Below are 56,262 nucleotides of genomic sequence, written 5' to 3'. Positions count from 1 at the left end.
TCAATTCTTTGACCTGTTTGGCAGTTGCTGCGGCATCTGCCGTATCCGTATTGGTCATGGATTGAACAAGAACGGGTGCATCGGAGCCGATAATGAGGTGGTCAATTTTGACTTGATGTGTCTGACGGCGTTTAGGTGTGGTCATTTTAGTTTTTTCCTGCAACAAAAGAGGCGGATTTTTCACCGGCAACACGGTATTTCAAAGGTTCGATAGGTGTGCCGCCGTAATTGGCTTCCGAGCCGGCTGCAATACCGATCCAAACATTGTAAGGCGCGCCGCCTCTCAGACGTTGTTCGCTTCCGGCCGGAACGATACGGCTGAATACTACTTTTCCATCTTTGTCTGTAATGATCAGATTGCTTCGGTATTGAACTTTAATCCAAAGTTCGTCTTTCTCAACTTTGACGGCAGGCTTCTCTTCTTGTACGACGGCGGAAGCTGCTGAGGCAGCTTGATCATTAGTCACTTCAGGCTTATTGGTGATTTCTTTTTTGCCGTCTTCCGTCATTTCGCTAACGGCAACATTATCCGTTTTTAAGGCAGGCGTTTTCATCGTATCAGCAACATCTTTGCTGTTTTGAATATTTGCCTGTTCGTTTTCAAAACTGGATTTGCTTTGCCAAAAGTAAACGCCGCCTACAGCCAAAGCCAGTGCGGCTATCCCCAATATCCATTTTGGGAAACCTTGCTTTTCAGTGTCTTGATAGCTTAAGCCGACGTTGGTGCTGCGTGTTACCGCGTATACATGGTCTTCAAGTTGCGGAGTAATGGAGAGCAAATGTTTGGCGATGGTTTGTTCGTCGATTTTCAGAAATCGTGCATATGAACGCAGATAGCCTGAAACAAAGACTAAACCGGGAAAACCTGAATATTCCCCTTTTTCCAAAGCATCAATTTGTTCGGCAGACAGTTTCAAACGTGAAGCAACATCTTGAATATCGATTTTGGCATCAGTTCTGTGTTTGCGTAATTCATCCCCCAATGTTTTGGCGGCTTGTGTGTCGTAGTTGATTTTATCGTTATTTTCCATTTAGTGGCCTGTTGTGACAGTTTGTAGTTCGTCTGAATAGGGGAAGTTTGCCCTAAGTTGGGCTTCGTATTCGTATGCAGCGTGTTTATTGCCCAAGGCGGTAGCCAAACGCCAGCCTAAAAGCAAATCGTCAGCCTGCAGGACATCAACTTTGCTTTGGTATTGGCGGAAATAATAGTCGGCATCGTTCAGATTGCCTGCCATCATTTTGGTTCGGGCAAGTTCTTTGAAAGCAGGGAAGAATTGCGGATTCGCTGCCAAAGACCTTTCCAAATAGGCTTGGGCTAAAGAGTATTGGCCTAACCTTGCGCTGCAAATGCCTTTATTCATATTGGCAATAAAGGGGCTTGGGTAGGTTGGGTCGGCCAGTGCTTTGTCAAAATAAGCTAAAGATTCTGCTGGTGCATTCATTTGATTGCACAAGAACCAACCGTAGTTGTTGTTGACTTCCGCGCTATCAGGTTTTAAAGACAATGCTTTAAGAAAGCTTTCCTGAGCTTTGTCTTTGACCTTCAAATACTGATAAATCTCGGCGCGTACCAACCAAGCAAGGTCATTTTTTGAATTGAACTTAAGCGCCTCTTCGATACTTTCAGTAGCTTGGCGGTAGTTTTGGCCACGCATATATTCCACAGCCAGTTGGGTTTTGATATTAGAAACTTGAATGGCACGTTCTTTAGGGCTTGGGCCGGAAGAGGAAGCGCAGGCTGAAAGAGTCAGTGCGGTAAGTAAAGCGAATCCGAACTTGATTTTCATAATTAACCTTATTGTTCGACCAAAATCTGTTGCCATTTTTGTTGGCGGCGTGTTTTATCTTGTACTTGTCCGGCCAATTGTCCGCAAGCAGCGTCAATGTCGTCGCCGCGGGTTTTGCGGACAGTAACGACAAAGCCGGCTTGTTGTAGAATATCGCGGAAGACACGGATATTCTCGTTGGTAGAACGTTCGTAGCCGGAATTTGGGAAAGGGTTGAACGGAATCAGATTGAATTTGCACGGTACGTCTTTAACCAATTCAATCAATTCGCGCGCGTGTTGGGCCTTGTCGTTGATGCCGTCGAGCATAACGTATTCAAAGGTAATAAAGTCACGGGGGGCTTTGACCAGATAGCGTTGACAGGCCGCCATTAATTCTTTCAACGGATATTTCTTATTCAGCGGAACGATTTGATCGCGCACTTCGTCGTTGGAGGCGTGTAAAGATACGGCTAAAGCAACAGGCATAGCGTCGCGCAGTCTGTCCATTTGCGGAACCATGCCCGAAGTGGAAACGGTCACGCGGCGGCGGCTCAAGCCATAGCCGTGATCATCCAGCATAATGCTCAAAGCGGTAACAACATTATCAAAGTTTGCCATGGGTTCGCCCATACCCATCATCACCACGTTGGAGATAACGCGTTCATTTTTAGGGGTAACGCCCATGGCTTTATTGGCCCACCAAAGCTGGCCGATAATTTCGGCGGCGGTCAGGTTGCGGTTGAAACCTTGTCGTCCGGTAGAGCAGAAAGTGCATTCCAATGCGCAACCTACCTGGGAAGAGATGCATAAAGTGCCGCGTTCGGCTTCGGGAATGAAGACGGTTTCTACACCATTGCCCGTGCCGACATCCAGCAACCATTTGCGTGTGCCATCCGTAGATTCTTGTGTCATCATTAATTTAGGCACTTCAATTGTGGCTTGTTCATTCAGCTTGGCGCGCAATGATTTGGCCAAGTCAGTCATTTCTTCAAAGTTTTGTGCACCGGCTTGATGCATCCAACGCATGACTTGCTTGGCGCGGAAAGGTTTTTCACCCATTTCGGCAAAGTGTTGCGTCAGTCCGTTTAAATCGTAATTCAGTAGATTGGTTTTCATGTATTTTTATGTTTCTCAATAAAGCTTTTAAAGTAAAGAGGCTTATCGGTCAGCTTTGCTTTAAAAGCCTTTAGGGGGTTTCAGACGGCCTGTCATTTGCAGGGCATACAAAGCAGTTTTGCCGTCCGATATGGAATCGGACGGCCGTAAAGCGGCTACAGGCTTTTTGCTTTTATCTTGGGCAGATTTCGCTTTGGCTGAAGAAGTAGGCGATTTCAATCGCAGCGTTTTCCACGCTGTCAGAACCGTGCACAGCATTGACGCTGACAGATTCTGCAAAGTCGGCGCGGATTGTGCCTGGAGCGGCATCAGCCGGATTGGTTGCGCCCATCAATTCACGATTTTTAGCAACGGCGTTTTCACCTTCCAATACTTGAATCATGACGGGATTGCGTGTCATGAATTTAACTAAGTCTTCGTAAAAAGGGCGGTCTTTATGTACGGCATAAAACTCTTTTGCTTCGCGCTCAGACAGCTGTTTCATTTTTGCCGCAATAATGCGCAGGCCGTTTTCTTCAAAGCGGCTGTAAATCTTGCCGATGACGTTTTTTTCTACCGCATCGGGTTTGATGATGGAAATCGTACGTTCGATGGCCATATTATGTCCTTGTTTTTATTGAAAGGTAAGTTGTCGTAACCCAAAGGCAAGGGGAGTGTATTTTACCAAATTTCCCCCTTTTTGGGACAGGCATTATTTGCTTAAAGTCAGGTGTGGTTGTTCCAAATAGACTTCGGATTGCATTTCGATCATACGGCTGGCTGTACGGGTAAATTCTTCGGCGAAATCGCCTTCGACGTAAATATCGTTTACGCCAACAGCACTGGTAGCGCACAATTTCACGCGGAAATCGTATAAAACGTCAATTAACCATGTCAGACGGCGTGCTTCTGCTTTTTCTTGAGGGGTCAGGCGTTCCAATCCTGATAGAAAAACCATCTCGTAATGTTCGGCCAAATAAAGATAGTCGGCTTGTGAGCGCGGACCGAAACATAATGCACGGAAATCAAACCAGATAGCGCGTTCCGACTGGGCTTTATGAGGAATTTCCCGTCCATGAATAATGCTGATTCCCGGGTTTAATTCAGAGATTCCACTCATTTCTTTAAATAAAGCAGCCAATTTTTGCTCGTTTTCTTCATTATTGGGTACAAAGAAAATTTCGGCAGGGCGTAATGTGCGCAATCGGTAATCTTCGCCGCCATCTACATTTAAAACGGTCAGGTTAGATTCGATAAGGGCGATGGTTGGCAGAAAGCTGCTGCGGTTTTGGCCTTGAGGATAGAGTTCGGATGGAGCGTAGTTGGAAGTAGCCACCAAAACAACACCTTCGCTCAGCAGGTTTTCCAACAAACGGCCTAAAATCATTGCATCGGCAATGTCGCTGACGTGAAATTCATCAAAGCATAATACGCGTGTTTCTTTGGCAATTTCTGCTGCAACGGCTTTTAAAGGATTTGCTTCGCTCTTTAAAGCTTTCAGCCGTTGATGAATTTCGGCCATAAAGGCATGGAAATGCACGCGGCGCTTACGGCGATAAGGGAGGCAGCCAAAAAAAGCGTCCATCAGGAAACTTTTACCGCGTCCTACGCCGCCATAAAAATAGAGTCCTTTAGGTACTTGAGGGGAACGCAGGCTGCGGCCGAGAAAACGGTTGCGTTTGCGTTTGAACATCATCAGCTCGGTCCATAAGCGATCCAAATACTCAATGGCTCGTGCTTGTGCTTCGTCACGGATGAAGTTGGGTTGTTCGGCGGCGGCCTGATACCAAGTCAATGGGCTGTGGTTTTCAAATGGCGGTGGCGTAAATAGTTGGTCTCTATTGCTCATGTATAACCTTTATTATGTTTTGCTGGCGATAGTCGAAACATCTTCCGCAATAATTTGGACAGTAGTCGGAATGATGTTCTCATTACGGAATGGTCGGTCTATTATAAATGATTTCAGACGGCCTGCGTTTTTTGCAAAGGCTTTGTTGTCAATATAGTTGGAAAAGTGTGCGATTAAAGTGCAAGTAAAAAGGGCTGGCTTTAGTATTTTTTGAAAAAACAAAAAACGCCGCATTTCTGCGGCGTTTTGCTACTAAGTATTAATGAGCACTTTCTTGCAATGCCAAGTCTACACGCTCACGCAACTCTTTACCCGGTTTGAAGTGGGGAACATGTTTTTCAGGCACTTCCACACGTTCGCCGGTTTTAGGGTTGCGCCCGATACGGGCAGGGCGGTGGTTCAAGTCGAAGCTGCCGAAGCCGCGGATTTCGATACGTTGTCCACGAGCCAGTGAGCGGGTCATGGTATCAACCAAGACTTTTACACTGTATTCGACATCTTTAGCCAGCAGTTGGTTGCCATTTTTTTCGGCAAACACTTCTGCAAGGCGAACCATCAATTCAGACTTCGTCATGTCTGCAACCTTATTCTTGGTCGCCGGACAGTTTGGCTTTCAGCAAGTCGCCCAAGCTGGTAGTACCGGCATTGGCAGTTGCAGCGGCGTTAACTGAATTCAGCGCTTCGCGGTTTTCTTTAGCGTCTTTCGCTTTAACAGACAGACGGATGCTGCGGTTTTTACGGTCAACGGTAACGATAACGGCTTCAACTTCGTCGCCTTCTTTCAGTTTGGTAGTCAGGTCTTCAACGCGGTCAGCGGCGAATTCAGAAGCAGGCAGGTAGCCTTCAACTTCTTCAGACAGAGCAACTACGGCACCTTTGGCGTCAACAGATTTCACAGAACCTTTAACCAAAGAACCTTTGTCGTTTACGCTGATGAAGTTGCCGAACGGATCACCTTCAAGTTGTTTGATACCCAAAGAGATACGTTCTTTTTCAACGTCGATGGCCAATACAACGGCTTCAACTTCTTCGCCTTTTTTGTATTTGCGTACAGCTTCTTCGCCGGCTTCAGTCCAAGACAGGTCGGATAAGTGAACCAGGCCGTCGATGCCGCCAGGCAGGCCTACGAATACGCCGAAGTCGGTGATAGATTTAACTGCGCCGGAGATTTTGTCGCCTTTGTTGTGGTTGGCGGCAAACTCTTCCCAAGGGTTAGCTTGGCATTGTTTCATACCCAAAGAGATACGGCGGCGGTCTTCGTCGATTTCCAGGATCATGACTTCAACTTCGTCACCCAGTTGAACAACTTTGCTTGGGTGTACGTTTTTGTTGGTCCAATCCATTTCGGAAACGTGTACCAAGCCTTCGATGCCTTGTTCGATTTCAACGAATGCACCGTAGTCGGTCAGGTTGGATACTTTACCGAACAGGCGGGTACCTTGTGGGTAACGACGGGTCAGGCCGCTCCAAGGATCTTCGCCCAGTTGTTTCATACCCAGAGAAACACGTTGTTTGTCTTGGTCGAATTTCAGGACTTTGGCTTCTACTTCTTGACCAACTTCCAAAACTTCGCTTGGGTGTTTCACACGGCGCCATGCTAAGTCGGTGATGTGCAACAGACCATCGATGCCGCCCAAGTCAACGAACGCACCGTAATCGGTGATGTTTTTAACGATACCTTTGATAACTGAACCTTCTTGCAGGTTTTCCAGCAAGGCTTTGCGTTCTTCGCCCAAAGTAGCTTCCAGAACAGCGCGGCGGGACACAACAACGTTGTTGCGTTTTTTGTCCAGTTTGATCACTTTGAATTCAATTTCTTTGCCTTCGAAGTGAGAAGTGTCTTTTACAGGACGTACGTCAACCAAAGAACCCGGCAGGAATGCGCGGATGCTGTTGATCATAACAGTCAGACCGCCTTTGACTTTGCCATTGATAACGCCGGACAGGATGTCGCCGTTTTCCATAGCTTCTTCCAAAGCGATCCAGTCGGCAGCGCGTTTGGCTTTTTCGCGGGACAGTTTGGTTTCGCCGAAGCCGTTTTCAACAGATTCGATGGTAACGGTAACGAAATCGCCAACTTTAACTTCAATCTCGCCCTGAGCGTTTTTGAATTCAGCAACATCAATCAGAGATTCTGATTTCAGACCTGCGTTAACGGTAACGAAGTTTTGATCAATGCCGACTACTTCGGCAGTAATCACTTCACCTGGGTTCATCTCTTGCAGGGTAAAGCTTTCTTCCAGCAGCTGGGCAAAATTTTCCATAGTCATATATACTCTTTTCGGTACACCGCCAAGGGGTGCGGGTTAGGTTTGAAATGACCTGCCGTCCTTGGCGCGGCAGGTTGGGAAATGTTTTCAGACGGCCTTGTTAGAGGGTTAACAGGCCGTCTGAAATGAAAACTTCGCGATTATACTCCAAATTTTAAACTTTATGATACCAATCAAGCACTTTTTTTACAGCTTCTTCGATAGAAAGGTTATCAGTATCTAAAAGCAGGGCGTCGGGCAGCTGTTTCAACGGAGCAACAGGGCGGCGACGGTCTGCTTCGTCGCGCGCTTCAATGTCCGACAAAATGCGCTCGAATGCAACGCCTTCGCATGGGATACCGAGTTGCTTAGCACGACGTTGGGCGCGGACATTGGCACTCGCGGTCAGGAAAATTTTTAATGCGGCATCAGGGAAAATAACCGAGCCGATATCGCGGCCGTCGGCGACCAAACCTTTTTCGGTCAGGAAGTCGCGTTGGCGCTGCAAAAGGGCGGCACGCACTTTAGGCAACTGCGCGACAGCAGATGCGCCCATGCCGATTGCTTCGGTACGGATTTGCTCGGATACATCTTCGCCGTTTAATAATACGGCGCTACCTTCAAATTGTGCGGGCAAAGTTTCTGCCAGTGTGCTGACGGCGTCTTCATCTGACCAGGCAACATTTTGTTTTTGTGCGTAAAGCGCGGTCAGACGGTAAAGCGCACCGGAGTCTAGGTAAAGAAAACCCAAGGCTTCGGCTACGCGTGAGGCAACCGTCCCTTTGCCGGATGCGCTGGGGCCGTCGATGGCGATAACTTTTTGCTTGAGGCTCATGTGTTCTCCTGAATGCGATAGGTATTTGAATTAACCGTTTATTATACGTTGCTTTGGCCGTCTGAAAACGAAAATTTTTGTGTGATTCAGATTTGAGGGGAAAGCGGCTCGGCCTTATCGGGTATAATGGCCAAAACCATAATTTAACCGCTTTATCTGATTGTTCGGGCCGTCTGAAATAACGGGTCGGGAACGGTCTTAGAATTTAGAAACATTATGTTACAAACTGATAATCTTACTTCTGCACAACCTCAGCGCATTATCACTGCTCAAAATATTTCAGCTCAGGAAGAATTGCTTGAACGCGCTTTACGTCCGAAAACTTTAGACGACTATATCGGGCAGGATAAGGCAAAAGAGCAGTTGGCTATTTTTATTCAGGCGGCGAAAAAACGTGGCGAAGCGCTTGACCACACTTTGCTGTTTGGCCCTCCGGGTTTGGGCAAAACTACTTTGGCGCACATTATAGCCAAAGAGTTAGGCGTTAATTTGCGCCAAACCAGCGGCCCAGTTTTGGAACGTGCCGGCGACCTTGCAGCCTTGTTGACCAATCTCGAGCCGCATGATGTGCTGTTTATCGATGAAATCCACCGTTTAAGCCCTGTGGTTGAAGAAATCCTTTATCCTGCGCTTGAAGATTATCAGTTGGACATTATGATAGGCGAAGGGCCGGCCGCGCGTTCGGTCAAAATTGATTTGCCGCCGTTTACATTGGTAGGTGCGACGACCCGTGCCGGTATGCTGACCAATCCTTTGCGCGACCGTTTCGGTATCGTATCCCGATTAGAGTTTTATCAAAACAAAGATTTGGCGACTATTGTTGCCCGTTCTGCCCAGTTGTTGCAGTTGGATATGGGCGACGAGGGCGCGATGGAAGTGGCCAAGCGCAGCCGCGGTACGCCGCGTATTGCCAACCGCCTTTTGCGACGTGTACGCGATTATGCCGATGTGAAAAACAACGGTGTCATTGATGCGGAAATTGCCGATGCTGCCTTGAGTATGCTGGATGTGGACGGGCAAGGTTTGGATGTGATGGATAGGAAATTCCTTGAGGCGATTCTGCACAAGTTCAGCGGCGGTCCTGTGGGTTTGGAAAACGTGGCTGCTGCGATTGGTGAATCAACCGATACCATCGAAGATGTGATTGAACCATATCTGATTCAGCAGGGCTTTTTGCAGCGTACACCGCGCGGACGCGTAGCAACCGAAAGAGCCTATCTGCATTTTGGTTTGAAGGTTCAAGAATAATGATGAAGGCCGTCTGAAAACCGCTTTCAGACGGCCTGATACTTTCAATTTCATATGATTGTCGGCAAATATCTGCCGATAATCGGTTAAAATGTCTCCCTTTTCTTTTTTGAAGTTTCCCCATGAATATCTTATCCGTAGAAAATGCTTCTTTTGCCGTCGGCCACGTCGCCTTGCTCGACAAAACTTCTTTTCAACTCGACAGCGGCGAGAAAATCGGTTTAATCGGTCGTAATGGTGCGGGTAAGTCTTCGTTTTTAAAAATCCTCGCTGGTGTACAAAAGCTCGATGACGGGCAGATTATTGTTCAAAACAACCTCAAAATCGTTTATGTATCGCAGGAATCTTTTTTTGATAAGGACGCAACCGTATTTGATACCGTTGCCGAAGGTTTGGGCGAAATTCGCGATTTATTGCGCCGTTATCATCATGTCAGCCATGAGTTGGAAAATGGTTCGAGTGAGGCTTTGTTGAAAGAGCTCAACGAATTGCAACTTGAAATCGAAGCGAAGGACGGCTGGAAACTGGATGCGGCAGTCAAGCAGACTTTGGGGGAACTTGGTTTGCCGGAAAACGAAAAAATCGGCAACCTCTCCGGCGGTCAGAAAAAGCGTGTCGCTTTGGCGCAGGCTTGGGTGCAAAAGCCTGACGTATTGCTGCTGGATGAACCGACCAACCATTTGGACATCGACGCGATTATCTGGCTGGAAAACCTGCTCAAAGCTTTTGAAGGCAGCCTGGTTGTGATTACCCACGACCGCCGTTTTTTGGATAATATCGCCACGCGCATCGTCGAACTCGACCGCGGCATTCTGCGCTCCTATCCCGGCTCGTTCTCCAAATACAGCGAGAAAAAAGCGCAAGAGTTGGCAGTCGAGGCGGAACATAACCGCCTGTTTGACAAATTCCATGCACAGGAAGAAGCATGGATACGCAAAGGCATCGAAGCGCGCCGTACCCGCAACGAAGGCCGCGTGCGCCGTTTGGAAGAGCTGCGCCGCCAGCGCGCCGAACGCCGCAATGTACAAGGGCAGGTCAACTTTAAGCTCGATAGCGGCGAAAAAAGCGGCAAAATCATCGCCGAATTGGAACATGCTTCGTTTGCCTATGGCGACAAAGTCATCATGGACAAATTCTCCGCCATTTTGCAGCGCGGAGACAAAATCGGCTTAATCGGTCCAAACGGCATCGGCAAAACTACTTTCCTCAAGCTGATTTTGGGCGAATTGCAGCCGACCTACGGCAGAATCCGTATTGGCAGTAAGCAGGAAGTTGCCTATTTTGACCAGTTCCGCAGCGCGTTGAATGAAAATGACACCGTGTTTTACACGCTCGGACAGGGCAATGATTACGTTGAAATCGGCGGCAAGAAAAAACACGTCATGAGCTATCTGGAAGATTTCCTGTTCCATCCTGCCCGTGCGCAAAGCCCCGTCTCATCGCTGTCCGGCGGCGAACGTAACCGCCTTCTGCTTGCAAAACTCTTTACCCGTCCTGCCAATATCCTGGTTTTGGACGAACCGACCAACGACTTGGACATCGACACCCAAGAGCTGCTCGAAGACCTGCTGCGCGATTACCAAGGCACGGTATTCCTCGTCTCGCACGACCGTATGTTCCTTGATAACGTGATTACCCAAAGCATTGTTTTCGAAGGACAAGGCCGTCTGAAAGAATACATCGGCGGCTATCAGGACTATATCGACGCAAAATCGCGGGAAGATAAAATTCAGACGGCCTCGGCGCCTAAAGCGGTTGCTGAGCCTGAGAAAGTCAAACCCAAAGCCAACCGTACGGTCAAACTTTCCTATAAAGAACAGCGTGAACTCGATGTCCTGCCTGATGAAATCGCCGCTTTGGAAACCGAACAGGCTGAAATCAATACCCAGCTTTCCGATCCTGAAATTTTCAAAGATTATGAAAAAGCAGGTGCACTGCAAAGCAGAGCTGAAGAAATCGAGATGTCACTTTTGGAAAAGCTGGAACGCTGGGAATGGCTGGAAGCGAAACAAAATGGCGAAGCGGTTTAAATTGGGAATTTTGTCCCAAAGTAGGGCAGGTATTTTTCTAAATCATGCCGTCTGAACCCCGAATATTCAAAAACAAGGTCTACAACCAACATGAAAAAAGTCGAGAAAAACGTATTGGTGCTGCATAGCGCTAAGGAAATGTTTGAGCTGGTGGACAAAGTTGAGGACTATCCAAAATTTTTGCCGTGGTACAGTAAGACCGAAGTCATCGAACGCAAAGGCAATGAGCTAAAAGCGCGCCTGTTTATGGACTATATGCGCGTCAAGCAGTCGTTTGCGACGCACAACCACAATATCCCGGGGCAGGAAATCCGCATGGATTTGCTCGAAGGGCCGTTTAAAACCCTGCGCGGCACTTGGAAATTTATCGATTTGGGCGATGATATGTGCAAAGTCGAATTCAGATTAGAATACGATTTCTCAAATGCCGTACTCTCTGCCATGATTTCCCCAGTGTTCGGCCATCTCGCCGGTACGCTGGTGGATGCTTTTATTAAAGAGGCCGACCACCGCTATGCTTGAAATTGAAATTGTTTACGGACTGGCCGATAGGCAAGTGTTGAAGAGCATGACCGTTGCCGAAGGTACAACCGTACGAGAAGCTGCCTTGAAAAGCGGTTTGGAGGTAGAGTTCCCAGAGTTGGATTTACAGCAAGCGCCTTTGGGTATTTTCGGCAAGGCAGTGAAAGACGAGACTATGTTGCGCGATGGCGATCGGATTGAGGTTTATCGTCCATTGTTGATTGATCCTAAAGAAGCGAGACGTAAACGCGCCGGGCAAGAATAAATCAAAGGCCGTCTGAAACTTTTTCAGACGGCCTGTCAAACTGAAAGAACAGTAATGAGCTTGAAAATTAAATTAATCGTCGGTTTGGGCAATCCAGGCCAAGAATACGAACAAACGCGCCACAATGTCGGCTTTTGGCTGTTGGATGAGCTGGCGTGGAAATGGAAAGTCAATTTTAAAGACGAAAAGAAATTTTACGGCGAAGTAGCGCGCGCCACTACGCCTGATGGTGATGTTTGGCTGCTCAAACCCATGACCTTTATGAACCGCTCCGGTCAGGCTGTTGCCGCTTTGGCTCAGTTTTACAAAATCAAGCCGGAGGAAATCTTGGTGGTTCATGACGAGCTGGATATTCCATGCGGCCGTATCAAATTCAAACTTGGCGGCGGCAACGGCGGACACAACGGCCTCAAAGACATTCAGGCTCGTTTGGGTACGCCTAATTTCTACCGCCTGCGCTTGGGTATTGATCATCCTGGTGACCGTAATCTGGTTGTCGGTTATGTGTTGAATAAACCGTCGGCAGAACACAGACAGCAAATTGATGACTCCATCGCCAAATCCCTGCAAGGATTGCCGGCCGTATTGAATGGCGAATGGGAAGAGGCAACACGTTTTTTACACAGTAAGTAAGCGTACCCAAATCAAACGGGTAACCTTGCACATCATGTTCAGACGGCCTGAAAACAAGTAGTGCGCCTGAATAGCGATAATCCAATCAAAGAAACAGTAAATATGAACGAACTGACCAGCCTTATGCAAACCGAAGCCCCGGGCATTGTTGGCGAAACATTAGACTTCTGCCTTTATGAATGCAGTATTGAAGATGCCCCGGATGCAGAAGAAGTGGCACAATGGCGTGATATTTTGAAGGCACGGGGTGGGAAATTTGTCCGCTTGGCAGACATCTGCCAAACATGGTTGGATGAAGAGGCCGATAAATGAAAGCCTTACCATTAAACAAATTTACTGCCGCTGCCTTTATCTGGTTTGTGGCCGCCATTTATGCCTTACTTTTCAAAGAAGGTGGCAATAGCGCTCCACCATTTCCCCATTTTGATAAAGTCGGTCATTTCGGACTTTTCTTCGGTCAGGCATGGCTGTGCGCAAAAATATTTATTCAAGACAATAGGAATATTCCCTATAAAGGCATTCTGCTTGCCGCTTTATTGTTTGCAATAGGCAGTGAGTTGGCTCAGGCATTTCTGACTACTACGCGCCAAGGTTCGATCGCGGACGGCATTGCCGATATGGCAGGTACGGCTGTGGCGCTGTGGTTTGCAGAAAAAGTAAAAACAGCAAAAAGTTAGATATACTTAAAGAAGTTAAAAGGCCGTCTGAAATCCTGAGAAATAGGTTTCAGACGGCCTTTCGTTACTTGATGCATGAGGCAATCGTTGTTTCATGCCAAGGATTCAAACATTAGAAGGTTACACGCACACCAGCAGATACTTCGTGGGATTGTAATTTGGTTTCTTCAAATTTACCCCAGTAGTTGTATCTGTAACCAGCATCCAAGTCAACATTAGGAGTAATTTCGTAGCTTACGCCAGCCATTGCACCAATACCGGTTTTAGTTTTACGATAGTTTGCTTCGTAGTAGTAACCTGGAGCTGTATCAGTAAAATCAGCTGATACGCGGTTGATGCCTAAACGGGCACCGACATAAGGCTTAACGGGTGTATTTGTATTGAAGTCATAGATTGCTGAAACGCCAACACTTTGAAATTTAGCTTTATTTTTTGAATGGAAAGAGCCTTTTGAGAAGTTTTCTTCCAAAGATTTGTAGTGAGTGTAATCAGCACCAAGACGGAAATCGCCAAAGTCATAACCTACAGACAAACGTGGGCTAAAGCCTTTAGCTTTTTCGTCGAATGTAGCACTACCAGAGTTGTCTTTTAAGTTAACAGAAGCATAACCGGCATCTGCCTGAACATAAACACCTCTGTTTGCATCAGCCAATGCGAATGTAGGCAGGGAAAGAGCAATCAGTGTTACCAGAACTTTTTTCATTGTTTTGTCCTTAATGTAGGATTAGGAGTAGTGAATAATCGCTGGGGTTGGTCGTTCCCAACAATTATTCTGATTGTATTTTCTTGTCGTAAATTAAGCAAATCTAAAAATGTTTTAACTGTTGTAAAAAAGCACTTATAAAAAACACTGTAACAAGTCGTTTAAAAACAAACGGCCTTGTTCGGTCGGGCGGAACACGGTCGGGTCTGATTCAAGCAGGCCTTTTTGTCTGGCGGTTTCGATTTGTGCCATGATTTTTGCAGTGGGTACGCCGGTACGTTCCTGCAGCATTGAAGCAGGTACGCCGTCGGTCAGGCGTAGGGCGTTCATCATGAACTCGAATGGAAGGTCTTCGGCAGCAACGGTTTTGCGTTCGACTGCTTCATGCGGATTGCTCAGCATGGCGGCAAGATAGTCGTTGGGATGGCGACGGCGGACAGTTCGCTCGATACGGTCGGGATAGGAAATTTTGCCGTGCGCGCCTGCTCCTATGCCTAAGTAATCGCCGAACTGCCAGTAGTTCAAATTATGGCGGCACTGCATGCCAGGTTTTGCAAAAGCCGATGTTTCGTAGTGGATAAAGCCTGCGCTTTCTAATGCGCCGTGTACGGCATCTTCAATATCCAATGCTGCTTCATCTTGCGGCAAACCTTTTGGCGGCGTATGACCAAAAGGCGTGTTCGGCTCCATGGTCAGATGATATGCGCTGATATGCGATACGCCTGTTGCAATAGCGGTTTGCACATCGTTTGAGGCCGTCTGAACCGTTTGGTTTGGCAGGGCGTACATCAAATCGATATTGACTTTTTCAAATAATTTCAAGGCAGTATCAATGGCTGTCAGGGCTTCTTTGCCGTTGTGAACGCGTCCCAATCGAGTCAGCATATCGTCGTTAAAACTTTGTACGCCGATAGACAGGCGCGTAATGCCTGCGTCTTTAAATCCTTGAAACTTCTCAATTTCAAATGTGCCCGGATTGGCTTCCAAAGTAATTTCCGCTTCCGGCTGCAAACGCAACAGCGAACGCACGCCGCTTAACAAACGGTCAATCGATTTCGCTTGAAACAGGCTGGGTGTACCGCCGCCGAAGAATATAGTTTCCACCGGTCTGCCCCAAATATTCGGCAATTCAAGCTGCAGGTCGGTTAATAGGGCATCGATATAGGCTTCTTCCGGCAGGCCGTTTTTCAGGCTGTGGGAATTGAAGTCGCAATACGGGCATTTTTTGATGCACCAAGGAATATGGATATAGAGTGATAAAGGAGGCAGGGCGGTTAGCTGGCCGGGGCGTTGGAAGGTGATTTGGGTCATGATATGTGTTGAGGCTTGAGGCCGTCTGAAATTTTTAGGGCCTTATTTTAACTGAAATGTCGGCCGGGAAAGTAATCAGTAGGAAATTTGCGCAATCTAAGCGCTCAAAAAAGCTTCAATTTCTTCTTCTGATAATTTGGAATTGCAGACAAATTTTATTTTGCCTTGTGAGATGTTGAGTAATGCGGGAACAGTTTTGATGCCGTGTTGTTCACGAAAAGTCTTTAAAGCCGCTTTGTTGCTGCTGTCTGTAAAGCGGATGGTAAGCTGCTTGTTTAAGGAAACGGTAAGCAGTTTTGCAACAAAACGGCGACAGTATGAACAGCTTGGTTTGCCTAAAAAGACGATAGCAGTTTCTTGACTGTCAATGAGTTGCAGAAGTTCGTCAGGCGTGGTTGGGATGAAGGCAGCAACGTGTTTTGCAAAGGCTGCCAATTCTTCAGGTGTGGGCTTGGGCATGGGAATGTATGTGAGGTAGGCCGTCTGAAGGTTTCAGACGGCCTTTGGTCTATAAGGATTCAATTTTTCTTAACAATTCACGCAATGCTTGAGCGCGGTGGCTTTCGGCATTTTTGATTTCAGGGTCAAGCTCGGCGGCGGTGCAACCGTGTTCGGCCAGATAGAAATGCGGGTCGTAGCCGAAGCCGTTTGTGCCGGCTGCTTCGGCCTGCCATTGGCCGCGCCAGATGCCTTCGGCGATGATGGGTTGCGGGTCGTTTTCGTGGCGGACGAGTACGAGTACGCAGACGTAGTAGCAGCTTTTGTCGTCTTTATCGGCAAGATCGGCAGACAGTTTGGCGTTGTTTGCGGCATCGGATTTGGGGTTTTCGCCTGCATAACGTGCGGAGAAAATGCCGGGTGCGCCGTTTAAGGCGTTGGTGCAGATGCCGGAGTCGTCGGCAAGTGCCGGTAAGCCGCTGTATTTGGCGGCATGACGTGCTTTAGCCAGGGCATTTTCAACAAAGGTATGGTACGGCTCGGGGCATTCGGGCGTATTGAACTGCGATTGCGGCAGGACTTCGATGTTTAAGTCGGCAAAAAGGCGGGAAAATTCTTTGAGTTTGCCTGCGTTGCCACTGGCAAGGACGATTTTTTCAAACATGGTTTTTCCTTAATGGTTTTCGGTTTGCTGCATACGGGCCATTTGTGCGCGTGCTTTGTGGCGGATGTAAAGGGCGAGGCTGCCGATTTGGGCAAAAACGGCGGCAAAGGCAAACAGAAAGGCGGCAACGGCGAATTGTTTGCTGTGAATACTCAGAAGATAAGCGCCCAACAGAATTAGGACGATAAACATCAGGGTAAATAGGGCGGTTAGGAGCAGATAGGCTTTTTGTCGGGTCATGGCAGCTTGGATAAGGGGAAAATGTTTTGATTATAACGTCAGATTGAGAATTTGAAACCATACCGGATTCGTTAAAAAGGCCGTCTGAATATTTCAGACGGCCTTGAGTTGAATAACGGATTAACGCAATTCTGTGTGCAGGCGGCTCAACAATGTGGAGGCATCGCTGCCTTTGTATGGGCTGCCGTCTTTGTTCAACAGATGAAGGCGTGCGCCATTGTTGATTGGCTCAACATAGACGATGATTTCAGGATAAGTTTTTGGCGCTTCTGCTTTGCCTTTGCCAAATACGCGTTTGAACAGGCCGGGTTTTTTATTGGCAACTGCTTCGCTTTCGGTTGGCGCTTGTTGAACCAAGAAAGCGCGGCGTTCGGCATTTTGACCGATAACAGTCAGGCCGATGCGGTCAAGCGCAAGGGCGGTACGGCGCCAGTTGCGACCGTAATCGCCTGCCAGTAGCAGGGTGCCGTTGTCCAAACGGGCCAACTCGGAGGCATTGCTGCGGGCGGCAACGCTTTGGGTCAGTGCCTGTTCGGCTTGTTGGCCGTCAACGCCCAAGTATTGCATAAAGCGGGCGAGGAATGCGGCTTCGAGGTTAGAGTCGCTCTCGCTTGGCTGCCACATGGTGGTGTCTTTTTTACGGTCGGCATAAACTTCTTTCATGCCTTTATGGGCGAAGAAAATGTCAGTCGAACCGTTTTTGCCTTGTTCGATGCGGATGATGAATTTGTCGCGTTCGCTGGTGGAGTAGATGCCGCCCAAGCCGACTTTATCCAACAGGCGGCGCAGGCTGTCTTGAGGGATTTTGGCTCGGTTTTCCGCCCACTCGGTTTCCATTTGGCCGATGGCCGGTTCTTCGGATTTGATGTCGAAACCGTTTTCTTGCCAGAACACTTTCAGCAACGGCCAAATTTCGCGAGGCGATTTGCCATCGACAACCAACCAGCGTTGGTTGCCGTCACGCTCAAGGCGTACGCCTTTAACGGATTTCAAAACTTCTGCATTGGCAGGTTGTTGTACGGCCTGCGTGCGGCGTTTGTTGAAGTCGCTGGCGCGGACGGCTCCGCTGCCTGCCGGTAATTGATAGAGGTTGCCTTGGTCCGGGTTGTTCAAATCAGGTGGTACTTCCAATTTGACCAGGCGGTGTGATTGACTTTGATAGTCGAGTTTGGGTTGTTCTTTTTTGCTGCCGGAACAGGCAGTCATGCTAATCAGGGCGAGGGCTACTACGATGGGTTTGATATAGGTCATCTTGTTTTCCTGTGGATGAAGTTCTTAACAGGGAGGCTGTCTGAAAAGGGTGTTTGGGATTCAGACGGCCTTATTTCCGGATCAGATTTGTCCTGATTTTTCCAGAGCGGCTCGGACTTTGGCTTGACCGGCTTCGGTCAGTGCTACCAAAGGCAGACGAACATGGGGTTCGCATTTGCCCAATAAGCTCAGGCCCCATTTGGGCGCGGCTGGGCTGGGCTCGCAGAACATGGTGTTATAAATTGGGATAAGTTGCTCGTTTAGACGACGGGCGGTCGCAATATCGCCCTCAAGGGCGGCTCGGCACATGTCGGCAAAGAGTTTCGGTGCAACGTTGGCTGCGACGGTTACCACGCCATGACCGCCACACAGCATGAAAGGCAGGCCGGTAGGGTCATCACCGGATAAAACGGCAAAACCTTCAGGAACGCTGTTGATCAATTCGATGTTCTTGCCGATATTGCCGCTGGCTTCTTTCACGCCGACGATATTCGGAATCTCGGCCAAACGCAAAATAGTGTCGTTGCTCATGCTGACGACGGTACGGCCGGGAACATTATAGATAACCATCGGAATCGAAGTGGCTTCGGCGATGGCTTTGAAATGCTGGTAAATGCCTTCTTGCGAAGGTTTGTTGTAGTAGGGAACAACAGATAAGGTGTAGTCCGCACCGGCTTGCTCGGCGGCTTTGGAAAGGGCGATGGCTTCGACAGTGTTGTTGGCGCCTGTGCCGGCGATAACGGGAACGCGCTTGTTGACGTGTTTGACAGTAGCTTCAATAACGGCCAAATGTTCTTCGACAGGCAGGGTGGCTGACTCGCCGGTGGTGCCGACTGCAACGATGCCGTCGGTGCCGTTTTCAATGTGCCAGTCGATTAAGTCGTGAAGTTGTTCGTAGTTGATGCTGCCGTCTTGATTCATCGGAGTAATCAGGGCAACCAGACTGCCTTTTAACATACGGAAACCTTTAATTTTACGGTGTGGGTGAATTATGCAGTGGATTGTAGCTTACTTTGTTGTTTGTGTGAAACATATCCGCTAAACGGCTTTACTGTTTAATGGCGACTTGTCAGTATCTTAATGAATAATACATTTTTAAATCATTGGTTTGTTTGTTTTGAGATAGGGAAGTGATGTCAAGAATTAAAATGTGTTAAGGCGGTTTGAGGCCGTCTGAAAACGGTTGGGCGGAACTTTCAGACGGCCTGATTTGAATTTGCTGATACATTTCAAATTGGTTAAAATACGCATCTTAATATTTTTTAACGATTTTTGAGAGAAGGTTCAACATGGCCGGAATGACTGAGAAACAGGCGGAATCGCTTGATTTGGTTTATGGTTTGGAAGATAAGCCGCCGTTTGGGAATGCGTTGTTGAGTGCAGTTACGCACCTTCTGGCGATTTTTGTCCCGATGATTACTCCGGCACTGATAGTCGGCGGGGCGTTGGAGCTGCCGGTTGAAATGACGGCTTATTTGGTGTCGATGGCGATGGTGGCTTCCGGTGTCGGCACTTATTTGCAGGTCAACCGTTTCGGGCCGGTCGGTTCGGGCATGTTGTCGATTCAGTCGGTCAACTTCTCTTTTGTTACCGTGATGATTGCACTCGGTACCGGCATGAAAGAGGGCGGTTTGACTAAAGATGTGATGATTTCAACGCTTTTGGGCGTGTCCTTTGTCGGCGCGTTTTTGGTGTGCTTCTCCGCTTGGCTTTTGCCTTATTTGAAAAAAGTGATTACGCCGACTGTAAGCGGCGTGGTCGTGATGCTGATTGGCCTGAGCTTAGTGCATGTCGGCATTACCGATTTCGGCGGCGGCTTCGGTGCGAAAGCAGACGGCACGTTCGGCTCGATGGAAAATTTGGGTTTGGCATCGCTGGTATTGCTGATTGTATTGGTTTTCAACTGCTTGAAAAATCCATTGCTGCGTATGAGCGGCATCGCGGTGGGTTTGATTGTTGGTTATATTGTTGCGCTGTTTTTGGGCAAAGTAGATTTTTCCGCCCTGCAAAATCTGCCGCTGATTACCCTGCCTGTTCCGTTTAAATATGGCTTTGCATTTGATTGGCACGCGTTTATCGTTGCTGGTGCGATTTTCTTGTTGAGCGTATTTGAAGCGGTAGGCGACTTGACGGCGACTGCGATGGTCTCCGAGCAGCCGATTGAGGGTGAGGAATACACCAAACGCCTGCGCGGCGGCGTATTGGCGGATGGTTTAGTGTCTGTGATTGCGACGGCGTTGGGCTCTTTGCCTTTGACTACTTTTGCGCAAAACAACGGCGTGATTCAAATGACCGGCGTGGCTTCGCGCCATGTGGGCAAATATATTGCAGCGATTTTGGTATTGTTGGGCTTGTTCCCTATCATCGGCCGCGCGTTTACCACGATTCCGAGTCCGGTTTTGGGTGGTGCGATGGTGTTGATGTTTGGCCTGATTGCGATTGCAGGCGTGCGGATTTTGGTCAGCCACGGTATTCGCCGTCGTGAAGCAGTCATCGCGGCAACTTCTGTCGGTTTGGGTTTGGGCGTGGCATTTGAGCCGGAAGTGTTCAAAAACCTGCCGGTATTGTTCCAAAACTCAATTTCTGCCGGCGGTATTATGGCGGTATTGTTGAACTTGGTTTTGCCGGAAGATAAAACCGATAAAGCGGTTAAGGTTGAAACCGACAGTTTGGATCACTAAGCAAGCTTTATTCAAAGGCCGTCTGAAGTTTCAGACGGCCTTTGGTTTTTCGGCTATAATATTGTTTTTATTTGTTATCCGAGTGGTTCGGATAGCTCTACCCGGAAAGGTTTTATATGACGGTTTATTCACTTTTTATCACTTGTCCTCGCGGTTTGGAAGCGCCTTTGACGCAAGAACTCGAAAACATGGCATGTCAGGATATCCGCGCTGTTGACGGCGGTGTGGCATGTAAAGGCACGATGGAGCAGGTGTATCGCATCAACCTGCATTCGCGCGTTGCCAGCCGTGTTTTGTTGCGTTTGACCAAAGGCGGTTATCGCAATGAACAAGATATCTACAAACTGGCACGAAATCTGCATTGGACAGGTTGGTTTAAGCTGGAGCAGACCTTCAAAGTCAAAGTCGAAGGCAAGCGCGCCAATGTGAAAAGCTTGGATTTTGTCGGTTTGAAAATCAAAGATGCCGTCTGCGATGCCTTCCGCGATATTTATAATGCGCGTCCGAGCGTGGGCAAAATCAACTCCGATATCCGCATTCATGCCTTTATCGATGAGCGCAATGTGGAAATCTTTATCGATACTTCCGGCGAAGCACTCTTCAAACGCGGCTATCGTCAGGATACCGGCGAAGCGCCATTGAGAGAGAACTTGGCGGCGGGTTTGCTGCTTTTGGCTGGCTACGACGGTACGCAACCTTTCCAAGACTCGTTTTGCGGCAGCGGCACGATTGCCATTGAGGCTGCATGGATTGCGACACACCGTGCGCCGGGCTTGATGCGCCGTTTCGGTTTTGAAAAACTGCAAAACTTCGATAAAGAAAAATGGCAAGCCCTGCGCCGTGAAGCTGAAAAACAAATCAAACCGGCCGCCGCGCCAATTTCCGGCAGCGACAACGACCGTTATATGATCCGTGCTGCATTGGCCAATGCCCAAGCCGCCGAAGTAGATAATTTCATCCGCTTTGACGTGCAAGATGCGCAAGCCGCGCGGCCGAACGGCGAATGCGGCATTATGATTTCCAATCCGCCTTATGGCGTGCGCCTTGCTGAAATTCAGGCTTTACAGGCACTTTATCCGCAACTGGGCACATGGTTGAAACAGCATTACTCAGGCTGGCTGGTTGGGATGTTTACCGGCGATCGCGATATGCCGAAATTTATGCGCCTTTCTCCGAAGCGTAAGATTCCGCTGTTTAATGGCAACTTGGATTGCCGATTGTTTTTGATGGATATGGTTAAAGGCTCGAATCGGGGTTAAAACCTGAAATTGAGGCCGTCTGAAAGATAATTCAGACGGCCTTTTTTGTTTTATTTAGATAGACTTTGCTATAACGGAGTTTGCTTCTTTTATTTTAATTTCAGGCCGTCTGAATCGTGTTCAGGCGGCCTTTTTATTAGCTTAAAGTCGAACCAATTATAGTAATTTACAATCAGTTAAATAATAAAAATTTATTGAATAAGTAAAATACATTGTTAAATAAAAATACCATATCTAGTAGTCTTGTGTTTTAATTCGCACCATATCTTGTGTTTTGTGGTATTGCAATGAGCAGCTTGAAATTTACAATTGAGCAAATTGTATGGCAGGAAGTGCCGGACGAAGTGTCGCTGGCGTTTCTGTTTTCCGGCTGTCCGTTGCGTTGCAAAGGTTGCCACAGTGCCGATACATGGAAAGAGGGTATCGGCACAGAATTGACCGAGGATTATTTAAAAGGCCGTCTGAAACGCTATCGCGGATTAATTAGCTGCGTGTTGTTTATGGGCGGGGAATGGCAGCCGGAAGCTTTACAGAAAATGCTGGGCATCGTGACGCAGGCGGGTCTGAAAGCCTGCTTGTACACCGGCTTGGAGCGTGAGGAGTTGGAGGCGGTTTCAGACGGTATCCTGCCTTATTTGACGTATCTGAAAACCGGCCGCTGGCAGATGGAGCTGGGTGGCTTAGACAGCCCGACCACCAATCAGAAGTTTGTCGATTTGCGCACGGGCGAGGTGTTGAACCGATTGTTTATCAAAGACAAACCCGCGCCTAAAGTGTTTCCAGTGGCTTCAATTTAGCCCGGTGCTGTATTGCACCGATTTAAATTGAATTTATTGTATTCGCTGACAGCGATGTTTCAGACGGCCTGACCGTCATTGCTTGATAAATCATCCAAACCATACAGGAGAATTAACATGATTCGGCTGCATCCCGAACAGTTAAACGGAAAACTACAATTTATGCGCGACTACATCAGCGCGCAAAACGCGGCGGACGGTTCGAAAATGGACGCCAACGCCAACGTTACCCAGAAAAACATCGCCACGATGGAAGCGGAAATCATGAAAGACTTTTTCGTGCAGATTAACCGCGCCCAAGTGTCGCGCAAAATCGCCGAAATTTTCGACCAATCCGTTGCCGACGAATACATCCGCCAGATTGAGGCGCATGAGATTTATGTGCACGACGAAACCAGCCTCAAGCCTTATTGTGTGTCGGTTACGCTGTATCCCTTCCTGCTCGACGGGTTAAGCAAACTCGGCGGCGAATCCAAAGCGCCGCAACATCTGGCATCGTTTTGCGGCTCATTTATCAACCTCGTGTTTGCCATCAGCGCGCAGTTTGCCGGCGCGGTGGCGACGGTGGAATTTCTGACTTATTTCGACTACTTCGCCCGCAAAGACTACGGCGATGATTATTTGGAAACCCACGCCAAAGAAATAGCCAACCACATGCAGCAGGTGGTGTACAGCATCAACCAGCCCGCCGCCGCGCGTGGCTATCAGAGCGTATTCTGGAATATTTCCGTTTACGATCAATACTATTTTGATGCGATGTTCGGCGATTTCGTCTTCCCCGATTTCAGCAAACCGGTGTGGGCGAGCGTGGCGAAGCTGCAAAACTTCTTCCTCAAATGGTTCAATCAGGAACGCACCAAAGCCGTTTTGACCTTCCCCGTCGTTACCGCTGCGATGCTGACTGATGGCGGCAAATGCAAAGACACTGTGTTCGCCGACGAAATGGCGAAAGAGTTGGCGGAAGGCAATTCCTTCTTCGTCTATCTTTCCGACAATCCCGACTCATTGGCTTCCTGCTGCCGCCTGCGCAACGCCATCGAAGACCGAACCTTCAGCTACACACTCGGCGCGGGCGGCGTGGCGACCGGTTCCATCAACGTCATCACCATCAACATGAACCGGCTGGAACAAGACGGGCGCGACCTTGCCGCCGAAGTCGCCAAAATCCATAAATACCAATACGCCTACCGCAAACTGATGGAAGAATACCAAGCCGCCGGAATGCTGCCCGTTTACGATGCAGGTTTCATCACGCTGGACAAACAGTTCCTCACCATCGGCATCAACGGCATGGCGGAAGCCGCCGAATCGCAAGGCATCAAAGTCGGCTATAACGACGACTACATCCACTTCGTCCAAGGCCGTCTGAAAACCATATTCGAAGCCAACCAAGCCGCCAGCAAGCACTACGGTGTAAAATTCAACACCGAATTTGTCCCCGCCGAAAACCTCGGCGTGAAAAACGCCAAATGGGACAAAGCCGACGGCTACAAAGTCAGCCGCGAATGCTACAACTCCTATTTCTACGTTGTCGAAGACGAAGAAATCAACGCGCTCGACAAATTCCTGCTGCACGGCAAAGAACTGGTGGACTGGCTCGACGGCGGCTCCGCGTTGCACCTGAACCTAGACGAAGCTCTGCCCGAATCCGGCTACCGCTCGCTCTTGGACATCGCCGCACAAACCGGCTGCAACTACTTCTGCGTGAACGTGCGTATCACTATTTGCAACGAATGCGGCCACATCGATAAACGCACCCTGCACGCCTGTTCCGCCTGTGGCAGCTACGACATCGACTACGGCACACGCGTCATCGGCTATCTGAAACGCGTATCCGCATTCAGTAGCGGTCGGCGCAAAGAACACGCGCTCAGACATTATCACCGTAAAGCGGCGTAATCGTTGAAAAAAAGATTGCTTGCAAACCTAAGGCCGTCTGAAATTTCAGACGGCCTTGATCATGTTGAGATAGGCCGGCTCTTTTAATGATATAGCTTTGATTAAATTAAACAAAAACTCTTGACACCTTCATATAATGAATTAACATATAATATCCTTTAACCTAAATTTAAAAAAGTGAGAGACACATGAAAACATCAGCTTTATTGGCAGCTTTGTTGGCTGCTCTGTCCCTGTCAGCATGCGGCGGTTCAGGCTCATCTTCTTCTGCCGTTTGTGACGAGTACGAAAAAGCATTTGCCGAAGCAACTAAAGACGTAGATGCCGCAACCAAAGACGTGATGCAAAAATCTTTCGAACAAACCAAAGAAGCATTGAAAAACCTGCCTGCAGACCAACGCGATGCAACCTGTAAAACTTCTTTGGACGCTTTAAAAGGCGTTCCGGCTGCCGAAACTCCTGAAGAAAAAGCCGAAGAAGCCAAAGATGCCGCTGAAGAGGCTAAAGAAGAAGCAAAAGACGCAGCGGAAGATGCCAAAGAAGCTGCTGAAGACGCCAAAGAAGCTGCTGAAGAAGCTAAAGAAGAAGCTAAATAATACGGCTAAGCTTTACAGAAAAACGGATTCCAATGATTTGGAATCCGTTTTTTGTTATGTGAATTAGGGTAGTTATTTTAGATGAGCTTTTTCAGTTTTTAGACGGTCATTTCTTATGTCGTCTGAAAGCGTTAGTTTCAACTAAGTTAAAATTTACAACAGCAAACCATCAATCAAACAACCGCGTGCGTGCGTACCGTACATGCCCTACGCGTAGGTTTTGAAGTTACAGTAGGGGTGTGGCGTAACCACGCACGCGATAGGTTGAGTATACAGACTACGGTTTGCTAAAGTGAACAGTTAGAGCTTATTGGTTTAAATACTGTATTTTTGCATCATTTAAACTATCGGCTAGTTTTTGGATACTGTTCAGTAGTTTATCAATATCCTGTTCAGGATCAGCATAGAAATAGTCGATGGTGAACGTCAGAGTTTTACCAAACTGCTCAGGGATTGGGGGAAGAGCCAGAGCGCGCAGCTGGATACTATCTCCACCTCGTGCATGGTCGCGTACCCACCATGACAAAAACTCTAATGCGTTCAAACCCTGATGTTTTCAGACGGTATTGGAGGCCGTCTGAAAAGTTGAAAAAACAAAAACCATTAATCAATCCACCGTATGTGCGCGTACCGCACACGGTGGATTGAATGCAGACTGCAGCTCGCTAACGTTATCCATATTTAATGCCATTTTTTATATTTACGATAATTCCATTCTTCTATTTTTTTCTGCGTATAATTTGCTTTTCTATAAAATTGAGCGTAAAAGCTTGGAGGAGTATTATCACGCATAAAGACAGAAATATCATTTGCTAATTGCATTGTTTTACCATTCCTAATTAAAACATCAATGTAATTATATATACCAGTAATAAGATTTTGTTTAGTAGAGTTTTTTAGAATATTAAGATTTATTCTTCCTTTATTAATACCATTCCATATGGGCTCAAATTGCTTAATTAAGCGGGAACACTCATTTTTTAACTTATTTCTTTTATCATTATATTCTTGTTCATAAATCTCTTTTCGCTCTCGCTCTTCTTTTAAATCATCAAATGCATCTATTAAATTCACACAACTATATTGCATTAATAAGCCATTTAATTCCAAAAGCTCATTATTATCATGAAGAGATTGAGAGAAAAGCATTTTATTTGATAATACATTTAATAAGAAATCATTTAATATCTTAGCAGCTAATACCCTATCCTCAGTTTTGCCATTTGCCCAGCTATATTGAGCATATAATTTTGCGTAACTAATATTTATGTCTAGATTGTTTATATCATTGAATAAGTGTTTATAGTTACTAATTTGCCGTAATGCCTCATCTTTTTTCCTTAAGCTTGCTAAATATTGAGCTAACATAGATATAGCTTGAAATTTTATTTCGATTGGACCAGTTATCCGATTTAAAACTCTATGGTAAGCATCAATGACTTCTAATTCTGGTTTAGATACCCTTGAGGCATTGGCTGTTTCTAATAAAGCTTGTTCAATATTTGTACTAGAATTATTGATTTGGTCATTTCTTTCTATCCATTCCTCACGTAAGGTATTTTCAAATTCATAAAAATAATCACTCATCTTTTGATAAATTTCTTGAGAATATACTTCAAATATTCTTTCTTCTTCATCGAGTTTAATAATTTTCAATTTAATTAGCTCATCTACAGCCTGGCGAAATTCACTAGCTTGAGCTGGAAATTCCATATTTAAAATAAATTGAGCTTTAGCTAATATATTAGACAAATCATCTTGCGTTACTAATAAACTTATAACAACAAATAATTTCTTTCCATTACTTGATAGATAATCAAAAACTCTTCCAAATAGAAAATTGACTGCATTTTCATCTGATTTAATATCAGATGTAAGTGCTAGATTTATTCCTTTTGCTGCCATTATGTACGCCAATTGCATTATAAATATAGGTCTTCCACTTGTAGTAAAGTGAATTTTTTTGATATTATTTTTAGTATTTAATTCATTATCAATTACCCTATTTTCCATGAGGTTTTCATTTATAAGTATTTGTTTTAAAAAAGAGAATGTGTTATTCTCGTCTAGTTCATTAGTTTGAAACTCTTCACCTATTTTTATGTTAGCAGATCTCGTCGTGATAACAACTTTATGATGATTAATGTTTAGCTTTGGTATTAGTTCGTTGATTTTAGATTTATCTTCTTTAGAAAAGCTTTCATAATCATCAATTACAAGTAATATAGTATGCTGAAAGTTTATAAAAGAATCTTCTATCTCAGAAATTGATGTAAACTGATTATCAAAAACTAGATCATTAATTACCATTATTAAGTCATGATAACTAGCTATTCTATCCTTTATTTCAGATATTTCTCCGCTATACATATTATATAATCTGTCTTTAGCTGATAGAAATATTATATAGTCAAAAGTTTTTCTCTCTTGGTTAGAAAAATCATCACATACGCTTTGTATAGTTGCTGTTTTACCTACACCACCATGTCCCCATAAAATAGCAGCCACAGATGATTTTCCATTTTTTAGGAAATTTATTAATTTACTTTTTATTCCAATATCAATATATTTTTTAAAGTTATTATTATATTGATTCCGAATGGTTCCATTTTGACATTTTATCTTTTTACCATCATTTTGTATGTATAAGGCCTCAAATTCTTGCCATTCAAAATCCCATTTATTAGTTTTAAATATCTGATTATAATTAATTTTTCCTATTAATTTCTCACTAACCTTTGAGAAACAAAATACGGAAGAGTCTTCCGGTTTTATGTGAATAAAAGGAGAAATTCTATGTAGAATAGGAGGAGTGTTTATATTTTCATCATCTGATATATAAATATTATTATTTTCTAATTTTAAAGAAGATTTTAAAATTTTGAATGGCTCTTCATTATTATTATCATAGCGAATTCCGGAGTAAAAGTTTGTATCTATATTGGTAACAACATAATATGACCAATCATTTTTTATAATTGGACTTGCGGTATTTTTAATTTTTAAATATAAATTCTCTAAAACATCATAAACCTGCTCTTTAGAGTCAGAAAAAGTATAACCATGCCCAATTAGTTTATTACGGTATTCTGGATAATCATTAAACATCTTAGAAACATCTTTTGATAATATTTCTTTATCTATATCCAATATTCTGATAATTCCCACAATTGATCCAATTGTAGGATTTAATATTTCATTAAATATTTTTTCTTTCTTTAAATCATCAATCTTATTAAGATTTTTATTCCATAAGTACCCTAGAGATAAAAATAATAAATATTCTATTCTCACTTGTGTATATACATTTAAATCAGCAGTTTTATTTTGTGTTGTGAAAATATTAATCTTTTGATTTATTTTCTTTAAAATAAAATCCATAATATACTTCCTTCCTATCTCAATTATTTGAATAAGTTTTTCAGATATTTTCCAGTATAACTCCCCTTAACCTTCGCTACCTGCTCGGGGCTACCTGAAGCAATAATCCTCCCCCCACCATCGCCGCCTTCCGGCCCTAAGTCCACAATCCAATCCGCAGTTTTAATCACGTCCAGATTATGCTCGATAATCACAATCGAGTTGCCTTTGCCTTTCAGACGGCCTATGACTTCCAGCAGCAGGGCGATGTCGGCGAAGTGCAGGCCGGTGGTGGGTTCGTCGAGGATATAGAGCGTTCTGCCGGTGTCGCGTTTGGAGAGTTCGAGGGCGAGTTTGACGCGCTGGGCCTCGCCGCCGGAGAGGGTGGTGGCGGACTGACCGAGGCGGATGTAGCCGAGGCCTACGTCCATGAGGGTTTGCAGTTTGCGCGATACGGTGGGGACGGCGTCGAAAAATTCGCGGGCTTCTTCGACGGTCATGTCGAGGACTTGGCTGATGTTTTTGCCTTTGTATTGGATTTCGAGCGTTTCGCGGTTGTAGCGTTTGCCGTGGCAGACTTCGCAGGGGACGTACACGTCGGGCAGGAAGTGCATTTCGACTTTAATCACGCCGTCGCCTTGGCAGGCTTCGCAGCGGCCGCCTTTGACGTTGAAGGAGAATCTGCCGACGTTGTAGCCGCGTTCGCGCGAGAGGGGTACGCCGGCGAAGAGTTCGCGGATGGGGGTGAACAGGCCGGTGTAGGTGGCGGGGTTGGAGCGCGGGGTGCGGCCGATGGGGGATTGGTCGACGTTGATGACTTTGTCGAGGTGTTCGAGGCCGTGGATGTCGTCGTATGGGGCGGGTTCTTCTTGGGCGCGATTGAGTTCGCGGGCGGTGATTTTGGCGAGGGTGTCGTTAATCAGGGTGGATTTGCCGCTGCCGGATACGCCGGTGATGCAGGTAATCAAACCGAGCGGTAGTTCGAGGGTAACGTTTTTGAGGTTGTTGCCGCGCGCGCCTTTGAGGACGAGCATTCGGTCGGGATTGACGGGCGTGCGTTCAGACGGCACGGCAATGGATTTTTTGCCGCTAAGGTATTGTCCTGTAACGGAGTTTTCGCATTTGGCGACGTTTTCGGGCGTGTCGGCAATCAATACGTTGCCGCCGTGTTCACCCGCGCCGGGACCCATATCGACGACGAAATCGGCTTCGCGGATGGCGTCTTCGTCGTGTTCGACCACAATCACGCTGTTGCCCAAATCGCGCAGGCGTTTGAGGGTGGCGAGCAGGCGGTCGTTGTCGCGCTGGTGCAGGCCGATGGAGGGTTCGTCCAAAACGTACATCACGCCGGTCAGGCCGCTGCCGATTTGGCTGGCGAGGCGGATGCGCTGGGCTTCGCCGCCCGAAAGGGTTTCGGCGGAGCGGCTTAAATTCAGGTAATCCAGCCCGACGTTAATCAGGAAGCCGAGACGCTCGGTGATCTCTTTGAGGATTTTTTCGGCGATTTGTTTTTTGTTACCGTCCAAATCCAGCGTTTCAAAAAATTGGTGGGTTTTGGTCAGCGGCCAGGCGGAGACTTCGTGTAAAGGTTCGCCGCCGACGTAAACGTAGCGCGCTTCTTTGCGCAAACGTGCGCCGCCGCAGCTCGGGCAGGCGCGGTGGTTTTGGTATTCGCGCAGTTTTTCGCGCACGGTTTCGCTGTCGGTTTCACGATAGCGGCGTTCGAGATTGGGGATGATGCCTTCAAAGGCATGGCTGCGGTCGAAGGTGGTGCCGCGTTCGGACAGGTAGGTGAAGTCGATGACTTCTTTGCCTGAGCCGTGCAAGACGACTTTTCTGATTTTTTCAGGCAAAGTTTCCCAAGCGGTGTTGACATCAAATTTATAATGATGCGCAAGAGATTGAATCATTTGGAAATAGAATTGGTTGCGTTTGTCCCAGCCGTCAATCGCGCCTGCAGCTAAGGATAATTCCGGATGGGCGACCACTTTTTCGGGATCGAAGAAGTTAGTATTGCCCAAGCCGTCGCAAGTCGGACAGGAGCCCATCGGGTTGTTGAACGAAAAGAGGCGCGGCTCTAACTCGGGCAGGCTGTATGAACATACGGGGCAGGCGAAACGCGCGGAGAACCAATGCTCTTCGCCGCTGTCCATTTCCATCGCCAGTGCGCGCTCGTTGCCGTGGCGCAACGCGGTTTCAAAACTTTCCGCCAGCCGTTGCTTGATGTCGGCTTTTACTTTCACGCGGTCGATGACGACGTCGATGTTGTGTTTGATGTTTTTTTCCAGCTTCGGCACTTCGTCAAGCTGATAGACTTCGCCGTCCACGCGCACCCGCGCAAAACCCTGCGCCTGCAAGTCGGCAAAGAAATCGACAAACTCACCCTTACGCTCGCGCACCGCCGGCGCCAGAATCATCACGCGCGTGTCTTCCGGTAGCTTCAAGACGGCATCAACCATCTGAGATACGGTTTGGCTGGATAACGGCAGCTTGTGTTCGGGGCAATAGGGTGTGCCGACACGTGCGTACAAAAGACGCAGGTAATCGTGGATTTCCGTTACCGTGCCGACGGTGGAGCGCGGGTTGTGGCTGGTGGATTTTTGCTCGATGGAAATTGCGGGTGACAGGCCTTCAATCAAATCGACGTCAGGTTTGTCCATCATCTGCAAAAATTGACGGGCATAGGCGGAAAGGCTTTCAACATAACGGCGTTGGCCTTCTGCATATAAAGTATCAAACGCCAGCGATGATTTGCCGCTGCCTGACAATCCTGTTACCACCACGAGCTTGTGGCGCGGAATATCCAAATCGACATTTTTCAAATTATGTGTACGCGCGCCGCGGATGCGGATGGTGTCATTATCGTGTGAATGTTTGGGATGATGGTTGCACATATTGTCAGGCCGTCTGAAAAAATAAAATAAACGGCTATTGTAGCACTTTTCAAATGACAGACTGGATAGATAAAGCATTTGATATAAAAGAAACAAAGAGACCGTCTGAAAATATGTTTTCAGACGGCCTTGATATAGATGGATCAGCTTATCAGTCGATTTTGCGGAGAATTTCGCGCAGGGCTTTTTGCCAGTCGGACGGTTTGATATCAAACTCGGTTTCGAGGCGTGAGCAATCCATAATGCTGTATGCCGGACGCGGAGCGGGCAGGGGGTATTGATCGGTGGTAATCGCGTTCAGTTCCGGAATGCGGAAGCTGTCGTCTAATTGGTGGGCCGTCTGAAAGATAGCTTTGGTAAATTCGTACCATGTTGCCGATTTATTGCCACAGTAATGGAAGATACCGCGTGGGGAAGTGGGCTGTTGCAATAAACTGATGATGGCGTGAGCCAAGTCGCCTGCATAAGTCGGACAGCCGGTTTGGTCGTGGACAATGGAGAGGGAATCGCGTTCTTTGGCAAGGCGCAGCATGGTTTTGACGAAATTGCTGCCGTATTCGCTAAACAGCCATGAAGTACGGACGATTGTACTTTCCGGATGTGCGGCTAAAGCCAAAAGCTCGCCTGCTACTTTGGATTGACCGTAAGTGCTACGCGGATTGGTGTAGTCGGTTTCGCGGTAAGGGCGTTTGCCTTCGCCGTCGAATACATAATCAGTGGAAATATGGATAAAGCGGGCGTGTGCGGCGCGGGCGGCTGCGGCCAGGTTGTGAACAGCGGTTGCGTTGACGGCAAAAGCGGCTTCAGCGTTTTCTTCTGCTTTATCGACGGCAGTGTAAGCCGCGGCATTAACGATGGCATCTGGTTGGAAGTTTTTGATCATATGATGCACGGCTTCGGTATCGGTAATGTCCAGCGAAGTAGAATCGGTAGCAATCAGTTCCCAATCTTCGGGCAGGCGGTCGCGCAGACAACGGGCAAGCTGGCCTTTGGCTCCGGTCAATAAAGTACGCATGGTTGAGTATCTCCTCTGATAGCTGTTAAATAGGTGTTCGTGTCATTATAGTGTAAATACGACAAATTCACATTATTAGCGTAGAACAAAATGCAGAGGCGGCTGTATTTGGGCAAATTGTCGATATTATCTATCCATAATAATAACCACTTATTGGTATTATGTTTGTTTACTATAACTAGAGTTAAAATTCAGCTTTCAACAAGATAGATAAAGGATCTATGCTGTTTGAGAGAGTGTGAATCAATGTTAATGTTTTTATTGTTGCTAGGATAATGGAATTTAAAAACAGGCGAGACTCCATCCTTTTATCGGCAAATTCTACCGTTTGATATTTTTGAGTAAATATTTTGAAAAATATTACTAAAATAATAATTGAGCAAGGGTGGATTTGCTCGTTCCGCCAGCTCGATATCTTTATTAACTATTTTGGGAGTAATTATTATGGCATACTGTTACGGGGGGTATTATACTAGACCCCTGGTTAGTTCTTACTGCGCTCCTGCGCCTAAGGCTTCCTACTCTTCTTACTACTGCGCTCCTGCAGCAAAATCTTCTGTTTCTATCGGCAGCATCGCTAGCATCGCCAGTGTCGGCGTGTCAGTAGTTAATGCGGTAACTGGTTTGGTTTCTGCTATTGCGGCTTTCTGCCCACCAGCAAAAACGCCTAACTATAAATGTGTTCCGGTTTGCCCACCTTACAACTGTAATCCGATCAAACCGATCCCATGTCCAAAACCACAACCTAAACCTCAGCCTAAACCTCAACCAAAACCTGAGCCTAAACCTGAGCCGCAACCAGAACCGCAACCAGAACCAAAACCACAACCAAAACCACAACCAAAACCTGAGCCTAAGCCAGAACCAAAACCTGAGCCTAAGCCAGAACCTAAGCCAGAGCCTAAACCAGAACCAAAACCTGAGCCTAAGCCAGAGCCAGACTGCAAAGACTGTGTTGACGACCATAACCAAAACAACTCATACGGTCACGAAGACAAAAACCCAGGTAATGTCATTCGAGCTGAAGACTGCAAAGACGGCAACGTTATCCGCGGTACTGATGCTAAAGATACCATTTATGGTACTGCTTGCGAAGACATCATCTACGGTGGCAACGGTACAGACGTAATCTACGCCGGTGCCGGTAACGACACCATTTACGGTGATGCCGACGGTGACTCTCTGTACGGTGAAGAAGGTAAAGACTACCTGCAAGGTGGTGCCGGTAACGACTACCTGAACGGTGGTTCCGGTGCTGACATCATGCGCGGTGGCGACGGTAACGACGTTTACTTCGTTGACAATGCCAACGACCAAGTTATCGAGTACGGCAATGCACAAGCCGGTATCGATACTGTCCGTACCGTTATCGACTACACCTTGACCGATCACGTTGAAAACCTGATTTTGCAAGGTATGCAAAACCTGAACGGTACCGGTAACTCTTTGAACAACAACATCGAAGGTAACGGCGGCAACAACCATCTGTACGGTTTGGCCGGCGACGACTGCCTGGTTGGTAAAGACGGTAACGACTACCTCGACGGCGGTGTCGGCAACGACATCCTGATCGGCGGTACCGGTAACGACACTTACTTCTTCGACAAAGGTTACGGTCACGACACTATCCGTGAGGAAAGCGGTAATGACACCCTGTTGTTCGGTAAAGGCGTTGCAGCTTCCGACGTATTGCTGAGCAAATCTGGTGCTAACCTGACTGTTTCTGTCGGTACTAATGACAGCATCACCATCGATGACTGGTTCACCGGTAACGATCACAAAGTTGAAAACTTCAAGTTTGCTGACGGTAGCACTTACCAAGTAACCGGCCACGGCGACTACTACTCTCTGTCTGCTGTGAACCAAATCCAAGATCAGACTCAGGCTCCTGCTATCTGATAGGATGATAGTTTTTAGGGTTTGTCCCTAAAATCAAAGTCTAAGGCCGTCTGAAACCGAGCTATAAGGTTTCAGACGGCCTTTATTTTGTAAACAATCTGACGAAAGATGCCAAATTGGGCTAAAATACCAAATTCTTCTGTTTACCAAAGAGATACCTGAAATGTCTGAAATCAGCTTGAAAAAAATCTACTCCGGCAAAGTACGCGATTTGTACGAAATTGACGATAAACGTATGCTGATGGTTGCTTCCGACCGTCTGTCTGCATTCGATGTGATTTTGGATGATCCGATTCCGGGTAAAGGGGAGATTCTGACGCAGATTTCCAATTTTTGGTTTAAAAAATTGGCTCATATCATGCCTAACCATTTTACCGGTCAGACGGTTTACGATGTTTTGCCTGAAAACGAAGCTAAAGCTTTGGAGAAACGCGCCATCGTGGCTAAAAAACTCACTCCGGTGAAAGTGGAGGCCATTGTGCGCGGTTATCTAGCAGGCAGCGGTTGGAAAGATTATCAAAAAACTGGCTCTGTTTGCGGTATTCAACTGCCTGAAGGTATGCAGGAAGCGCAGCAGTTGCCTGAAGTGATTTTTACGCCATCGACCAAAGCCGCAGTGGGCGATCATGATGAAAACATCAGCTTTGAAGAATGCGAACGCATTATCGGCAAAGAGCTGGCGGCGGAAGTGCGCGCCAAAGCGATTCAGCTTTATACAGAAGCGGCCGAATATGCGAAATCCCGCGGTATTATTATTTGCGATACTAAGTTTGAATTTGGTTTGGATGAAGAAGGTACGTTGACTTTGATGGACGAAGTGTTGACGCCTGACTCCAGCCGTTTTTGGCCTGCAGACCAATACAAAGTCGGCACCAATCCGCCGTCTTTTGACAAACAATTTGTCCGCGACTGGCTGGAACAAAGCGGTTGGAACAAAAAAGCGCCTGCGCCTAAAGTGCCTGCCGATGTAATTCAAAAAACAGTCGAAAAATATCAGGAAGCATTGACTTTGCTGACTCAGGATTGATTTTTAAGTTTGAAGGCCGTCTGAAAGAGATATGTTTCAGACGGCCTTTTTATTGTATCAATACTGGATTTTAAGGATGGTTGCCTTTATAATCGAGAGTTGTTTTCAGCGCCTTTAAAGGCCGTCTGAAAGCTTGTTTATAACCTGCCGCACGGTCTGAAACCCTAACTATGCACATTCGGATTTTAGTGTGCATTATTAGTGTTTTAGCAGTGCGGTATTTTGAAAGGAACAATGATGTTCAATAAACACGTTAAGACCTTCCAATACGGTAATCAAACCGTTACTTTGGAAACCGGCGAAATTGCTCGCCAAGCCGCTGCTGCCGTTAAAGTATCTATGGGCGATACCGTTGTTTTGGTTGCTGTTACTACCAACAAAGAAGTGAAAGAAGGCCAAGACTTCTTCCCTCTGACTGTTGATTACCTCGAGCGCACTTACGCCGCAGGTAAAATCCCCGGCGGTTTCTTTAAACGCGAAGGCAAACAAAGCGAAAAAGAAATCCTGACCAGCCGTTTGATCGACCGTCCGATCCGCCCTCTGTTCCCTGAAGGTTTCTACCACGACATCCAAATCGTAGCGATGGTGGTGTCTGTTGACCCTGAAATCGATTCTGACATTCCTGCAATGTTGGGTGCATCTGCTGCGCTGGTGTTGAGCGGCGTACCGTTTGCCGGCCCGATTGGTGCGGCGCGCGTGGGTTATGTAAACGGCGTGTACGTTCTGAACCCGACTAAAGCCGAATTGGCGAAATCACAATTGGACTTGGTTGTTGCCGGTACTTCTAAAGCCGTGTTGATGGTGGAATCCGAAGCAGACATCTTGTCTGAAGAAGTGATGCTGGGTGCGGTTGTTTACGGTCACGATCAAATGCAAGTGGCCATTAACGCCATCAATGAGTTTGCCGATGAAGTCAACCCAGAAGTTTGGGATTGGAAAGCTCCTGAAACCAATGAAGAATTGGTTGCCAAAGTGCGCGAAATTGCCGGTGAAACCATTAAAGAAGCGTTCAAAATCCGTCAAAAACAAGCGCGTTCTGCCAAATTGGACGAAGCTTGGAATGCTGTAAAAGAAGCGTTGATTACCGAAGAAACCGATACTTTGGCCGCCAACGAAATCAAAGGCATTTTCAAACACTTGGAAGCCGATGTTGTCCGCAGCCAAATTTTGGACGGCCAACCGCGTATCGACGGTCGCGATACCCGCACTGTTCGTCCGTTGAACATTCAAACCGGCGTATTGCCGCGCACTCACGGTTCTGCACTGTTTACCCGTGGCGAAACCCAAGCTTTGGCGGTTGCAACTTTGGGTACTTCACGCGACGAGCAAATCATTGATGCGCTGTCCGGCGAATACACTGACCGCTTCATGCTGCACTACAACTTCCCTCCATACTCTACCGGCGAAGTGGGTCGCGTAGGTGCGCCAAAACGTCGTGAAATCGGTCACGGCCGCTTGGCTAAACGTGCATTGTTGGCCGTATTGCCAGAACCTGAAGATTTCAGCTACACCATGCGCGTGGTTTCTGAAATTACCGAATCCAACGGCTCTTCCTCTATGGCTTCCGTCTGCGGCGGCTGCTTGAGCCTGCTGTCTGCCGGTGTGCCTTTGAAAGCACACGTTGCCGGTATCGCCATGGGTCTGATTTTGGACAACAACAAATTTGCCGTTTTGACCGACATTTTGGGCGACGAAGACCACTTGGGCGATATGGACTTTAAAGTAGCCGGTACAACCGAAGGTGTGACTGCGCTGCAAATGGACATCAAAATCCAAGGTATTACCAAAGAAATCATGCAAATCGCTTTGGCTCAAGCCAAAGAAGCACGTTTGCACATCTTGGATCAGATGAAAGCCGCCGTTGCAGGCCCACAAGAGCTGTCTGCACACGCGCCACGCTTGTTCACCATGAAAATCAACCAAGACAAAATCCGTGATGTGATTGGTAAAGGTGGTGAAACCATTCGTTCGATTACTGCTGAAACCGGTACTGAAATCAATATCGCTGAAGACGGTACCATCACAATCGCTGCGACTACTCAAGAAGCAGGCGATGCAGCGAAAAAACGCATCGAAGAAATCACTGCCGAAGTGGAAGTGGGCAAAGTGTACGAAGGTACTGTGGTTAAAATCCTCGACAACAACGTTGGCGCGATTGTCAGCGTGATGCCGGGCAAAGACGGTTTGGTACACATCAGCCAAATCGCCCACGAGCGCGTACGCAATGTCAGCGACTACCTGCAAGTAGGTCAGGTTGTGAATGTGAAAGCATTGGAAGTAGACGATCGCGGCCGCGTACGCCTGTCTATCAAAGCTTTGCTGGAAGCTCCTGCTCGCGAAGAGAAAGCAGCCGAATAATCTGATTATTCAGGCTTAAAACAAAAGGCCGTCTGAAAATTTCAGACGGCCCTTTGTTTATTTAAAAGATGAGTTTAAAAAACGGGTTTCGCCTTTACTTTGATTGAATGGATTACTACAATGCTTGCAATCTAATAAATATATTAATCTCTCAAGGAGTATGCAATGAATGCTACACAATTAATCAGCCGGCTGACGCAAACCGTCGGCGAGAAATACATCATCACAGACCCGGCAAAAACCGAACAATACCGTCAAGGCTACCGTTTTGGCGAAGGCAAGGCGCTGGCAGTTGTCCGTCCGGGTACGGTTTTGGAAATGTGGCAAATCTTGCAGGCGTGTGTTGAGGCTGATGTTATCGTGATTACGCAGGCCGCCAATACCGGCCTGACCGGCGGCTCGACTCCTGACGGCAATGATTACGACCGCGATATCGTGATTGTAAATACCATGCGTCTGAACATCATTCAGCCTATTAATAATAACGAACAAGTTGTCTGCCTGCCTGGCTCTACCCTGAATCAATTGGAGCTGCTGCTGAAACCTTTAGGCCGTGAGCCGCACTCCGTGATTGGTTCGTCCTGTATCGGCGCATCTGTATTGGGTGGCGTATGCAATAATTCGGGTGGTGCATTGGTACAGCGGGGGCCGGCTTATACGGAAATGGCTCTGTTTGCACAAATCAACGAAGAGGGCAAACTGGAGCTGGTCAACCATTTGGGCATTGATTTGGGCGAAACCCCTGAAGAGATTTTGACCAACTTGCAAGGTTTCCATTATCAGAGAAAAGATATTACGCAAGATGCCGGCAAGGGGCATGACCATGCATACTGCGATCATGTCCGCCAAGTGAATGAACCGACTGCCGCCCGTTTTAATGCCGACCCTGCGCGTCACTACGAAGCATCAGGTTGCGCGGGCAAGCTGATGGTGTTTGCCGTACGCTTGGATACTTTCCCGCAAGAAAAACAGACTGCCGTGTTCTATATCGGCACCAATGATATTAATGAGCTGACCGATATTCGTCGTGCTGCTTTGAGTGAGTTTAAAAACCTGCCTATTTCCGGTGAGTATATCCATCGTCATGCTTTTGATATTGCTGCCGTTTATGGTAAAGATACGTTTTATGTCATCAAGACGTTCGGTACCCACCAACTTCCGAAACTGTTTGATTTGAAAGCCCGTGTGGATAGATTCAGTAAAAAGATAAGTTTCTTACCAAAACACTTCTCTGATAAATTCATGCAACTGATCAGTAAAATTTTGCCTGATCACTTGCCGAAATCTATGCGCAACTATCGGGATAAATATGAACATCACCTGATTTTAAAAATGGGTGGCGAGGGCGTAGAAGAAGCGCGTGCTTTCTTGAAGGAATATTTTGCAACTCATGGCGGCGCATTCTTCGAATGTAATGCCGAAGAAACGCAGGCGGCTATGCTGCATCGCTTTGCTGTGGCTTCTGCCGCGATCCGTTACCGTTCTGTACATGATGATGAGGTAGAAGATTTGGTTGCGCTCGATATTGCCTTGCGCCGTGATGATCGTGATTGGTTTGAAACACTGCCGCCGGAAATCGACAATAAAATCATCCATAAATTGTATTACGGACATTTTATGTGTCATGTGTTCCATCAGGACTACATCATTAAAAAAGGCAACGACTGCATGGCTTTGGAACATGAAATGCTCCATCTGCTTGACCAACGCGGTGCGCAATATCCTGCCGAGCATAATGTCGGTCATCTGTATGAAGCCAAGCCCGAGCTGAAACAATTCTATAAAAAACTTGACCCGACCAACAGCTTCAACCCCGGTATCGGTAAAACCAGTAAGAAGAAAAACTGGGCTGAATAAAGCATAGTCAAAAACAAAGGCCGTCTGAACATTTCAGACGGCCTTTTTATATGTTTGTTTATTAGAACAGGTTGCTGATGAAAATCAGCAGAATGACCAACGGCACGAGGTATTTTACATAGGCAAACCAGATATTGACGGTGGTATGGTTGCCTTTGTAGAGCAATTCATCCTTCGCTTCATCTTTCATCACGAAGCCGACAAACAAGGCCGAACCAAGCGCGGTCAGCATAAACAGGATGTTGCCGCTGATATAGTCAAAGGCATCAAAAATGTTTTTACCAAACACGGAAATATCTTTCCATGGGCCGTAGCTCAAGATGGACGGAATGTTGCCGAAGATAAAAATCCCTGCCAGTACGATGGTAATCGCGGCTGCGCGGCGGATTTTGGTTTTCTCCTGAATGGTCGTAATTAACACTTCATAAATGGTCAGAGAAGTCGTCAGTGCGGCAATCAGAAGCAGGGAGAAGAAAATCACTGCAAACACAGGGCCTGCCCACATATTGGAGAACACGATCGGCAGGCTTTGGAACACCAGCGTCGGGCCGGAGTTAGGGGCAACGCCAAAGCTGAAGAGGGAAGGGAAAATCATGAAGCCCGCCAACACGGCAATTAATGTGTTGGTAATCGCGGTAATTACGGCCGTCTGAACCAGATCTTCATTTTTATCCAGATAGCTGGATAACGTAATCATCACGCCGAAACCCAAGCTCAAGGCAAAGAATACTTGTCCCAAAACGAAGACGAACAGTTCGGCTGTAATTTTGCTGAAGTCAGGTTTCAGATAGAAGGTAATGCCTTCCATTGCGCCCGGCAGGGTAACATTGCGCACAACCATCGCAATCAGGAATAAAAACAGCAAAGGCATCAGGTATTTTGCCGCTTTTTCAATACCGCCGATCACGCCTTTGACCAAGATCCATTGGTTCACAACCACAAATAGGAAGGTGTAGAAAGCAATTTCCCAAGGACTATTTTCGATGTGTTCGGTAAAGAAGCTTTTGGTGACTTCGCCGGAAACCGGACTGGAAATGTCCAAATTACCGCCGATGATATTGACGATGTAGCTGATAACCCAGCCGCCGAGTACCATGTAATAGGCCATGATGCCGAATGCGCCGAGCAAGCCCATCCAACCGACCAATTTCCAAACTTTGGCAACGGGTTTGCCATTCATTGTGCCGCCAAACGCATCCAGCGCGTTCACGCCTTTACGGCGACCGATGACGTTTTCCACCAAAATCATCGGAATACCGATGACCAGCATGGCGATACAGAACAGAAACACATACGCGCCGCCGCCGTTTTCACCAACCAAATACGGGAAACGCCAAGTTGCGCCAAAGCCGACAGTCGCACCGGCAACGGTAAGGATGTAAGTCAAACGGTTGGACCAGGTTTGACGGGGTTGATTGGAAGACATAAATACTCAGATGCATAAAAAATAAAGACAACATTTTACCGCAAAGATTTAACGAATCTTGACTAAAGTCTAAAAAGAAAATTAGTTAAAAAAACCATGTAATGAAGAATTTTTAGTGGGTTTCTCTGGTTTACTTGGTATTGAAACCTGCAAACAGAGAATTCGTCTGAAGCGATATAAATGATAGAAAGAGCCGTAACGATAAAGGCCGTCTGAAAAGTGGGATATGGGAAAAGGTTGTTGTAAGGAGATTGAATAGCGCTAAGGTGTGCTTTTAAGTATGTCGGCAACAAAGATGGTATTTCTCTAAAGGCTGTCTAAATAACATCTTGTAACCCTAGCTTGGATAGTCGCCGATAGGTTTTCTTTTTATAAAACGATTTGTCTGAAATGGGAACGGTATAGATTGATGCGGAAGAGACGAGAAAGAGAAAAGGGATAATGGCAAGTTAATGAGTGGAGATGGGGTTTAGGAATGATGGCTTCTTTAGATGAGAAAGGCCGTCTGAAAGTACGCCCGCTTGGTTGCCAAATTTTAGATAAAAAAAACCATCTATACTAAGGGGAAAGTATAGATGGCCAAACACATTACGGGGAAAACGTCTTACTCACTTACTCACTTCTTTCGAAGCAAGTGTTACTCAGACAGGCGAATTATACAATAGTTCAGTCTTCCTAGTGTTAAATTCTGTTAAATAAAAATAATAAGGTTTAGATATTTGATTTCAAATAAATAAAAAATCCATATTGTTTAAAAATTTATCGAAAAAATTTGGAATTTTTTTAGATTTGGATAAATTTCCATTCTCCGGCGGCTAAATCATCGACATTCCAGTCGCCGAATTTTTCACGGTGGAGCTGCTCGACACGGTTGCCTGCGGCTGCAACCATACGTTTGACCTGATGGTATTTACCCTCGGTAATGGTCATCATCAATGTGGTTGGGTCAGCCAATACTGCTTCGGCTGCGGTTACGGTTTCATTATCGTCATGCAGAAGGACGCCGTTTTTGAGTGTGGTGCAAAGGGTATCGTCGGCAGGATGTTTCAAAGTGACGCGGTAGAGCTTCGGAACTCTGTGTTTGGGCGAGGTAACGCGGTGGTTAAATTGCCCGTCGTTGGTAATCAGAATAATGCCTGTTGTGTCTGCATCCAAGCGGCCGACTGCCTGCATATCGATATTGCGCATGTGGTCGGGAAACAGGCTGAAGATGCTTGGATATTGCTGAGGTTTATGCGAAGTTTCGTAATCTGCAGGCTTATGAAGCAGAATGTAGAAATAGGGCATGGGGACGGCGGCAATTTCTTCGCCGTCAACAGACAGGGTGTACACTTGAGACGGGTCGATATCGTCTTTGGCGCTATTATGGATTTCGCCGTTGATGGCAATGCAGTCATTGTCTATCAGCCATTGGCATTGCTTGCGGCTGCCGAGGCCTTGTGATTGGATGTATTTGAGCAGTTGCATGGTTGGTTAAAAAGTAGGAAATATTCAGACGGCCTTTATTGTACTGGAAAACCGGTGTTTAGGCCGTCTGAAAAGTAGAGGCAAAAAAAATCGCCCCTTTAAAATGTTAAGGGGCGCAAAAGGAACACAAACCACTACCAAAAACTGTTACAGGGCAAATTCTCCTATTTGATGTGTTGCCGGATAAAGTGCTTTCATCAGGTCATGTGGTGAAAGCGAGAAATCTTTGCTATTTGTCGTCAGACGGCCTTGCTGCGGCGTCAGCTCAAGCAATCGGGCGTTTGCCGACTGGATAAACTTGTTTTTCGTACGCTGCATTTTCCTTTGCAGGGCGGAAACAACGCGGTTGTATAGACTGTCTTTTTGTTTGACTTCGCGTGTACCGGCAACCCAGCTCAAGCGTGTATTGCCGCCTTCATCTTCAATCAGCAGGATGCCGGTTTCAGATTGGGGCGATTTGCCCATGCAAGGGAGCCAAACATAATATCGGCCATCCAAAGTAATGAATACTGCGTCATGTACTTCGCATTCGTCGCAACACTTGGTGGCGATCAAAGAGCGGATGGCTTGTTGGTGCAGTCTCAGAATGTCAAGGGAGACTTGCTTAAAAATACTTTCGGGCATTTTCTTCTCCTTTCATTCTGTTGTGCGGTTGTTTTGTCTCGATGGGTTGTATTATACGGCGATTTTTTAAATTTGCAAATGATAATTGTTCCTATTATTTAATTTATAAGTAAGGTATTAATTATTAAGGAAATTAAATTTAAAAAATTTTCTAGAAATTGGGTTTTATACTCAAAAATGTCGTAATAGGTGGCCATTAAATGAGAAAAGAATAAAGGCCGTCTGAAAAAATCCAGCTATAAAAAGGTATTTCAAAAGTAGCTAAAGTTTTGCTGACTATACATTTCAGACGGCCTTCAGTATGATTCAGGACGTTTTGATAATTGCAGAAACCACCAACCATGAGCCAACGTCAGATTATCCTTGATACGGAGACCACGGGTCTTTATCCTGAAAACGGCGACCGTCTGGTCGAATTTGCCGGCTTGGAAATGATCAACCGCCAAATGACCGACTCCAACCTTCATTTATATGTCCACCCCGAGCGCGATATGCCGGAGGAAGCAGCGAAGGTGCATGGTTTGACGATTGAAATATTAGAAGCGAAGAATGCACCGCCGTTTGCCCAAGTGGGTAAACAGATTGCCGACTTTATCCGTGGCGCAGAGCTGATTATCCATAATGCCAAGTTTGACGTCGGCTTTCTGAATATGGAATTCCGCCGCATGGGTTTGCCTTCTATTGAGGAGCTCGGTTGCAAAGTGACTGACACGCTGGCTATGGCGCGTGAAATGTTTCCGGGGCAAAAGGCAAGCTTGGATGCGTTGTGTAACCGCTTTTCTGTTGACCGCAGCAAACGTGTCTTGCACGGTGCGTTAATCGACTGCGAGCTTTTGGGTGAAGTCTATCTTGCCATGACGCGTCAGCAGTTCGACCTGATGGGCGGCGAGGCGGAAGAAGAGGGCGAAGTCAAACAAACCGTTATTGCCGAAACCAAACGTACATCGCAGTTGAAAGTCATTAAAGCCAATGCAGACGAGCTGGCTGCACATGAAAAATATTTGGACGATTTAGGCGAAGCGTGTGTATGGCGAAAGGCCGAAACTTCTGATGAGGCCAATGCCGGAGCGTCAGCATGAGGCGATGCAATATTGCTTTGATTCCTGCTGCCGGTGTGGGAGCGCGATTTGGTGCAGGAAAACCCAAACAATATGTTGAAATCAATGGTAAAACCGTATTGCAACATACCATAGAAATCTTTGAGCAACACTCCCGTATAGATTTAATTGCCGTTATTCTTTCGCCGGAAGATTCAGTTTTTCAGACGGCCCTGTCTGAGAAAGTACGCGTCTTTCGAGTAGGCGGCGCAAGTCGTGCCGAAACGGTACGCAATGGTATCTCTACTTTATTAGAGCAAGGTTTGGCCGAGGCGCAAGACAATATTTTGGTTCATGATGCCGCGCGCTGTTGTCTGCCTGCTGAAGCGCTAACGCGTTTGCTTGATGAGGCGGGTAAGAATGATGAAGGCGGTATTTTGGCCATACCGGTGGCCGATACGCTCAAGCGCTCAGACGGCAGTCATCATATTGATGCAACTGTTGCGCGCGCAGGATTATGGCAGGCGCAAACGCCGCAGCTTTTTCAGACGGCCTTGTTACACCGAGCTTTATCGGTTGATGATTTAAGTGAAATTACGGATGAGGCGTCAGCGGTTGAAAAACTGGGTATCCGGCCACGCTTGGTGCAGGGCGATACGCGCAATTTGAAGTTGACGCTGCCGCAAGACGAATACATTGTCAGATTGTTGCTCAAGGCCGTCTGAACAATCAAAACCCATTATTTAAGGAAACAAACATGAATATCCGTGTCGGACAGGGCTACGATGTCCATCAGTTGGTCGAAGGCCGAGATTTGATACTCGGCGGCGTCAATATTCCGTTTGAAAAAGGCTTGCTGGGTCATTCAGATGCCGATGCGCTGTTGCATGCGATTACCGATGCCCTGTTGGGTGCGGCTGGTTTGGGCGATATCGGCAGTCATTTTCCTGATGCTGCCGCCGAGTTTAAAGATGCTGACAGCCGTGTGCTGTTGCGCGAGGCTTATCAAAGCGTGCAGGAGTTAGGTTGGAAGGTGGTTAATGTCGATACGACCGTAATTGCGCAAAAACCCAAACTCGCACCACATATTCCGGCAATGCGCGCCAATATTGCCGCAGATTTGGGTTTGCCTGAAAACTGCGTGAACATCAAGGGTAAAACCAACGAAAAACTTGGCTATCTGGGGCGTATGGAAGCCATTGAAGCGCAAGCGGCAGTATTGCTGATTAAAACCTAAGAGCTTAAAATTACTTTATTATTCAAACTGAAAGACTGACAACATGGCAACTCAAGACGAACTCAAACGTATTGCCGCCGAAAAAGCGGTGGAATTTGTTCCTGAAAACGAATACATCGGTATCGGTACCGGATCTACCATCAACTTTTTTATCGAAGCTTTGGGTAAAAGCGGTAAGAAAATCAAGGGTGCCGTGTCTACTTCTAAAAAATCCAGCGAGCTTTTGGCGAAATACGAGATTCCAGAAGTTTCGCTGAATGAGGTGATGGGTTTGGCGGTTTATGTTGACGGCGCAGACGAAGTCAACCACGCGCTGCAAATGATTAAAGGCGGCGGCGGTGCGCATTTGAACGAAAAAATCGTGGCCAGCGCATCCGATAAATTTGTCTGTATCGCCGATGAAAGTAAATATGTTTCCCGTTTGGGCAAATTTCCATTGCCGGTAGAAGTGGTTGAAAATGCCCGTTCGCTGGTGTCGCGCAAACTGCTTGCCATGGGCGGACAACCTGAGTTGCGTGTCGGCTATACTACTTTCTATGGCAACCAAATCGTCGATGTTCACGGCCTCAATATCGACCAAGCCCTGAAAATGGAAGACGAAATCAATAAAATCACCGGTGTACTCGAAAACGGTATTTTTGCCCGCGATGCCGCCGATGTGTTGGTTTTGGGTACAGCAGAAGGCGCAAAAGTCATCCTGCCTTGTCAGGATTAATGGAGATTAATCAATCTTAAAGGCCGTCTGAAAGTGCATTAGGTCTTTCAGACGGCCTTCAATTTGGCAAAATATGCAAATCAGTAAAATTATAAAATGGTTGCCCGTTGTTTTATCCGTGTTGGGCGCACTTGGTTACAGCTCACGCGATACTGAGTTGATTCGTACCGGGGTAAGCGTTTCCGCAACATTGGCACAAAGCGACAATATCGGTTTAGAAAAGGTCAATGAATGGCTGGGAGAAAATGTTGTCAAAGCCACATCTGACACCAAAGCCGAAGCTAAACCCAAGCAAGAACAGAAACAAAAACAAAAGTCATCGCGACAAACTTACACATACAACGGAAAAATCATCAAAATCCATGATGGCGATACCATGCATATTATCGATAGCGACGGCCGGAAACACAAAATCCGTATGGCCTATATCGATGCGCCGGAAATCAATCAGGCTTATGGTACGCAATCACGAGACAATCTGATTGATGCTGCATTGAATAAAAAAGCCAAAGTTCGCGTGTTTGAAGCCGACCGTTACCAGCGCGAAGTTGCCCAAGTATCAGTCGGAACGATTGACCTGAATTTGATGCAGATACGGGATGGCGCCGCATGGCATTATGAAAGTTATGCCAAAAAACAACAAAGTAAAACCGCCTATACCGACTATTCGGCCGCGCAAAAACAAGCCAAGGAAAAGCGTAAAGGCTTATGGAAAAGAGACAATCCGCAAGCACCTTGGCAATTTCGCCGTCAAAACCACGAGCAGCAGAACGGTGATAAAAAGCAGTCTGATAAACAATGGTTTGGGATTTGGTAAGTTTTAAGAAAGAGGCAGTCTGAAAACTTTCAGACGGCCTTTAATCATTACGGTTTAGTATAAGACAAGAATGCGTCGGAGGTTTCTGATTAGAATGTAAGGGAAATAAAAGTGTGATGTAATATTTTTAAGAAGGGCAGATATGAAAAAAGACACCGCTAGCTGGTGTCTTTAGTATCTGGCAGAGAGGAAGGGATTAAAATTTAATCATACCTATATGATTTATTGATGATTATTTTTTTGAAAAGTATAAGTAACACATAAGGTAACACATAAAATCTTATTTCCCACGATAAGGATTAAACCAGCCTTACTGAATTTAGGAAGGTCTCTCTGTTCTACACTGACAGCAGGTAGCGCGCGCTCCCCCTCCCTCCGCGGGGACTCTGTGGGGGTGCGTTTTTTTATGCAGCGGCGGCTCCTACTGCAATCCTTATATTTCATAGGGTTTTCGGCGATTTTCGAACACTGGTTTTTTATGCGTTTTTATGCAAGATTTGACATTTTTATGCTGATTTATGCGCTACTTGTAAAATATAATAATAAAGCCGTCCGAAATAAATCAGACGGCCTTTTTTACTCCATTTTTATGGCGTTTAGTATTTGGTCTGTAATGTACTCCAAGTCTTCTTTCGGTAAGCCCAATAGCAGGCGGGATGGCAGGTTTTTTGCCGTGCTACCGTCTTCGTGTTCTGTTGCAATTTGCGCGGCTTTACCGCCGAACCATCCGATTTTTGCATGGTTTTCATCTGCTTTTTGACGCAGCCAGCGGGCGGCACCGATATGGCGGAACATTACCATACGGGATATTGTCGGCGTTTTCAGGTACAAATATTCGCGCCGAAATCCCAAAAGCCTGCGTTCGCCCTCGAACCGTACTAATTCATTCCCGTTTTCTGTGCGACTATATGCAATACGGCCGGTGTAGCTATCTCCGTATTTCTCTCCAAAAAAACGAAACGGGCGGCGGTGTAGTTCCTCTCCATCCCGTAGGCGTCGGAAAGCAAAACGGTCGCCTTGACGTTTTGCCATCGGATTTCCGTCAGGCTCGATATTGGCTTTAATGCGGTTTCGGTTGCGGCGGCGTAGCTCCGTCGCGATATTACGCATAAGTTTGGCACGGGCAGACGGCTGAATCTTTAGCGCTAAATGTTCAATTTGTGCAACGAGTGCTTCCAGTTCTTCCATATTTCCTCCTGCACTTGAAGTAAAGGACGCATTATGCGTCCTTTATCTGTTTAAAAAACGGGGCGCGGCGGCTCGGATTTTGTTTTGTAGGAGACTAAGCCGTTTTCATCCAAACCGGCAATGACTGTTTCTGTCAATTTTAATTCGATCATTACATCCCAGACATCCGACTCTATCGGCTCTGCCTCGAAAACAAAGGCTCTTGATGATGCGTCTGTGCTCGGGCACAAAATATCCGGCTGATTTTCTTGCAGCCACTTATTCACGATCAAAAAGAGATACGCTGGATCTCGATGGAACTCCTGAACAAAAATATTAAGCGTGTACCTCGCTTCGTAACTCAATGTATTGCGTTTCGGAATAATCTGTCCAGACAAAACCGTCATACGAAGACGGTCAGGTGCAGCTTTAAATTCCAGCAGTGTTTCCTGGATAGCAAGACGCAGGCTTTTGGGCTTTTCCATTTTAGACGGCCTCTTATCTTTTGAATTTCCACCGTTGCTCTTCTTCGCGCTGGCAGTCTATACATAAACGGCACCCCGGCACGGCTTCTCGGCGGGCTTCGGGGATGATGTCGCCGCACTCTTCACACTCTTGGGCGGATGGCGCGGAGGATTCTTGTTCTTTGTGGCGTAATAACCAGTATTCGCGCATTTTTTGCTCTAAGTCGCAGGCTTGGTCGATAATGTCAGTCATGGTGTTGTTTTCCCTTCTTCGTCTCCTTTTAGGCAGGCTGACAAAGCGTCCCGATAGAGGCGGCACTGCTCAAAAGCCGAGCGATAGGCAATCAATGCGCGAACCATGTCCGCATTGGTTGCAATCTCTTCAGGCGGGTAGGCTTCACATTTCGGCACCGGCGGGCATGACTCGGCAGCCTGTACGGATACCGGCGGATTATGGGCGCAAGCAGTAAGGGCAACGGCGGCAATGAGAACGGAGAGACGTTTCATTTTTTTCTTTCATAGTTTGATGTTTAAAAGGGCGCGATCATGCGCCCCGCTGTTATTTTTTATTGATGGTTTGGGCTACATCTTCGGGCAGTTTTTCAGACGACCATTCATGATGCTTAGTCAGTGCTGCTTCGACTTGGCTGTTTTTTTCAGCCTGCACCTTCATCATTTGGTCTACCTGCGCCTGCAAGCTTTGGGCGCGGGCTTTATAAATCTTGATTGTTGCGTCTTTTGATTTGATGGCGTCTTCCTGCGCGGCGACTGTTTGTGTCAGTGCCTTATTGCTTTTACGCATGTGCATCAAGCTATATCCGAGGACGGCGACGGTCAGGATATAAGATACGGCAACAACAATAGCTGTTTTCATATGATTCCTCCGTTTCAGGCTTCGCTTACGCCTGCTGCCGCAGTGCCGGTAACGATGGGTAGGTTATAACGCTCTGCGGATGGTTCCGATTTAACCGGCTTACCATCAACCAATTTAGACGGCCAGTAGTAACCATCAATGTCTGCACCGTTAAACGGCACAACAGATACTGCATTACCCTGATTACCGCCCCATCCCATAATTTGCCCTTTAGCGTTTTTGCCACCGACGAAAAACACATGGCCACCACCTTTGCGGGATTTCACGGCGATACAGCCATAGGCGGGTTTAGCCAGCTTAGTCAGACCAGCCTCCGCCCATGCCTTGGCGCGATACCAATCTTTGATAACGCCGCGGCCGCTTTTACCGAGGCAGTAACCGACAAACAGGCCGCACCATGGTGTCTCATCGTCCGCATACCATGCTTTTGCCGCATTGGGAAAGTTTCCCATTTCTTTGAGCCAAGATTGGATAATCGGGTTATGTTTCGCGCCGACGATTTCTTTCAATCCGACGTGTCGGCGGGCTTCTGCCATCCAGGGCAATTCAGTCATGCTTTCTTCCTTTTTTATTCGTGTGTTTAAATATTTTCTTGCGGTATTTTTTTTGACGCGCGGTTCAAAAAACCTTGATTTTCTGTGCTTGGGCGTGTTTTCTTCGGGTGGATTTTGCTGATATTGCCGCCACTCCATAGCACTGCGCCCGTGTGCAGGGCCAGTCCGAAGATAAGCAACCATATAGTCAGTGATTTAATGGAAAAGGCAGCGGCCAGGGCGAGACTGCAAAACCATACGATAGATAAATAGGCGATTGCCGCACTTAACGGCTTATGTGTTTTCCCGCGGGTGTCAAAAAGGATGATACGAACGGCCGCGGTCAGGGACAGGGCAATGACGGCAGCAGATTGGACTGTATTCATGATTCTTTTTCCTCTTCCAGGGTTTTCAGACGGCCTTTTTCAATCAGGCGCATGACACGCTGTAAACCTAAAACCAGTCCGGCAGAAAAAATGGCAGCGGCGGTAAAGCTATTGATGGTCAGTGTTTCACCCGGCAGCAGCCAGTTGATTAGGCCTTCTGCGCCGTCGTAACCGAAAATGCCGCCGATGAAAGACACAGCAAAAAGCCATGCCTTATTAATCGGTCGCTCTGCCTTTTGGCTTAATACGAACAGCGATGCGCCTATGAGTGCACCGAAGGCTACGGAGGCGTGGACGTGGTAGCTGCCGATGATAATTACGGCGGCGTTGACAGCAGTGGTAGTTTTGTCTTGGGTCATGACGTTTTCAGTCCCATAGATTCAGGGTGGATTTTTGTTGTGCTTCTTCGTGGTTGGCTTGAGGCAGTCGGATAGTCAAACCGGCAGGTAGGAGGGCAGGATATTTCGATAAGCCGTAATTTTCAGGGGCGGTCAGGATTTGTTCGGTGTAGCCTGCGGACGTCCCGTAATGGTTCCAAGCGATATTGGCGACGGTATCGCCTTCTCGGGTCGTGTATTCCATCAAATTAATTCCGAATCGCAGCGGCGCTCGCCCATGACTGCCGCGGTGGCATAGTGTGCTTCACGGCGGAAGTCTTCGGCTTGATGTTGTTTCATTTCGGCACGCTCGCCTGCCTTTCCCGATGGTTCTGTATCTGCGTATTTTTCCAGCAGAAGTGATTTGGCATAGCAATAGACGGCGCGGCGGTAATGGATGGTTTTAACCGATTCGCCATTAATGACGTCGTCTGAATCGCCTGTTTCGGCAAGAGTGCCCCTGCCAACCTGTACGGCGGCAATGCGGTATTTCTTAAGCTGGCCGTTGACGTGTGCGACGGCTTCGAGGACGGCATGGTAAACACGGCTGCTTGAAATGTTCGCTTCAATCCTCATTACTTCGCGAAAGTTGGCAAGGTCGATGATTGGGAAAAAAGGAATACTGCGAACTTCAGATTGGTCTAATGCTTGCCGCCCTTGATCGGGGGTGTCGGCGAAAACAATAGTCATGATTCATTTCCTTACGGAAGAAGCCTGCCCGATATTTAGGCGGGCTTTGGAAAGGAGGCGCAGAGGCTTTGCATGCTAAGGCCGTCCATGATATTTCTGGAGGACTTGCCGCAGGCTTGCGCCCGGCGAGGGGAGCTAGGTCAGCCTTTAAGCTGTTTTTTGATGGCTGCAAGGCGGGATTTGACACCGATTTTTTCAGAATACTTCAGTGCGTTTTCGTAGTAACTCGCCGCACTTTCGAGGTCTTCGGCTTCTTCCGCACGTTCTCCAGAGGCTTTGTAGAACTTGGCGCGGATGATGTCTGTCAGATTTAAGGTATGCATACCCGTGTCTGGGTTGACGGTGCTGATGAGTGTGAGCAGATCAGTATGGTTGGCTTTACTCAAGTCAGCACCGTATCCATACTGTTCAGCCAGCTCTTCAATTAAGAGGTCGGGCAGATCACGACGGTAGTCATCTTTGACTTTCATGTCATGCTCGATGGCAAATAGGATGTATGGCACGGCTTGGTCAAGCTCGCCAATGTCAATCAACCAAAGCAGGGCGGTAGTGAAGACTGGATCGGTTTCAGCGGCCGAACCGGAGAGATAGACGTCTTCCAGCCATGGAAGATATTTTTCTACCATTCCTTTTTTGGCTTGGATTTTGTCGGATACGGATTTAATTTGGTGTAGGAAGGCGCGATCGGTGTTAAGGCTTGCCAACAGTCGGCGGTAGGGTTCGGCGACATGGATGTTTTCGCCGTTTTTTGCTGCCTTCTCTGCTAAAACCTGTTGTTTGTGTGCCTGGGCTGGAGTCATTGGATCCCTTTCATCAGGCCGTCTGAAATTTCAGACGGCCTTTTTTTCTACTTCACGATTTTGATGTTTTCGACCAAAGCTGCTGCGCCGTACTCTTCGACGACATAGCAGATATTTTCTGACTGGTAGTCGGCGATGCGGTCGAATTCAGGTTCGTCCGCCAGCTTGCGGCGATGGCCGCCTTTGTGGAAGTAGATGGACAGGTTTTTCAGCGGAGTAACTAAAATCGTATTTTTGGGGAAATACGGTGCAGTTACGACCGGCAGACCGCCCAAGCGTTTTTCAGACATGATGATGTCGGCAGGACGCAGCTCACTTGCCTTGTTGCCTGCTTCTTTGATAACGGCAAAGTATTTTTCAGACAGCAAAGATTGATGGCAGATAACGGTCATGCCCGGCATGTCGTGGAACTCTTCGTCAATCAAGCTTTCGGCAACGTCCGTAACCAAATGGTCGAGAGAGGTATAGGATTTACCTTCGCCGATTTCGACGGCATTGGTTGCGCTGCCCATGACGTTGGATGCTGCATTGGTACGCATATGCTGCAACCAGCCGGTTTGTACGTCCTGCAAGAGAGGATTTGCCGCAAAGTCGGATGTGGCGGCGGCAGACGTACCGTTGAAACCGATGGCAATCAGGCTCAAAGCTTTGGATTTGACGAGCTGGTTATTGATCAACTTAACGTATTCCGGTTGACTGCTCCAAGAGTCCATATCGTCGTAGCTGACTTGAGTGTCAAAATTTACTTTTTTACACAAATATTGGCGGTCGGTCAGGTTGTGATATGGCTTGGGCTGACGGCGTACAGTACCGTCGCCGTTTTTAGTATCAGTTCGCGAGGCATTCAGACCTGTTGATAAACCAATGATTGAGCCGGCAATTTCGGTTTTGCTGATGATGTTGATTTTTTGCAGGAATGTTGACTCCAGGCGGACGGCTTCGCGCATTTTTTGAGAAACGGCGGGCGTTACACTGAAATGGCGGGATACGCCTTCGGCAGTTGTACCGTTGGCTTTGGCGACGGCGTTGATGTATTGCTGGATGTACGGGTGCATGGCTTACCTTTTCTTAAAATTCGGAAGCAGGGGTTGTATTCGCGCCGGTATGTGGCTCTGCCTGATTGATCGGGGCGGATTCAATAGCGGCCTTAAAGGCATCGAATTCTTTGCGCAGGGCAGTGTAGTCATCGGCGAGTTTTTGGGTAATTTGGGCAGACTGCTCCAATTCTTTGTTCAGGTCGGCAAAGGCTTGGGTGTAGTCGTTTTTTTCTGTTTCGACGGGGGTGGGATCTGATTTCTTATTGAACATTTTGTCGTGGAGGGCGGCAAAAAAGCCTTTTTTCTCATGTTGGGGTTGGTTGGCAGGTTGGGTCATTGGCAGGCTTTCCATTTCGGTGTAGGCGGCGGTGTAGTTGGTGTCTTCCGGATTTAGCTGACGGAACTTGAGCATAGTCGTACCAAGAGATGCAGGGCTGTCCGTCATCGCAAGGCCGACCAGATAAGCTTTGCCGGTGTCGGCGAATGGCTTCATGATTTCCATGGATGTATAGACTTTTTCGCGCTCTTTGATGTAGCCCAACATTTTTTCAGTAGGGTCGATGCGAGCGTAAAGGCGGGTAATACCGTCTGAAGTCTCTGCTTTCAGCTCGAGGACGTCCCCCAGGCCTGAATAGTCGTTTTTGGGAGAATATGGGCGGTAATGCTCAAGGTTGATGCGTGCGCCGTAGATTTGTGGGTCGTAAGCTTCTGCGGCGGCGATGAGGTCGGCTGATTCGATCGTTCGACCGTCGGCAGTTGCACCGGATTTGCCGATGCAGAACCATCGGTCGCTGAATTTTTCGGTGGAATTTTTGGCGGATTTATTCATGCGTATGCGCTCGGGTGTTTGTCCGTTTTATTTTGGCATTTACGGAAAAGACGGCAAGCGACAGGGGTTTTAGGTGGGTTTTTCAAGTCATGCGGCACGGGTAGGATTGGCATTTTTGCCCGAAAATCGGGTATTGCCGCTATTTTTTGAAGACATGGAAAAACGTCAGAATATTGAAATTGCCCAAAATATCGACCCGCGCCTTGTTGCGCGGTCTCTTTACTGGCAGGGATGGAAAATTACCGCCATCGGGCGGCATTTGGGACTGAAGCCCGCCACGGTACATTCTTGGAAGCAACGGGAAAACTGGGATGGCGGAACACCGATGCAGCGTGTTGCCTCATCTATTGAAGCGCGCCTGATCCAACTCGTCAACCTGCCGAACAAATCAGACGGCGTTTACAAAGAAATGCGCCAACTTTCCGCATTAATGGGCGGCGAAGGCAAAAGGCCGTCTGAAAAATCGGAAACGCCGAAAAACAACCGATTTGACGGCGCAGACAAGCCGCCTTTTGACAGCGTGCCGACCATAGATCGCCCACCGCGTGAACGTACCGAGCGCACCGAACGCAGCCGCACCCGCTCCGTCGAAAAACCGCCGAAAAACTATATCGCACCCGAGCAGCAGCAGCGCATGGTTGAGATTTTTGAAGAGCAGTGTTTCGATTATCAGCGGTATTGGGGCGAGATTTATCGGACGCACCGTTTTCGAAATATCTTAAAAAGCCGCCAAATCGGCGCGACTTTCTATTTTGCCCGCGAAGCCTTCCTAACCAGCCTAAAAACGGGCATCAACTCCATTTTCCTGTCTGCGTCCCGCGCACAGGCCTATCAGTTCAAGCAATACATCCTCAACCTCTGCAAGATGGTCGATGTCGAGCTTAAAGGCGGGGATGTGATTTCTTTGCACAATGGCGCGGAACTGCATTTTTTAGGCACCAATTCACGGACGGCACAAGGTCGCAACGGTAACTTGTACGTCGACGAATACTTCTGGATTCCCGATTTCGAGCGGTTGCAAACACTGGCCGAGCCGATGGCGAGTCAAAAGCACCTGAAGACGACCTATTTCTCCACGCCGTCATCCGAAGGCCACCCCGCTTATGGTTTTTGGTCGGGCGCGATGTTTAACGAAGGCCGCCCTCGAAGCGAGCATATCAAGCTCGATTTGAGTCATGCCGCTTTAAAAAACGGTCGTCAGGATGCCGACGCGCAATGGCGGCAAATCGTTACGATTCATGATGCGCAGGAGTCGGGCTGCAACCTCTTCGATATTGATTATCTGCGCCAGCGCAACTCGCCCGACAAGTTCGCACAGCTCTTTGAGTGTCAATTCGTCCCGGACGGCGAGGGCGTGTTTCACTTTGCCGACCTGCAAGCCTGCGGTGTCGAATCGTGGGATTGGACTTGGTACAAACCTGACATGATGCGTCCGGCGGGGAATATCCCCGTATGGATAGGCTACGACCCGAGCTATACCGGCGACGCGTCCGGCTTGGTGGTCGCCGTCCCGCCGCAACGCAACGGCGAACCATTCCGAATTTTAGAAACACACATGATTAACGGGGCGGATTTCGAATCACAGGCCCAAATCATTCGCGGCATGACGGAGAAATTCAACGTTACCAAAATCGTCATCGACGCAAACGGTATCGGCGCGGCGGTGTACGACCTTGTTAAAAAATTCTACCCGCCCGCCATCGGCATGACCTACACGCCCGACATTAAAGGGATGATGGTTTTAAAAACGCAGAACCTGCTCAAAAACAAACGTATCGAGTGGGACGCGGGCAAAATTGATTTGCAGATGGCGTTTATGTCCGTCCGACGCGCAATTACCGCCAGCGGACGGAACATCACTTACGAATCGACGCGCAGCAAAGCCGCCAGTCATGGCGACTTGGCTTGGGCAGCGATGATGTTGTTTTATCAAGAGCCGCTGGACAATGTTGTCAGCGGACGATTTGAGATTGATAGTTAAAGGATTTTTATGTCTGATTTAAATTCGACAGGCAATGAACCACGCACAGATTTAGAGATTTTCAGTTGGGGCTACGACGAGCGTTTGTCTTGGCTCGGCGCGGCGTGGGAATGCGCCGACAACGGCCATTATTATGAACTGCCCGTCAATCAGGAGGACTTGATCGGTTTACTCCGAGTAGGCGTACATCATTCGTCTGCGCTGCACTGCAAATTGAACGTCCTAACTTCCACATTCAAACCGACCGCGCTTTTGAACCGCGCCGAATTTAAAAAGCTGGCATTTAATTTCCTCGTGACCGGCAACAGCTATCTGGCGGCGGAGCGCAACCGATTCGGCAAGGTCTTGGGATTTAAAAACCGACTGTCCGTCTATATGCGC

General features: G+C 47.3%; 59 protein-coding genes (2 of these 59 cut by a window edge). 23 read left to right on the top strand and 36 right to left on the bottom strand.

Annotated elements, in window-relative coordinates; translation table 11 throughout:
* From ispG to cmk, 9 genes are all read right to left on the bottom strand, one after another.
* Window positions 1-145 carry the start of a flavodoxin-dependent (E)-4-hydroxy-3-methylbut-2-enyl-diphosphate synthase gene (gene ispG / locus ACTHS8_RS03270; RefSeq protein ID WP_440372961.1) on the bottom strand. It extends 1,121 nt beyond the left edge of the window, so only the first 145 of its 1,266 coding nucleotides appear in the window; it begins with the start codon at window positions 143-145; the stop codon falls past the left edge of the window.
* Window position 146: 1 nt separating this feature from the next.
* Entirely contained in the window at window positions 147-1,031 is an 885-nt protein-coding gene (locus ACTHS8_RS03265) for a helix-turn-helix domain-containing protein (RefSeq protein WP_440372960.1), read from the bottom strand.
* Window positions 1,032-1,787 (bottom strand): type IV pilus biogenesis/stability protein PilW, encoded by a 756-nt coding sequence (gene pilW, locus ACTHS8_RS03260; protein WP_070748823.1) that lies wholly within the window; start codon window positions 1,785-1,787, stop codon window positions 1,032-1,034.
* Between the two features lie 8 nt (window positions 1,788-1,795).
* Window positions 1,796-2,884 (bottom strand): 23S rRNA (adenine(2503)-C(2))-methyltransferase RlmN, encoded by a 1,089-nt coding sequence (gene rlmN / locus ACTHS8_RS03255; RefSeq protein WP_440372959.1) that lies wholly within the window; start codon window positions 2,882-2,884, stop codon window positions 1,796-1,798.
* Window positions 2,885-3,056: 172 nt separating this feature from the next.
* The gene (gene ndk, locus ACTHS8_RS03250; RefSeq protein ID WP_440372958.1) at window positions 3,057-3,482 is read right to left on the bottom strand and encodes a nucleoside-diphosphate kinase; all 426 of its coding nucleotides are present in this window, start codon (window positions 3,480-3,482) and stop codon (window positions 3,057-3,059) included.
* A 93-nt stretch (window positions 3,483-3,575) separates the two neighbouring features.
* Window positions 3,576-4,712, bottom strand: coding sequence for a cell division protein ZapE (gene zapE / locus ACTHS8_RS03245; protein WP_254344594.1), 1,137 nt, complete (start codon window positions 4,710-4,712; stop codon window positions 3,576-3,578).
* A 259-nt stretch (window positions 4,713-4,971) separates the two neighbouring features.
* Entirely contained in the window at window positions 4,972-5,286 is a 315-nt protein-coding gene (locus ACTHS8_RS03240; protein ID WP_003678992.1) for an integration host factor subunit beta, read from the bottom strand.
* Between the two features lie 10 nt (window positions 5,287-5,296).
* Window positions 5,297-6,982: a 30S ribosomal protein S1 gene (gene rpsA / locus ACTHS8_RS03235; RefSeq protein ID WP_003678994.1), complete on the bottom strand. Its 1,686-nt coding sequence runs from the start codon at window positions 6,980-6,982 to the stop codon at window positions 5,297-5,299.
* 154 nt (window positions 6,983-7,136) lie between these two features.
* The gene (gene cmk / locus ACTHS8_RS03230) at window positions 7,137-7,796 is read right to left on the bottom strand and encodes a (d)CMP kinase (protein ID WP_188209537.1); all 660 of its coding nucleotides are present in this window, start codon (window positions 7,794-7,796) and stop codon (window positions 7,137-7,139) included.
* Between the two features lie 216 nt (window positions 7,797-8,012).
* Here cmk and ruvB point away from each other — a divergent pair, with 216 nt between their 5' ends.
* The 7 genes from ruvB (at window position 8,013) to ACTHS8_RS03195 (ending at window position 13,171) form a co-directional block, all read left to right on the top strand.
* A complete protein-coding gene (ruvB, locus tag ACTHS8_RS03225; RefSeq protein WP_039862144.1) occupies window positions 8,013-9,044 on the top strand; it encodes a Holliday junction branch migration DNA helicase RuvB in 1,032 nt (343 codons plus the stop codon).
* 122 nt (window positions 9,045-9,166) lie between these two features.
* Window positions 9,167-11,074 carry an ATP-binding cassette domain-containing protein gene (locus ACTHS8_RS03220; RefSeq protein ID WP_440372957.1) on the top strand — a complete coding sequence of 636 codons (1,908 nt, stop codon included), beginning with the start codon at window positions 9,167-9,169 and terminating at the stop codon, window positions 11,072-11,074.
* A 90-nt stretch (window positions 11,075-11,164) separates the two neighbouring features.
* Entirely contained in the window at window positions 11,165-11,596 is a 432-nt protein-coding gene (locus ACTHS8_RS03215) for a type II toxin-antitoxin system RatA family toxin (protein WP_314597127.1), read from the top strand.
* Complete coding sequence (locus ACTHS8_RS03210; protein ID WP_440372956.1) at window positions 11,589-11,861, top strand: RnfH family protein; 273 nt, start codon at window positions 11,589-11,591, stop codon at window positions 11,859-11,861. The genes ACTHS8_RS03215 and ACTHS8_RS03210 overlap by 8 nt, the downstream gene beginning before the upstream one ends.
* A gap of 54 nt (window positions 11,862-11,915) precedes the next feature.
* Window positions 11,916-12,494, top strand: a complete 579-nt coding sequence (pth, locus tag ACTHS8_RS03205) for an aminoacyl-tRNA hydrolase (RefSeq protein ID WP_003683307.1) — start codon at window positions 11,916-11,918, stop codon at window positions 12,492-12,494.
* Window positions 12,495-12,596: 102 nt separating this feature from the next.
* Window positions 12,597-12,806, top strand: a complete 210-nt coding sequence (locus ACTHS8_RS03200) for a hypothetical protein (RefSeq protein ID WP_039862142.1) — start codon at window positions 12,597-12,599, stop codon at window positions 12,804-12,806.
* Complete coding sequence (locus ACTHS8_RS03195; RefSeq protein WP_440372955.1) at window positions 12,803-13,171, top strand: VanZ family protein; 369 nt, start codon at window positions 12,803-12,805, stop codon at window positions 13,169-13,171. The genes ACTHS8_RS03200 and ACTHS8_RS03195 overlap by 4 nt, the downstream gene beginning before the upstream one ends.
* Before the next feature lie 112 nt (window positions 13,172-13,283).
* Here the strand turns inward: ACTHS8_RS03195 and ACTHS8_RS03190 are convergent, their stop codons facing one another.
* The 7 genes from ACTHS8_RS03190 to dapA all read right to left on the bottom strand — a co-directional run bounded on the left by ACTHS8_RS03190 (window position 13,284) and on the right by dapA (window position 18,735).
* Entirely contained in the window at window positions 13,284-13,874 is a 591-nt protein-coding gene (locus ACTHS8_RS03190) for an opacity family porin (protein ID WP_063075516.1), read from the bottom strand.
* Window positions 13,875-14,009: 135 nt separating this feature from the next.
* Window positions 14,010-15,185: a radical SAM family heme chaperone HemW gene (gene hemW / locus ACTHS8_RS03185; RefSeq protein WP_440372954.1), complete on the bottom strand. Its 1,176-nt coding sequence runs from the start codon at window positions 15,183-15,185 to the stop codon at window positions 14,010-14,012.
* Between the two features lie 96 nt (window positions 15,186-15,281).
* Window positions 15,282-15,620: a thioredoxin gene (locus tag ACTHS8_RS03180; RefSeq protein ID WP_440372953.1), complete on the bottom strand. Its 339-nt coding sequence runs from the start codon at window positions 15,618-15,620 to the stop codon at window positions 15,282-15,284.
* 73 nt (window positions 15,621-15,693) lie between these two features.
* Complete coding sequence (rdgB, locus tag ACTHS8_RS03175) at window positions 15,694-16,287, bottom strand: RdgB/HAM1 family non-canonical purine NTP pyrophosphatase (protein WP_004519772.1); 594 nt, start codon at window positions 16,285-16,287, stop codon at window positions 15,694-15,696.
* Window positions 16,288-16,296: 9 nt separating this feature from the next.
* Entirely contained in the window at window positions 16,297-16,527 is a 231-nt protein-coding gene (locus ACTHS8_RS03170; protein ID WP_003679018.1) for an NGO_0222 family membrane protein, read from the bottom strand.
* A 120-nt stretch (window positions 16,528-16,647) separates the two neighbouring features.
* Complete coding sequence (bamC, locus tag ACTHS8_RS03165) at window positions 16,648-17,778, bottom strand: outer membrane protein assembly factor BamC (protein ID WP_440372952.1); 1,131 nt, start codon at window positions 17,776-17,778, stop codon at window positions 16,648-16,650.
* Between the two features lie 81 nt (window positions 17,779-17,859).
* Entirely contained in the window at window positions 17,860-18,735 is an 876-nt protein-coding gene (gene dapA / locus ACTHS8_RS03160; protein WP_440372951.1) for a 4-hydroxy-tetrahydrodipicolinate synthase, read from the bottom strand.
* Between the two features lie 332 nt (window positions 18,736-19,067).
* Between dapA and ACTHS8_RS03155 the strand changes: the two genes are divergently transcribed.
* From ACTHS8_RS03155 to ACTHS8_RS03135, 5 genes are all read left to right on the top strand, one after another.
* Window positions 19,068-20,459 carry a nucleobase:cation symporter-2 family protein gene (locus tag ACTHS8_RS03155; protein ID WP_440372950.1) on the top strand — a complete coding sequence of 464 codons (1,392 nt, stop codon included), beginning with the start codon at window positions 19,068-19,070 and terminating at the stop codon, window positions 20,457-20,459.
* Window positions 20,460-20,575: 116 nt separating this feature from the next.
* A complete protein-coding gene (locus ACTHS8_RS03150; protein ID WP_440372949.1) occupies window positions 20,576-21,718 on the top strand; it encodes a THUMP domain-containing class I SAM-dependent RNA methyltransferase in 1,143 nt (380 codons plus the stop codon).
* A 287-nt stretch (window positions 21,719-22,005) separates the two neighbouring features.
* The gene (nrdG, locus tag ACTHS8_RS03145) at window positions 22,006-22,515 is read left to right on the top strand and encodes an anaerobic ribonucleoside-triphosphate reductase activating protein (protein ID WP_254322976.1); all 510 of its coding nucleotides are present in this window, start codon (window positions 22,006-22,008) and stop codon (window positions 22,513-22,515) included.
* Between the two features lie 117 nt (window positions 22,516-22,632).
* The gene (nrdD, locus tag ACTHS8_RS03140) at window positions 22,633-24,414 is read left to right on the top strand and encodes an anaerobic ribonucleoside-triphosphate reductase (RefSeq protein WP_440372948.1); all 1,782 of its coding nucleotides are present in this window, start codon (window positions 22,633-22,635) and stop codon (window positions 24,412-24,414) included.
* Between the two features lie 188 nt (window positions 24,415-24,602).
* The gene (locus ACTHS8_RS03135; RefSeq protein WP_440372947.1) at window positions 24,603-25,010 is read left to right on the top strand and encodes a DUF5339 family protein; all 408 of its coding nucleotides are present in this window, start codon (window positions 24,603-24,605) and stop codon (window positions 25,008-25,010) included.
* 307 nt (window positions 25,011-25,317) lie between these two features.
* Here ACTHS8_RS03135 and ACTHS8_RS03130 read toward each other — a convergent pair whose 3' ends face one another.
* The 4 genes from ACTHS8_RS03130 to rfbD form a co-directional block, all read right to left on the bottom strand.
* Window positions 25,318-25,554, bottom strand: coding sequence for a hypothetical protein (locus ACTHS8_RS03130; RefSeq protein WP_440372946.1), 237 nt, complete (start codon window positions 25,552-25,554; stop codon window positions 25,318-25,320).
* A gap of 137 nt (window positions 25,555-25,691) precedes the next feature.
* Window positions 25,692-28,391: an NB-ARC domain-containing protein gene (locus ACTHS8_RS03125; RefSeq protein WP_440372945.1), complete on the bottom strand. Its 2,700-nt coding sequence runs from the start codon at window positions 28,389-28,391 to the stop codon at window positions 25,692-25,694.
* Between the two features lie 23 nt (window positions 28,392-28,414).
* Window positions 28,415-31,264 carry an excinuclease ABC subunit UvrA gene (gene uvrA / locus ACTHS8_RS03120; RefSeq protein WP_440372944.1) on the bottom strand — a complete coding sequence of 950 codons (2,850 nt, stop codon included), beginning with the start codon at window positions 31,262-31,264 and terminating at the stop codon, window positions 28,415-28,417.
* Window positions 31,265-31,415: 151 nt separating this feature from the next.
* On the bottom strand, window positions 31,416-32,279 hold the full coding sequence (gene rfbD / locus ACTHS8_RS03115) for a dTDP-4-dehydrorhamnose reductase (RefSeq protein ID WP_440372943.1): 864 nt from the start codon (window positions 32,277-32,279) through the stop codon (window positions 31,416-31,418).
* A gap of 444 nt (window positions 32,280-32,723) precedes the next feature.
* Here rfbD and ACTHS8_RS03110 point away from each other — a divergent pair, with 444 nt between their 5' ends.
* The 4 genes from ACTHS8_RS03110 (at window position 32,724) to dld (ending at window position 39,420) form a co-directional block, all read left to right on the top strand.
* Window positions 32,724-34,178 (top strand): calcium-binding protein, encoded by a 1,455-nt coding sequence (locus tag ACTHS8_RS03110; RefSeq protein ID WP_440372942.1) that lies wholly within the window; start codon window positions 32,724-32,726, stop codon window positions 34,176-34,178.
* Between the two features lie 163 nt (window positions 34,179-34,341).
* On the top strand, window positions 34,342-35,205 hold the full coding sequence (locus ACTHS8_RS03105) for a phosphoribosylaminoimidazolesuccinocarboxamide synthase (protein ID WP_440372941.1): 864 nt from the start codon (window positions 34,342-34,344) through the stop codon (window positions 35,203-35,205).
* A 234-nt stretch (window positions 35,206-35,439) separates the two neighbouring features.
* Complete coding sequence (gene pnp / locus ACTHS8_RS03100) at window positions 35,440-37,563, top strand: polyribonucleotide nucleotidyltransferase (protein ID WP_107697060.1); 2,124 nt, start codon at window positions 35,440-35,442, stop codon at window positions 37,561-37,563.
* A gap of 165 nt (window positions 37,564-37,728) precedes the next feature.
* A complete protein-coding gene (gene dld / locus ACTHS8_RS03095) occupies window positions 37,729-39,420 on the top strand; it encodes a D-lactate dehydrogenase (protein WP_314597159.1) in 1,692 nt (563 codons plus the stop codon).
* 61 nt (window positions 39,421-39,481) lie between these two features.
* Here the strand turns inward: dld and ACTHS8_RS03090 are convergent, their stop codons facing one another.
* The 3 genes from ACTHS8_RS03090 to ACTHS8_RS03080 form a co-directional block, all read right to left on the bottom strand.
* A complete protein-coding gene (locus tag ACTHS8_RS03090; RefSeq protein ID WP_070712712.1) occupies window positions 39,482-40,846 on the bottom strand; it encodes a sodium-dependent transporter in 1,365 nt (454 codons plus the stop codon).
* Window positions 40,847-41,629: 783 nt separating this feature from the next.
* On the bottom strand, window positions 41,630-42,313 hold the full coding sequence (locus ACTHS8_RS03085) for a 16S rRNA pseudouridine(516) synthase (protein ID WP_440372940.1): 684 nt from the start codon (window positions 42,311-42,313) through the stop codon (window positions 41,630-41,632).
* A gap of 147 nt (window positions 42,314-42,460) precedes the next feature.
* Window positions 42,461-42,937 carry a pyridoxamine 5'-phosphate oxidase family protein gene (locus ACTHS8_RS03080; protein ID WP_314591784.1) on the bottom strand — a complete coding sequence of 159 codons (477 nt, stop codon included), beginning with the start codon at window positions 42,935-42,937 and terminating at the stop codon, window positions 42,461-42,463.
* A 341-nt stretch (window positions 42,938-43,278) separates the two neighbouring features.
* On the opposite strand from ACTHS8_RS03080, the gene dnaQ reads away from it, so the two are divergent.
* The 5 genes from dnaQ to ACTHS8_RS03055 all read left to right on the top strand — a co-directional run bounded on the left by dnaQ (window position 43,279) and on the right by ACTHS8_RS03055 (window position 46,743).
* Entirely contained in the window at window positions 43,279-44,016 is a 738-nt protein-coding gene (gene dnaQ / locus ACTHS8_RS03075) for a DNA polymerase III subunit epsilon (protein WP_440373062.1), read from the top strand.
* On the top strand, window positions 44,013-44,699 hold the full coding sequence (ispD, locus tag ACTHS8_RS03070; RefSeq protein ID WP_440372939.1) for a 2-C-methyl-D-erythritol 4-phosphate cytidylyltransferase: 687 nt from the start codon (window positions 44,013-44,015) through the stop codon (window positions 44,697-44,699). The genes dnaQ and ispD overlap by 4 nt, the downstream gene beginning before the upstream one ends.
* Window positions 44,700-44,731: 32 nt before the next feature.
* The gene (gene ispF, locus ACTHS8_RS03065; RefSeq protein ID WP_371508713.1) at window positions 44,732-45,211 is read left to right on the top strand and encodes a 2-C-methyl-D-erythritol 2,4-cyclodiphosphate synthase; all 480 of its coding nucleotides are present in this window, start codon (window positions 44,732-44,734) and stop codon (window positions 45,209-45,211) included.
* Window positions 45,212-45,254: 43 nt separating this feature from the next.
* Window positions 45,255-45,926, top strand: a complete 672-nt coding sequence (gene rpiA, locus ACTHS8_RS03060) for a ribose-5-phosphate isomerase RpiA (RefSeq protein WP_003679072.1) — start codon at window positions 45,255-45,257, stop codon at window positions 45,924-45,926.
* Window positions 45,927-45,999: 73 nt separating this feature from the next.
* Complete coding sequence (locus ACTHS8_RS03055; protein ID WP_440372938.1) at window positions 46,000-46,743, top strand: thermonuclease family protein; 744 nt, start codon at window positions 46,000-46,002, stop codon at window positions 46,741-46,743.
* 576 nt (window positions 46,744-47,319) lie between these two features.
* Here ACTHS8_RS03055 and ACTHS8_RS03050 read toward each other — a convergent pair.
* From ACTHS8_RS03050 to ACTHS8_RS02990, 13 genes are all read right to left on the bottom strand, one after another.
* Complete coding sequence (locus tag ACTHS8_RS03050; protein ID WP_440365192.1) at window positions 47,320-47,931, bottom strand: phage virion morphogenesis protein; 612 nt, start codon at window positions 47,929-47,931, stop codon at window positions 47,320-47,322.
* 50 nt (window positions 47,932-47,981) lie between these two features.
* On the bottom strand, window positions 47,982-48,395 hold the full coding sequence (locus ACTHS8_RS03045; protein ID WP_440365193.1) for a phage tail protein: 414 nt from the start codon (window positions 48,393-48,395) through the stop codon (window positions 47,982-47,984).
* A gap of 13 nt (window positions 48,396-48,408) precedes the next feature.
* Window positions 48,409-48,627, bottom strand: a complete 219-nt coding sequence (locus ACTHS8_RS03040; RefSeq protein ID WP_070813994.1) for a TraR/DksA C4-type zinc finger protein — start codon at window positions 48,625-48,627, stop codon at window positions 48,409-48,411.
* A complete protein-coding gene (gene lysC / locus ACTHS8_RS03035) occupies window positions 48,624-48,881 on the bottom strand; it encodes an Rz1-like lysis system protein LysC (protein ID WP_070813995.1) in 258 nt (85 codons plus the stop codon). The genes ACTHS8_RS03040 and lysC overlap by 4 nt, the downstream gene beginning before the upstream one ends.
* A gap of 52 nt (window positions 48,882-48,933) precedes the next feature.
* Window positions 48,934-49,248 carry a hypothetical protein gene (locus tag ACTHS8_RS03030; protein WP_070813996.1) on the bottom strand — a complete coding sequence of 105 codons (315 nt, stop codon included), beginning with the start codon at window positions 49,246-49,248 and terminating at the stop codon, window positions 48,934-48,936.
* Between the two features lie 14 nt (window positions 49,249-49,262).
* Complete coding sequence (locus tag ACTHS8_RS03025; protein WP_440365195.1) at window positions 49,263-49,802, bottom strand: TIGR02594 family protein; 540 nt, start codon at window positions 49,800-49,802, stop codon at window positions 49,263-49,265.
* A 26-nt stretch (window positions 49,803-49,828) separates the two neighbouring features.
* A complete protein-coding gene (locus ACTHS8_RS03020) occupies window positions 49,829-50,167 on the bottom strand; it encodes a phage holin family protein (protein WP_141752541.1) in 339 nt (112 codons plus the stop codon).
* The gene (locus tag ACTHS8_RS03015) at window positions 50,164-50,526 is read right to left on the bottom strand and encodes a putative holin (protein WP_063075543.1); all 363 of its coding nucleotides are present in this window, start codon (window positions 50,524-50,526) and stop codon (window positions 50,164-50,166) included. Before ACTHS8_RS03015 ends, ACTHS8_RS03020 begins: the two co-directional genes overlap by 4 nt.
* A 7-nt stretch (window positions 50,527-50,533) precedes the next feature.
* A complete protein-coding gene (locus tag ACTHS8_RS03010) occupies window positions 50,534-50,749 on the bottom strand; it encodes a tail protein X (RefSeq protein WP_063075544.1) in 216 nt (71 codons plus the stop codon).
* Window positions 50,749-51,234 (bottom strand): head completion/stabilization protein, encoded by a 486-nt coding sequence (locus ACTHS8_RS03005; protein WP_150540460.1) that lies wholly within the window; start codon window positions 51,232-51,234, stop codon window positions 50,749-50,751. Before ACTHS8_RS03005 ends, ACTHS8_RS03010 begins: the two co-directional genes overlap by 1 nt.
* Window positions 51,235-51,374: 140 nt before the next feature.
* On the bottom strand, window positions 51,375-52,034 hold the full coding sequence (gene gpM / locus ACTHS8_RS03000; RefSeq protein WP_063075546.1) for a phage terminase small subunit: 660 nt from the start codon (window positions 52,032-52,034) through the stop codon (window positions 51,375-51,377).
* Window positions 52,035-52,081: 47 nt separating this feature from the next.
* Complete coding sequence (locus ACTHS8_RS02995) at window positions 52,082-53,089, bottom strand: phage major capsid protein, P2 family (protein WP_440372937.1); 1,008 nt, start codon at window positions 53,087-53,089, stop codon at window positions 52,082-52,084.
* 13 nt (window positions 53,090-53,102) lie between these two features.
* Entirely contained in the window at window positions 53,103-53,900 is a 798-nt protein-coding gene (locus tag ACTHS8_RS02990) for a GPO family capsid scaffolding protein (protein WP_440365197.1), read from the bottom strand.
* Window positions 53,901-53,973: 73 nt separating this feature from the next.
* On the opposite strand from ACTHS8_RS02990, the gene ACTHS8_RS02985 reads away from it, so the two are divergent.
* Both ACTHS8_RS02985 and ACTHS8_RS02980 read left to right on the top strand, forming a co-directional pair.
* Window positions 53,974-55,881, top strand: coding sequence for a terminase large subunit domain-containing protein (locus tag ACTHS8_RS02985; protein ID WP_440372936.1), 1,908 nt, complete (start codon window positions 53,974-53,976; stop codon window positions 55,879-55,881).
* A gap of 9 nt (window positions 55,882-55,890) precedes the next feature.
* Window positions 55,891-56,262: the 5' end (the start) of a phage portal protein gene (locus tag ACTHS8_RS02980; protein WP_440372935.1), read on the top strand. 651 nt of this gene lie beyond the right edge of the window; the window shows 372 of its 1,023 coding nt (coding positions 1-372); it begins with the start codon at window positions 55,891-55,893; its stop codon lies beyond the right edge, outside the window.

The organism is Neisseria sp. P0016.S008 (genome assembly GCF_051957775.1).
GTDB lineage: Bacteria > Pseudomonadota > Gammaproteobacteria > Burkholderiales > Neisseriaceae > Neisseria > Neisseria flavescens_B.
Note: the sequence above shows the minus strand (reverse complement) of the source record. Positions and strands in the feature narration are given on the sequence as shown.

Excerpts from the sequence above, each read along its gene's own strand:
- pth (WP_003683307.1), top strand. The coding sequence starts at position 11,916 with ATGAGCTTGAAAATTAAATTAATCGTCGGTTTGGGCAATCCAGGCCAA.
- zapE (WP_254344594.1), bottom strand. The coding sequence starts at position 4,712 with ATGAGCAATAGAGACCAACTATTTACGCCACCGCCATTTGAAAACCAC.
- ACTHS8_RS03200 (WP_039862142.1), top strand. The coding sequence starts at position 12,597 with ATGAACGAACTGACCAGCCTTATGCAAACCGAAGCCCCGGGCATTGTT.
- ACTHS8_RS03105 (WP_440372941.1), top strand. The coding sequence starts at position 34,342 with ATGTCTGAAATCAGCTTGAAAAAAATCTACTCCGGCAAAGTACGCGAT.
- lysC (WP_070813995.1), bottom strand. The coding sequence starts at position 48,881 with ATGAAACGTCTCTCCGTTCTCATTGCCGCCGTTGCCCTTACTGCTTGC.
- hemW (WP_440372954.1), bottom strand. The coding sequence starts at position 15,185 with ATGACCCAAATCACCTTCCAACGCCCCGGCCAGCTAACCGCCCTGCCT.
- ACTHS8_RS03135 (WP_440372947.1), top strand. The coding sequence starts at position 24,603 with ATGAAAACATCAGCTTTATTGGCAGCTTTGTTGGCTGCTCTGTCCCTG.
- ACTHS8_RS03025 (WP_440365195.1), bottom strand. The coding sequence starts at position 49,802 with ATGACTGAATTGCCCTGGATGGCAGAAGCCCGCCGACACGTCGGATTG.
- ACTHS8_RS02990 (WP_440365197.1), bottom strand. The coding sequence starts at position 53,900 with ATGAATAAATCCGCCAAAAATTCCACCGAAAAATTCAGCGACCGATGG.
- ispF (WP_371508713.1), top strand. The coding sequence starts at position 44,732 with ATGAATATCCGTGTCGGACAGGGCTACGATGTCCATCAGTTGGTCGAA.
- uvrA (WP_440372944.1), bottom strand. The coding sequence starts at position 31,264 with ATGTGCAACCATCATCCCAAACATTCACACGATAATGACACCATCCGC.
- dnaQ (WP_440373062.1), top strand. The coding sequence starts at position 43,279 with ATGAGCCAACGTCAGATTATCCTTGATACGGAGACCACGGGTCTTTAT.
- ACTHS8_RS03110 (WP_440372942.1), top strand. The coding sequence starts at position 32,724 with ATGGCATACTGTTACGGGGGGTATTATACTAGACCCCTGGTTAGTTCT.
- cmk (WP_188209537.1), bottom strand. The coding sequence starts at position 7,796 with ATGAGCCTCAAGCAAAAAGTTATCGCCATCGACGGCCCCAGCGCATCC.
- rpsA (WP_003678994.1), bottom strand. The coding sequence starts at position 6,982 with ATGACTATGGAAAATTTTGCCCAGCTGCTGGAAGAAAGCTTTACCCTG.
- rlmN (WP_440372959.1), bottom strand. The coding sequence starts at position 2,884 with ATGAAAACCAATCTACTGAATTACGATTTAAACGGACTGACGCAACAC.
- ACTHS8_RS03015 (WP_063075543.1), bottom strand. The coding sequence starts at position 50,526 with ATGACCCAAGACAAAACTACCACTGCTGTCAACGCCGCCGTAATTATC.
- ACTHS8_RS03005 (WP_150540460.1), bottom strand. The coding sequence starts at position 51,234 with ATGACTATTGTTTTCGCCGACACCCCCGATCAAGGGCGGCAAGCATTA.
- dld (WP_314597159.1), top strand. The coding sequence starts at position 37,729 with ATGAATGCTACACAATTAATCAGCCGGCTGACGCAAACCGTCGGCGAG.
- ACTHS8_RS03150 (WP_440372949.1), top strand. The coding sequence starts at position 20,576 with ATGACGGTTTATTCACTTTTTATCACTTGTCCTCGCGGTTTGGAAGCG.
- ACTHS8_RS03265 (WP_440372960.1), bottom strand. The coding sequence starts at position 1,031 with ATGGAAAATAACGATAAAATCAACTACGACACACAAGCCGCCAAAACA.
- ACTHS8_RS03055 (WP_440372938.1), top strand. The coding sequence starts at position 46,000 with ATGCAAATCAGTAAAATTATAAAATGGTTGCCCGTTGTTTTATCCGTG.
- ACTHS8_RS03090 (WP_070712712.1), bottom strand. The coding sequence starts at position 40,846 with ATGTCTTCCAATCAACCCCGTCAAACCTGGTCCAACCGTTTGACTTAC.
- ACTHS8_RS03045 (WP_440365193.1), bottom strand. The coding sequence starts at position 48,395 with ATGGAAAAGCCCAAAAGCCTGCGTCTTGCTATCCAGGAAACACTGCTG.
- ispD (WP_440372939.1), top strand. The coding sequence starts at position 44,013 with ATGAGGCGATGCAATATTGCTTTGATTCCTGCTGCCGGTGTGGGAGCG.
- ACTHS8_RS03080 (WP_314591784.1), bottom strand. The coding sequence starts at position 42,937 with ATGCCCGAAAGTATTTTTAAGCAAGTCTCCCTTGACATTCTGAGACTG.
- ACTHS8_RS03020 (WP_141752541.1), bottom strand. The coding sequence starts at position 50,167 with ATGAATACAGTCCAATCTGCTGCCGTCATTGCCCTGTCCCTGACCGCG.
- ACTHS8_RS03125 (WP_440372945.1), bottom strand. The coding sequence starts at position 28,391 with ATGGATTTTATTTTAAAGAAAATAAATCAAAAGATTAATATTTTCACA.
- ACTHS8_RS03155 (WP_440372950.1), top strand. The coding sequence starts at position 19,068 with ATGGCCGGAATGACTGAGAAACAGGCGGAATCGCTTGATTTGGTTTAT.
- gpM (WP_063075546.1), bottom strand. The coding sequence starts at position 52,034 with ATGACTCCAGCCCAGGCACACAAACAACAGGTTTTAGCAGAGAAGGCA.
- ACTHS8_RS03220 (WP_440372957.1), top strand. The coding sequence starts at position 9,167 with ATGAATATCTTATCCGTAGAAAATGCTTCTTTTGCCGTCGGCCACGTC.
- nrdD (WP_440372948.1), top strand. The coding sequence starts at position 22,633 with ATGATTCGGCTGCATCCCGAACAGTTAAACGGAAAACTACAATTTATG.
- pnp (WP_107697060.1), top strand. The coding sequence starts at position 35,440 with ATGATGTTCAATAAACACGTTAAGACCTTCCAATACGGTAATCAAACC.
- rfbD (WP_440372943.1), bottom strand. The coding sequence starts at position 32,279 with ATGCGTACTTTATTGACCGGAGCCAAAGGCCAGCTTGCCCGTTGTCTG.
- ruvB (WP_039862144.1), top strand. The coding sequence starts at position 8,013 with ATGTTACAAACTGATAATCTTACTTCTGCACAACCTCAGCGCATTATC.
- dapA (WP_440372951.1), bottom strand. The coding sequence starts at position 18,735 with ATGTTAAAAGGCAGTCTGGTTGCCCTGATTACTCCGATGAATCAAGAC.
- ACTHS8_RS03010 (WP_063075544.1), bottom strand. The coding sequence starts at position 50,749 with ATGGAATACACGACCCGAGAAGGCGATACCGTCGCCAATATCGCTTGG.
- ACTHS8_RS03190 (WP_063075516.1), bottom strand. The coding sequence starts at position 13,874 with ATGAAAAAAGTTCTGGTAACACTGATTGCTCTTTCCCTGCCTACATTC.
- ACTHS8_RS02995 (WP_440372937.1), bottom strand. The coding sequence starts at position 53,089 with ATGCACCCGTACATCCAGCAATACATCAACGCCGTCGCCAAAGCCAAC.
- ACTHS8_RS03210 (WP_440372956.1), top strand. The coding sequence starts at position 11,589 with ATGCTTGAAATTGAAATTGTTTACGGACTGGCCGATAGGCAAGTGTTG.
- ACTHS8_RS03195 (WP_440372955.1), top strand. The coding sequence starts at position 12,803 with ATGAAAGCCTTACCATTAAACAAATTTACTGCCGCTGCCTTTATCTGG.
- ndk (WP_440372958.1), bottom strand. The coding sequence starts at position 3,482 with ATGGCCATCGAACGTACGATTTCCATCATCAAACCCGATGCGGTAGAA.
- ACTHS8_RS03215 (WP_314597127.1), top strand. The coding sequence starts at position 11,165 with ATGAAAAAAGTCGAGAAAAACGTATTGGTGCTGCATAGCGCTAAGGAA.
- nrdG (WP_254322976.1), top strand. The coding sequence starts at position 22,006 with ATGAGCAGCTTGAAATTTACAATTGAGCAAATTGTATGGCAGGAAGTG.
- ACTHS8_RS03040 (WP_070813994.1), bottom strand. The coding sequence starts at position 48,627 with ATGACTGACATTATCGACCAAGCCTGCGACTTAGAGCAAAAAATGCGC.
- rpiA (WP_003679072.1), top strand. The coding sequence starts at position 45,255 with ATGGCAACTCAAGACGAACTCAAACGTATTGCCGCCGAAAAAGCGGTG.
- ACTHS8_RS03050 (WP_440365192.1), bottom strand. The coding sequence starts at position 47,931 with ATGGAAGAACTGGAAGCACTCGTTGCACAAATTGAACATTTAGCGCTA.
- ACTHS8_RS03240 (WP_003678992.1), bottom strand. The coding sequence starts at position 5,286 with ATGACGAAGTCTGAATTGATGGTTCGCCTTGCAGAAGTGTTTGCCGAA.
- ACTHS8_RS03030 (WP_070813996.1), bottom strand. The coding sequence starts at position 49,248 with ATGAAAACAGCTATTGTTGTTGCCGTATCTTATATCCTGACCGTCGCC.
- ACTHS8_RS03170 (WP_003679018.1), bottom strand. The coding sequence starts at position 16,527 with ATGACCCGACAAAAAGCCTATCTGCTCCTAACCGCCCTATTTACCCTG.
- rdgB (WP_004519772.1), bottom strand. The coding sequence starts at position 16,287 with ATGTTTGAAAAAATCGTCCTTGCCAGTGGCAACGCAGGCAAACTCAAA.
- ACTHS8_RS03085 (WP_440372940.1), bottom strand. The coding sequence starts at position 42,313 with ATGCAACTGCTCAAATACATCCAATCACAAGGCCTCGGCAGCCGCAAG.
- pilW (WP_070748823.1), bottom strand. The coding sequence starts at position 1,787 with ATGAAAATCAAGTTCGGATTCGCTTTACTTACCGCACTGACTCTTTCA.
- bamC (WP_440372952.1), bottom strand. The coding sequence starts at position 17,778 with ATGACCTATATCAAACCCATCGTAGTAGCCCTCGCCCTGATTAGCATG.